This is a genomic window from Kitasatospora sp. NPDC048407 (assembly GCF_043200475.1).
GTDB lineage: Bacteria > Actinomycetota > Actinomycetes > Streptomycetales > Streptomycetaceae > Kitasatospora.
In genome coordinates this window covers 111,342-167,268 of sequence record NZ_JBICXW010000013.1, presented here as the reverse complement: position 1 = coordinate 167,268, position 55,927 = coordinate 111,342, and the positions used below count along the sequence as shown (strand labels likewise).

The window sequence follows — 55,927 nt, the reverse complement described above, 5'->3', positions numbered from 1 at the left end:
CCCTTGCCGAGGGCGGTCTTCAGCGCGGCGGCCTCGGCGGCGGTGATCGGCAGCACGGGGGCGTCCAGGCTGACGTCGTTCTTGCCGTACACGCCGGGGCTCTGGCGGTAGGTCAGGACGCCGACGGCGCCGGCGTTCTTGGCGTTGGTGGAGACGACGCGCTGCGAGGTGCCGTCGTCGGGGACGAGGACCAGCTTGCCCTTGACGCCGGCGGCGGCCAGGTCGGCCGCGGAGGCGCTGGCGGCGGTGGCCAGCAACGCGCTTCCGGTGCCGGGCAGTTGGGCCTCGGCGGCGAACTGGGCGTAGTGCGGTTCCAGGGTGAGGCCGGCGCCCTTGAGCACCACTTCGGGGGCGGCCATCCGCAGGTAGCTGCCGAACTCGAAGCCGCCGGTGCGGGCCTTGCCGGAGCCCCAGGCGGAGAGTTCGACGGGCAGCATGCCGGTGCGCACGCCGGTGGAGTCGACCCACTTGTCGCCCCACCAGCGGCCGAGTTCGAGTGAGGCGCCACGGACCCGGAGGTCGCGTTCGGCCTGCACCTCGATCCGGGTGGCCTGGCGGGCGTCGAGGGTGAGGACGGTGTCCTTGGTCAGCTGGATCTCGGGCATGGCGAGCGCGGTGACGGCCTTCGGGGCGGCCTCGCCGCTGCTGTCGCCGCGTTCGGGGGTGACCACGTAGCCGCTGAGCGAGTAGCTGCCGGGGCGCAGCCGGTAGACGATCTCGCCGTTGGCGTTCGGGGCCTGCCGGCTGCCGGTGGCCTGGCCGAGGTCGACCATGGTGATGCTGCTGCCGACCTCGGACGCTGCGGGCTTGCCGTCGCGGTCGATCAGCTTGACCCGGACGGCGAGGGTCTCGGGTTCGACGTAGGCGTTGAACGGGGTGGAGACGGTGCTCCCGTTGTCGGCGGTGGCCAGTACCCGGCCGGTGATGTCGCCGTACTGGCCGCCCGTCAGGTGTGACGTCGGGTCGAGGGTGAGCGGCACCTGCGCGGTGGCCCCGGCGGCGACGGTGATCCTGTCGGTGCCGAGCTTGACGACCTTCGAGGTGATCGCCGTCTCGTCGTCGCCGTCGGTGCGCTGCACGGTCAGTTTGAGCGTGACGGGCTTGTCGGAGGTGTTGGTGTACGGGAGTTGGACGGTGCGGGTGTCGGACTTCTGCTGCGGCCAGGCGAAGTCGCCGAAGCCGACGGCGGGTGCGCCGAGCACGCTCTGCGTGGTGGCGAGGTCGGCGCGCAGCCGGCCGCCGCCGGTCTGCTGGACGTCGCCGGGGACGGTGGCCAGCGCGGAGGACACCAGGGCGGCCTTGATCTGCGCGGCGTTCCACTCGGGGTGGCGCTGCTTGACGAGGGCGGCGCTGCCGGCCACCAGCGGGGTGGCCATCGAGGTGCCGGACATCGAGGTGTAGGCGTAGACGCCGCGTCCGCCGGTGGCGGCGCCCTTGACGTCGACGCCGGGTGCGGCGATCTCCGGCTTCAGGGTGTGGCTGCCGGTGACGGAGCCGTGCGAGGAGAAGGAGGCGGTGTTGTCCTTGCCGTCGACGGCGCCGACGGTGAGCACGGCGGGCGTGCAGCCGGGCGAGCTGACGGACTGGTACTGGCCGAGGTTGCCGGCGGCGACCACGAACAGCGCCTTGGACTGCTCGGCGATGTGCTGCGCGGCGACCGACATCGGGTCGGTGCAGTCGGTGGGTTCGGGGCTGCCCAGCGACATCGAGACGACGTCGGCGCCGGAGTCGGCGGCCCACTGCATGCCGGCGATGATCTGCGACTCGGTGCCGGACCCGCCGTCGTCGAGCACCTTGCCGACCAGCAGCCGGGCCTGGTCGGCGACGCCGCGCTCCTTGCCGCCGGACGCCTTGCCGGTGCCGGCGATCTCGGAGGCGACGAAGGTGCCGTGGCCGACGGCGTCGTGGACGTCCTCGTCGGGCGTGTCCGGGTTCGCGCCGGTGAAGTTGCGGCGGCCCTCTACCTGTCCGGCGAGGTCCGGGTGCTGGTCGTCGATGCCGGTGTCGAGGACGGCGACCTTGACGCCCTGTCCGCCGAGCCCGGCGGCCCACGCGGCGGGGGCGCCGATCTGCCTGGTCTCGGCGTCGTTGGTGGTGCGGACCTTGCGGTCCAGCCACAGCTTGGTCAGGCCGTCGCGGCCCTTGCCGTCCGGCCCGACCAGCTGGTTCCAGGTGCGGGCGGCGTCCTCCTTGGCCGGGGCGAACGCGACGCCGTCAACTGCCTTGAGCCGCTTGGTCCCCGAGGCTTTCGCGCGCGCCTGCGGGCTGGCGTCGGCGGCCTTCGCGTCCCGGTAGGTGGCGATCAGGGAGAACGTCTTGCCGTTCTGGTCGTCGTAGCCCTGGCGCAGCAGCGAGGTGACGTTGAACAGTTGCCGGTCGACGGTGCCGGCGGCGAGCGCGGCGGAGGCGTGCTGCGGGACGACGTACTGGTCGCCGTTCTCCTGCTGGGTGAACGTCAGCGGGACGTTGCCGTGCTCGTCGGGCAGCACGGTGACGACGGTGCGGCCGTCGGTGCCGGTGCCCAGCTGGACCCGGTCGCCCGTGATCAGGGTGACGGTGTGCGGGGCGGCGCTCTGGCGTCCCGTCAGGGTGGAGCCGGGGTTCTGGGGCTGGGCGGCCCATGCCTGGTCGATCGTGGTGAGCGTACCGGTGGCGAGGATGCCCGCCGCCACCAGTGCCATCGCGCCGCGTATGCGCGCCGGCCGTGTCATGAACGCCTCCAGGTGTCGGGTTATGGCCGGTGAGCCTGGCAGAAAACCGGGCTGACCGGTCATGATGTGGCCTGGCGGGTCACCGCCCGGCGGCAAACCGCCACCGCCTTCGCGAGCGGTGCGAGCGGCACGGGCGGCGGCCCTGAGTACGGCGAACGGAGCGCGGATGCTGTCGGCGATAGGTCTGGACGAGCACGCCGAGCGGGTCTACACCCACCTGGTGGCCCACGGTCCCGCGACCCGCGCCGAACTGGCCGCCCGCTGCGGCCCCGTACCGACCGGCTCGCTCGAACTGCTCCAGGCCTGCGGGCTGGTGGCCCCCGGCGCGGGCCGCCGCTACACCGCCGCTCCCCCGGCCGTCGCCCTCGAAGCCCTGCTCACCGGCCAGCGACACGCCCTGCGGGAGGCCGAGTTGACGGCCTCCACCCTCACCGAGGCCTACCGTTCGGCGACCGCCCGGGAGGGCCAGGCGCACCGCGACCTGATCGAGGTGGTGGCCGGGCGCGCCGCCATCAGCCATCGCGTCACGCAACTTCAGGCCGGCGCGGAGCACGAACTGCTCGCGCTGGTGACGGGCCGCCACCAGGTGGTCGCCGCCGACGAGACCGGCGCCGAGTCGGCGGCCGTCGAACGCGGCGTCGGCTACCGGGTGGTGCTGGAGCGCCGCGCCCTGGACGAACCGGGCGCCGCGCACCCGCTGTTCGAGGCGATGGACCGTCAGCAGCAGATCCGGGTCGTCGAGCAGGTCCCCACCAAGCTGATCATCGCGGACCGTTCACTCGCCCTCGTCCCGCTCACCGCCTCCGCCTCCGACCCCGTCGCCCTGGTGGTCCGCGCCCCCGCGCTGGTCACCGTCTTCACCGTCCTGTTCGAACAGACCTGGGAGTGGGCCCACCCCCTCGGCCGCACCCTCGTCGTCGGCCCCGCCCCCGCCGGCGACCCCGACGAGACCGACCGCCGCATCCTCGCCCTCCTCCTCTCCGGCGCCACCGACCCCGCCGTCGCCAAACAACTCAGCCTCGGCCTGCGCACCGTCCAGCGCCGCATCAGCCGCCTGATGTCCCTCGCCCGCGCCGACACCCGCATCCAACTCGGCTGGCAGGCCCACCGCCGGGGCTGGGTCGACTGAGGCCCCTGCCGCCGCCTCACAGTTCCTTGTAGGTGAACTCGCTCACCGGGCCGGTCGGGGACGAGTAGCCGTTCGACACGACGGTGACATCGATGGTGCGGGGCTTGCCGGCGCCGGTGGTCGGGTCGGGTGCGGTGGCGACGAGCTCGCTGGGCGCACCGGTGCGCTTGATCCGGACGGACGGGGAAGGGTTGTCGCCGAAGAAGACCTGGGCGTCGGAACAGAAGTTGACGCCGGTGATGGTGACGGAGTGGCCCTTCCGCCCGCTGTCCGGGTCGATGCCGGTGACCACCACCGGGGCGGGTCCGCCGTAGGCGAACTGGCCGAACGGAACGGCCGGCGAGGTGCCCAGGTTGGTGGTGACCCGGACGGCGACCACGCCCGCACCGGGCGGCGCGAGGACGCTGATCGCGGTGCCGTCGCCGCTGACGACCGGGTCCTGACAGGGGACGGTGCCGAAGTCGACCGCCGTGCCCGCGCCGAAACCGCTGCCGGCGATGACGACCGCACTGCCGGCCTTGCCGGCGTTGCTGCTGACGGCCCGCACCACCGGGCCGGACAGCACGTCGGGGGCGCCGAGCAGACCCAGGTAGGTGGGGTTCGCGTGCTGGAAGGCGACCTGGCCCATGAAGTCCTGGAGCGTCTTCTTGACCATGACGTGGTCGTAGTCGCTCTGGTAGTCCGGGTGCAACTGGTTCGGCGTGCCCGGCTGGGCGTAGCCGTGCGGCCCGGGCAGCGCGGCGATCGCCGTGATCACGGCCTTGACGTCCTCGTTCGCCTCCGGGCCGGGCGGATGGGGGTACCACTTCTTCGCGTCGTCGAGCGAGGTCCAGGCCTGCGGCACCAGGTCCCAGGCGTTGAAGTAGCGCTCGTTGGCGACCCAGCTCAGGGAGTTGACGTACTTCACGAAGTCCGGGCCGCCGGCGGTGGGGGCGGCGAAGGTGTACAGGGCGAACTTCGGGGTGACGCCCTGCCAGGTCTGTGCCTGGAGGTAGGGCGCGACCATGGTGGCGAGGCAGCCGCCCAGACTATGACCGATCACGTGGACGGTGGGGTTCGACGCGGCCCCCGCCAGGGCGTCGGCGAGTGCCTGCACCAGGGTGGTGCCCCCCGCCGTCATGGTGACGACCTGGGTGAACGCCTCCATCGCCCCCTTGGAGACGGACACCGGGGCCGGTGGCGAGCCGACGGCGGTGAACGGCACCACCGTGCCCACGCCGAGATCCTCCAGCAGGTCGGTGACATTGGCGACCGTGCCGCGCAGGACCACCGCGAACGCGTTGGAGGAGCGACTCGCGGCCAGGAACGCCATGTTCGCGTTGTCCGGGCTCAGCGCCAGCCACCTCAGGAACCAGTCGTTCCCGGTCGCGAGGGAGGGCGCAGCCAGCTGCTCACTGACGCCCAGGGAGATGCGTTCCTGCTGCTCCGCCACCGTCTCGCCCGAGGGACGCGGCGTGGCCCCGGTCGCGGCGATCGCCGCCAGTGTCATCGCCACCTGCGGCATGGTGGCTGTGCTCTGCTCCGTCGACATGTGTGCTCCGTGCTCCTGGGGAACGGATCCGCCTCACCGGACCGGGAGGTCGTGTCCCCTCTGCGTTCCGCCGGCGCCGTCCGACGATGTGTCCGGGCCCGGGACGTCATGCCATCGGCCGAACGCTCGCGGTCCGTCCGCTCCCGGCGGTGGTCTGACGCGGCGCCCCTGGTCCGTCCCCGCGCCGAAGAGTTCTCGTTCAGGGCTGAGAATCGGCACATTCCCGAACGGCCCGCTCGCGCTCCCGGATCCCCGTCACGCGTACCGCGTTGTCACCGCCACCGATGCCGGCAGCGGTCGGACGATGCGTCTGTCCATCGACACCGATACGGCGTCACCCACCGTCGAGGCCCCGTTCGTGTGGCACGCCCCCCGACGGCCGGCCCCCCTGACCGCGGTGATCGACGCTGCGCGGGCGCGGGCCATGAACGGCCCGGCGGGCCGGCGATGCCGCACGCAGATCAGAGGCCGTCAGGACGCGACCTCCGCCAGCAGGGCCGCCTGCGGGAAGCGCTCGCCCGGGCCGGGTTGGCGGACGCTGCGGGCGGTCTCGGTGAGGCCGGCCTCGGACAGCAGGGCGGCGAGGGTGTCGAGCGGCCAGCGGTGGGCGGTGGTGACCTTGTGGTCGAAGGGGACGGGGTGGTCGGTGTCGCCGAGGGTGGGGTCGGCAGCGAAGAGGCCGAGCAGCAGGCGGCCGCCCGGGGCCAGGACGCGGCGCAACTCGGCGAGGGCGTACGGGACTTCGGCGGGCGGGAGGTGGATCAGCGAGTAGCGGGCGAGCACCGCGCCGAGGCTCGCGTCGGCGAACGGGAGGGAGAGCAGCGAGCCGCGGACGAAACTCTCCCCGGGGTGGCGGCGCCGGGCCTGGGCCAGCATCCCGGCCGACAGGTCGAGCCCGACGGCGCGGATCCCGAGCCCGCCGAGCAGCGCCGTCGCCTCGCCCGGGCCGCAGCCGAGGTCTCCGACGGGCAGCCCGTCGGCTGCCACGGGCGGCGCCGCGACCAGCTCCCCCATCAACGCCAACTCATCGCTCCGGCTGGCGAGTTCACCCGTGAACATGGTCGCGTACAGCTCCGCGACCGCGTCGTACGCCTGCCCGACCCCGGCCTGCTTGTCCGTCATTCCCCGCGCCTCCCGCCGATCGAAGATGCCGAGCCTACGACCCACGGGCAGGCGCAGGAGCCTCGGGGGCCCGGAGCAGCAGCACCAGGCCCAGGCCCAGGTCGACGACCGCGGTCACCGCCTGAAGCCAGTCGGGTGTCTTCCCCGGCGAGTAGATCTCCAGGTAGTCGGACAGCGCGTGCACCAGCGCCAGCGGCCAGATGCTCCCGATGTACAGGCGCGCGCCGCACAGGCAGAAGCCGAACGCACCGGCCTCCAGCACCTGCCACAGCGTATTGCCCAGGGGCGAGCCGAAGAACAGCCAGTTGCCGAGGTGCCCGACCCCGAACAGCACCGCCGTCAGCACCACCGCGGGCACCCGACCCAGCGGCCGTGCGACCTCCAACACCAGTGCCCTGCTGCTCAGTTCCTCGCTGACCCCGACACTGAGCATCAGCACCACGCCGCCCACCAGGGTGGCTGTACTCCCCTCGATCCCGGGCAGCGCCGCCAGCCCCGCGAGCGCCACCAGTGGCAGCAGCACCACCCAACGCGTCGTCGCCCCAAGGCTCGTGACCCCGCCGGCCGCCAGCAGCCCCCAGGCCCGGAGCAGCACCAGCATCGCCGCCGCGCCCGCCAAGTTGGCGACGGTCGGCCCGAGTTGCGGGAACCACCCCGGATCCAGCGGCGGTAGCGCCTTCGCCACCACCACGATCGTCGCCTGCCAGACGGCCGCGCCCCCCACCGCCCCCAGCGCCGGATTCCGGCGCACCCAGCTCCCGCATCGCGTCAGCACCGCTCGACGGTAGGGGCGACCCCTTCAACTCGGCTTAAGCGCCGCCACATTGGGACCTTCGACGACTGTCAGCCGCACCGGCCGGCCGAGTGATGGACGTGCTCACGCCCCTCGCGATCCTCGAACTCGAGCCGGAAGGACAGCCCCGTCTCCCCCAGCGCCGCCAGCAGCTCGGCGACACGCTCCGGGTCGACGTACCCGCTGAACAGCACGGGCTCCCCCGGCGTCAGCTCAAGCTCCGCGAACTCGCGCTCGACCCCGAACTCGGTCCAGCCCGACCGGCGCACCCGCCAGCCGGCCCGGAAGAACAGCTCGGCCGCTCCCTGCGTGTCGGCCGCGCCCGGCAGGAATCCCCGGACGTTGTTGCCGAGATCGAGCTGCGCCATTGCGGCGTCGTCAAGGCGCTGGCCGCCCGTCCCACCGGAGGTGAAGTGCATGCCGAAGGGTACCGAACGGCCGGCCGGCCGACCCGTGCGGAAACCGGTTGCGGGCGGCCGGGCCGGGGTGTCCGAGCTCTGCGGGTGGCCGGCGTAGCGACCTCCCGCCGATTCAGTGGCCCACGGGCTCCGGGGAGTCCGGGTGGGCCACGCCGTCGGGGACGGGTTCGTCGGCACGGACAGCCTCGGCCAGGTCGGCCGCCGCTCCGCGTGTCGGCCCGTCGGTGGTCAGTGGCAGTTCGGGGCCTGCTGGTTGCAGATCCTGGCCGACGCCTGGCAGGTCCCCGGTTCAGGTTGACGGCGCCGTGGCCGAGTTCCGGGGCACTCGGGACGATGTGCCTCCCACCCAGGAGGGGGCCGCCCTCCTGGACGTTCGCGAAGAGAGTGTCCGGCTCGCGGAAGAGCAGGGCGGTTCAGCCCTGCCCGAACACCCAGCAGACGAACCCCAGGGTTGCGGCCGTGATCACGATGGCGACGTGCATCGGCAGTCGTGGGGCCTGGGGATCGGCCTGGGTTGCCGCGGCGAGAAGGACGATGCTCGCCGGCACCAGCAGGAACATCCCGAACATGCAGCCGAGAACGGAGACGGCGAACAGCACCCAACCGATGATCACGCAGCCGGTCCAGAAGTTGGCGGCCTCCCGGGCGAACAGCGGCACGGCGGTGGTCAGGGCGCCGAGCACCAGCGGGCCTTCTATGGCCCGCGCGTCGATGAGGACCACCCAGAGCACGACCGGTGCGGCACACAGCACCGCCAGCACCGCCGTGAACCGCGCCGCCCGCGGTACCGGATCCGGCCGCTCCGTGGTGTCTACGGCTTCCATGTTCCCCCCATTATTGAACGCGTTCAAATGCGACGGGGGAACCGTACCAGGCCCGTCCCGCCACCAACAGCTGCACCGAGCGCTGGGAACTGAGGAGGCGTCAGCCCGCATGTGCGGCGCCGACGCGCGAAGGCGCAAGGCGGTCGCCGGTGCCGCGTCGCCTCGGGGGCAGGGAGCAGAAAAACCGGTTGCGGGCGGCCGGGCCGGGGCATCTAAGCTCTGCCCGTGGCCGTCGTAGCGATCTCTCGCCGATTTAGTGGCCCCCCGGCTCCCGATGGGTGCCGCTGGGGTCGGTTTTCGCCGCGCCGGTGACGCAGTCCGGCTGAGCGGGTCGGTCCCGGGCGGCGGGTTGCGCCCAGGGGCCGGGGGGTGTGTGTTCCCCCTCGAATCCCCTGCTCAGGCCCGGAGGCCCGTCATGTCCGCTCTGCCCGCTTCCTCTCCCCGTCCGCTGTCCGCCGATCAGCTCGCCCGTGATCTGGCCGTCCGCGATCTGACCGATCCGGCCGCCGGGCCGCACGGCGTGCAGCTCCTGGTGGATCGGGCCGCCGACGCGCTGGCCCGGCACTGGTCCTGCCCGGTGCGGGTGCACCGCGGCGATCGGATCGTCACCGTCGCCGACAACTACGACCACCTCAACTACCGTGCCGACGACGTCACTCGGGACACCCGCTACACCCGCTACGTGGACGACCGCCGCATGCTGCGCAGCCACTCCAGCGCACTCGTCCCCGGCGCCCTGCGCGCCCTCGCGGCGGACCCGGCCGCCGAGTCCGTCCTGCTGGTCTGCCCGGGCCTGGTGCACCGCCGCGACAGCATCGACCGGCTGCACACCGGCACCCCGCACCAGCTCGACCTCTGGTACCTCACCCGCCGCCAACTGCCCACCACACCCGCCGACTTGACCGAAATGATCGCCGCCCTGGCCGACGCCCTGCTGCCCGGCGCGGAGTACCGCACCGAGGACCGCGTGCATCCGTACACGCTGGCGGGGCGGCAGTTGGACGTGAACCTCGGCGGCGAGTGGGTGGAGATCGCGGAGTGCGGGCTCGCCCACCCGGAGGTGCTGGCGGGCGCCGGGCTGGGGCCGGAGTGGAGCGGGCTGGCGCTCGGGATGGGGCTGGACCGGGTGCTGATGCTGGTCAAGGGGATCCCGGACATCCGGATCCTGCGCTCCACCGACCCGGCGGTGGCCGCCCAGTTGACCGATCTCGCCCCGTACCGTCCGGTCTCCGCGCTGCCGGCGATCCGCCGCGACCTGTCCATCGCGGTGGACCGCGTCGACCTGGCGGAGGACCTCGGCGACCGGGTCCGCGACGCGCTCGGCGCGGACGCGGACTGCGTGGAGGCCGTCGAGATCCTCTCCACCACCCCGTGCCACGCCCTTCCCCCGCAGGCCCTGACCCGCCTCGGGGCCCGTCCCGACCAGCACAACCTGCTGGTCAAGGTGGTCCTGCGCCACCTCCACCGCACCCTCACCGACAGCGACGCCAACACCCTGCGCGACCGCGTCTACGCCGCCCTCCACCAGGGCACCGCCCACCAGTGGGCAGCCAACTCCTAGCGGAATTACGGCCGCAGGGCCGCCGCGACCAGGCCCTCCAGCGCCTCGCGCCGGAGGGTCTCTCCGCGCACCAGCCCGTCCAGCACCAGCCCGTCGAAGCCGGCGAGCAGGGTGAGCGCGCGGTCCTCGACGTCGCGGACGCGGTGCGCGGCGAGGAAGTGGCGGACGAGCTCCCGGCCGGTGTTCTCGCGCGGGGTGAGGATCTCGCGCAGTTCCGGGTCGCGGACGCTCTCCAGCACGCAGGCGTACCGGGCGAGCGAGCGGCGGCGGCCGTCGCCGGTGAGCCGGTGGTGGGCGAGCAGCGCGAGGCCGTCGACGAGGTCGGCGGCGGTACGCGGCGCGGCGGCCTGTGCGGCGGCCTGTGCGGCGGTCAACTCCAGTTCGTGCTGGTCGAGTTCGACCAGCCGCCGGACCAGCGCGGTGAGCAGCGCGGCGCGGGTGCGGTAGTAGGCGGAGGTGGTGCCGTCGGGCAGGGCGGCCGCGCGGTCGACGGCGCGGTGGGTGAGGCCGCGGATGCCCTGGTCGGCGAGGACGCCGAGGGCGGCGTCGGCGAGCAGGGTGCGTCGGTCGGTGGCCATGCCCTCATCTAACACCCCGCCGTGGGCGGGCCCGTAAGCTCCGCTACCGTCCTTTCTACATCTGTAGAAGAACTGGGGGTTCGACGGTGCGCGGTACTGCGGTGGTGGTCGGTGGCGGGATCGGCGGCTTGGCGGCCGCGCTCGGACTGCGCCGGGTCGGCTGGGACGTGACGGTGCTGGAGCGTTCCGAGGTGCCGGACGACGCCGGGGCGGCGATCTCGCTGGCCGCGAACGGGCTGCGGGTGCTGGACGAGCTCGGCGCGGGCGAAGCGGTCCGGGCCGCCTCGCACGGTCAGTACCGGGGCGGCACCCGCAGGCCGGACGGGCGTTGGCTGGCCCGGATGGACGGGGCCGCGCTGGAGCGCGCGGTGGGCAGCCCGATCGTCGGCATCGCCCGCGCCGACCTGCACCGGCTGCTGCGGGCCGCGCTGCCCGCCGAGTCGCTGCTGATCGGCGTCCGCGCGCTGACGATCGACCAGGACGGGCCGGGGCAGGACGGGCCTGGGCAGAACGAACCAGCGCAGAACGGGCCTGGGCAGAACAGGCCTGGGCAGAACAGGCCTGGGCAGAACAGGCCTGGGCAGGTCCGGGTCGGCTGCTCGGACGGCACGCGGTACGCCGACCTGGTGGTCGCGGCGGACGGCGTCGGCAGTCGGCTGCGCGGCCTGCTGCTGCCGGAGCACCCCGGCGCGGTGGCCACCGGTGCGGCCGTGCTGCGCGCGATCACCGATCAACCGGTGGCGCTGGACGGCGAGTTCGAACTGACCTGGGGTCGCGGCGCGGAGTTCGGCCACATCGTGCTGCCGGACGGCCGGGCCGAGTGGCACGCCGTCCTTCCGCTGCCGCCCGGCACCCGGTTCGCCGATCCGCTGGCCGAGTTGCGCTCGCGCTTCGGCGACTGGCACGAGCCGATCCCGGAACTGCTCGCGGCCACCCCGCCGGACGCCGTACTCCACCACGACCTGCGCGAACTGCGCACCCCGCTACCGACGTTCACGGTCGGCCGGGTCGCGCTGCTCGGCGACGCGGCGCACGCGATGACCCCGCACCTGGGCCAGGGCGCCTGCCAGGCGCTGGAGGACGCGGTGACCCTGGCGGCCGCCGTCGCCGGCGCGCCCGACCTGCCGTCCGCACTCTCCCGGTACGACGCGGTGCGCCGCCCGCGCGCCCAGGCCGTCGCCCGGGCGGCCCGGCAGGCGGGACGGATGGGGCCGAGACTGTCGCACCCGCTCGCGGTGGCGGTCCGCAACACCGCGATGCCGCTGATGCCCCCGGGGCCGACGCTCCGGGCGATCCTGCGCCACCACGTCTGGGAGCCACCCACCCTCGACCGGACGCCGCCCCGCCCCGGCGAATCGGCCACCCAACTCGCATAGCAGGGACCGCAGTCGGGCAGTCAGCAGATGACCGTACCTTCACCGGCGGCCCCGCCCACCACCGCCGACCGCTCCGAGGAGAAACACCGTGGCCCCGCAGAAATCCCCGTCCGGCAAACCGACCGGCATGGGCGGCGCACCCCCACCGCCGCCCGGCCCGGCCAACCCGCCACCCCCACACACGAAGTATCAGGTGTAGCGGGCAACACGTTCCCGGAGGGCGGCCATGCGCATCCTCCGCAAGGCCGAGCCCCTTCCTCCCGCCGTCGAGGAGACCACTCCGTACCACCTGCCCGACATGGCGCGGCCGACCGAGGCGCCCGCGTCCGGCACCCTCGCCGCAATCGTCGACCATCTGACAGAACTTCGGGTCCAGGCCGTTGCCGCCGCGTTGAGCGTCCACTCCGAGCGATCGCGGTGACCGCGACGGCGGGCCCGCCCCTCGTTCTGGGCGGGCCCGCCGGGTCTTGAACGGTCAGGCGTCCTGGGTGAGTTGGGCGAGGACCTCGAGGAGGGCGGCCTCGGCGGCGGTCTTGTCGAGGCCGAGGTCGGTGAGGATGCCGGCGCCGGCCTCGTGTTCGAGGAGGGCGAGCAGGAGGTGTTCGGTGCCGACGTAGTTGTGGCCGAGGCGGAGGGCCTCGCGCATGGAGAGTTCGAGGACCTTCTTGGCGCCCGCGTCGTAGGGGATGAGGGCGGGGACGTCCTCGGCGGCGGGCGGGAGGGCGGCGAGGGCGGCCTCGCGGACGGCGTCCAGGGTGATGCCCCGGCCGACGATGTAGGCGGTGCCGAGGCCCTCGGGTTCGGCGAGCATGCCGAGCACCAGGTGCTCGGGGCGGATCTCGGGGCTGCCGGTGTCCTTGGCGGCCTGGTGGGAGACGACCACCACGTTGCGGGCGCGGGGGGTGAAGCGGTTGAAGCCCTGCGCGGTGTCGATCTCGCGGACCTCGCCGGGGTCCTTGGGGACGAAGCGCTTCTGGGCGGCCTGACGGGTGACGCCCATGCTGCGGCCGATGTCCGTCCAGGACGCGCCGGAGCGGCGGGCCTGGTCGACGAAGTGGCCGATCAGGTGGTCGGCGATGTCGCCGAGGTGGTCGGCGACCAGGACGGCGTTGGACAGCTGGTCGAGCGCTTCGGGGTACGACTTCTTGATGCCCTCGATCAGGTCGTCGAGCCGGATGGAGGTCTTCACTCCAGAGGTGTCAGCCATGAGGCAACCTTAGGTTGACAGTTGGGGGGTGTCAACCGATGGTTGACACCTGTCGCAGCGGCCGTTTTCTACCCGTCGGTAGGGGGTGTTTCGGTCGAGTTCACCCACCCGCCGCCCGGTGTCTTGTCCGCGTCACGAAGGCCCGAGTTGACTGCACAACATCGATCGCCCCACACCCCCGGAGCCTCCATGCCCGCCACCCGCACCACCCGCCTCGCCGCTGTACTCGCCGCCGCCGCAGCCCTGTTGACGGTTCCTCAGGCCGCCGCGCACGCCGAGAGCGCGCCGCTCACCGTCGCCCCGCTGAACGTGCTCACCTACAACACCTTCCTGATGAGCACCAACCTTTACCCCAACTGGGGCCAGGCCTACCGGGCGCAGGCCATCGCGGGCGCGGACTTCTTCCAGGGCCACGACGTGGTGGTGCTGCAGGAGGCCTTCGACAACGCCACCTCCGACGCCCTGGTGTCGAAGGCCTCGGCCGCGTACCCGTACCACACGCCGGTGGTCGGCCGCTCCACCAGCGGGTGGGACGCCACCTCCGGCAGCTACAGCAGCACCACGCCGGAGGACGGCGGGGTGGCGCTGCTCAGCAAGTGGCCGATCCTGCGCAAGGAGCAGTACGTGTTCAAGGACGCGTGCGGCTCGGACTGGTGGTCCAACAAGGGGTTCGTCTACGCGCAGATCAACGTGAACGGGCAGCGCACCCACGTGGTCGGCACCCACCTGCAGTCCACCGACTCGGGCTGCTCCAGCGGCCAGGCCGCCGACATCCGGGGCAAGCAGCTGCGCGCGATGAAGGCGTTCCTGGACGCCAAGCAGATCCCGGCGAGCGAGCCGATCGTGGTGGCCGGCGACCTGAACATCGACTCGCACGGCAGCGAGTACCCGGCGCTGCTCTCCAACGGCGGCCTGGCCCCGGCGAGCACCCGGGACGGCTGGGCGAACTCCTTCGACACGGTCGACAACTCGATCGCCGCCTACCGCTACCCCGGCGAGCCGAAGGAGGACCTCGACTACGTCCTCTACCGCGCCGACCACGCCCGCCCGGCGCAGTACACCAACACCGTGCACCGCTTCCACAGCGCGCCGTGGACGGTCAGCAGCTGGGGCACCTCGTACACCTACACCGACCTGTCCGACCACTACCCGCTGATCGCGGGCTGACCGGTTCCGTCAGCACGCGGATGGCTGCCGCCAGGGCCTCTCCCCGGCGGCAACCATCCCCAGAAGGGTCAGCGGCGCGGCTGGGCGAAGCGAACCATGTTGCCCGCCGGGTCGCGGAACGCGCAGTCGCGCACCCCATACGGCTGGTCCATCGGTTCCTGGAGCACGTCCGCACCGGTGGCCCGGATCTTCTCGAACGTCGCATCGCAGTCGGCGGTACGGAAGTTGACGGCGCGCAGCAGGCCCTTGGCGAGCAGTTCGGCGGCGGCCTGCCGGTCGGCGTCGGTGGCGCCCGGGTCGGCGACGGGGGGTTCCAGCACGACCTCCACGTCGGGCTGGGAGGCCGAGCCGAGGGTCACCCAGCGCATCCCCTCGAAGCCGACGTCGTTGCGCACCTCCAGCCCGAGCGCGTCCCGGTAGAAGCCGAGCGCGGCGTCGTGGTCGTCGACGGCGATGAAGCACTGCGAAAGCTTGATGTCCATGACCCCGACGCTACTGACCGGCGCCCGCTTCCGCTTCTCCGTTCCTGATCGGCTTCGCCGCGTCGGCGCCGGTACGACTGGCGACCGCGCTGCCCGGCCGGCCGGTGTCGGTGCCGCGGATCGGGCGGGTCAGGTACATCGCGACGCACGCGGTGATGTGCTCGGCGGCGCTGTGGTCGCGGGCCCGGTAGGCGCTGGGGCTCTCGCCGACCAGTTCGGTGAAGCGGGTGCTGAAGGACCCGAGCGAGGTACAGCCGACGGCCATGCAGACCTCGGTGACGGACAGGTCGCCGCGCCGCAGCAGTGTCTTCGCCCGCTCGATCCGCCGGGTCATCAGGTAGCTGTACGGCGTCTCGCCGTACGCGGCGCGGAAGCTGCGCTGGAAGTGGCCGACCGACATCAGCGCGACCTTGGCCAGCGCCGCGACGTCGAGCGGTTCGGCGTAGTCGCGGTCCATGGTGTCGCGGGCCTTGCGGAGCCGCTTCAGGTCGTCGATCTGCACGCCGCCCAGGGTAATCGCCCGGCGTGAGGCGGCCACCCCACCGTCGATCAAAAGGTGATCACACCGGCCCGACCCGGAAGCGCCTCAACAGGCGGACGATTTCGGCGAATTGCCCGACACGCCGGTGCGTCGCGCCGCAGTTCAGCGGCATCTCCCGCTAGTTTTTGAGTCACGCGAGGGAGCCCGGTGGAGTGGCCGAGCGGCGAGGCAGCGGCTTGCAGGGCCGCTTACATAGGTTCGATTCCTGTCTCCACCTCCTCGCTCCCTTCGAGGTCCGCCCCCGCCCGGAAGAGGCCGGGCGGCATCGAAGGAGGAGTGGTTTTCCGATGCCCATCGCCACCGTCAATCCGGCCGACGGCCGTACCGTCGAGGTCTTCGATCCGCTGGACGAAGCAGGCGTGGAAGCCCGGTTGGCACGCGCCCAGTCCGCGTTCGAGTCCTGGCGGCTGAGCGCGTTCCCGCAGCGCACCGAACTGATGCACCGGGCAGCCGAGTTGCTGGAGAAGAGCAACGAGGAGATCGCCCGCACCATGACACTGGAGATGGGCAAGCCACTGGCCCAGGCCCGCGCCGAGGCCGCCAAGTGCGCGAAGTCGATGCACTGGTACGCGGACCACGCGCAGGCGCTGCTCGCCGACGAGCATCCGGCGGCGGCCGACATCTCGGACTCCGGTGGCGCGTCGGCGTTCGTCCGCTACCGGCCGCTCGGCCCGGTGCTGGCGGTGATGCCGTGGAACTTCCCGTTCTGGCAGGTGATCCGGTTCGCCGCACCCGCGCTGATGGCCGGCAACGTCGGGCTGCTGAAGCACGCGTCGAACGTGCCGCGCACGGCGCTCGCGCTGGAGGAGCTGTTCGCCCGCGCCGGGTTCCCGCAGGGGTGCTTCCAGACGCTGCTGATCCCGTCCCGCGCGGTGGAGGCGGTGATCCGGGACGAGCGGGTGACGGCGGTGACGCTGACCGGCAGCGAGGGTGCGGGCCGTGCGGTGGCACGGGTGGCCGGCGACGAGGTGAAGAAGACCGTCCTCGAACTGGGCGGCAGCGACCCGTTCCTGGTGCTGCCGTCGGCGGACGTGCGGGCCGCGGTCGCGAAGGCGGTGACGGCCCGGGTGCAGAACAACGGCCAGTCCTGCATCGCGGCGAAGCGTTTCATCGTGCACACCGACGTCTACGACCAGTTCCTGGCCGGTTTCACCGCCCGGATGCGGGACCTCGTGGTCGGCGACCCGATGGCGGACGCCACCGAGGTCGGCCCGATCGCCACCGAGCAGGGCCGCACCGACCTGGAGGAGCTGGTCTCCGACGCCGTCCGGCACGGCGCGAGCGTCACCTGCGGCGGCGAGCGGCCGGACGACCCGGCGCTGACGGACGGCTGGTACTACCTGCCGACGGTGCTGACCGGCATCACGCCGCGGATGAAGATCCACCACGACGAGGCGTTCGGCCCCGTCGCCACCGTGTACCGGGCCGCCGACCTGGACGAGGCGGTGGCGATCGCCAACGACTCACCGTTCGGCCTGAGTTCCAACGTCTGGACACGCGACGAGACCGACCGGGAGCGCTGCGTGCGCGACCTGCGCGCGGGCGGCGTGTTCTTCAACGGGATGACGGCCTCCCACCCGGCGTTCCCGTTCGGCGGGATCAAGCGCTCCGGCTACGGGCGGGAGTTGTCCGGTCACGGCATCCGCGAGTTCTGCAACATCACCACGGTGTGGTCCGGCAGCTGAGAACGCGCTGCGTGGTCCGGCGGCGCCGGACCTGCACCCATCGGTGATCACGCCGCGTGGCGGGCCTGATGGTGCGGGTGGGCGTGTTCGTGGCGGCCCCAGAACTGCGAGACGAAGGCCACGATGGTCGCGCCCCACACCACCGAGAACACGATCAGCAACCAGAGTTCGGTCACCTGCGGGGCGACCAGGGCCAGGCCCAGCGAGAGGGCCAGCAGGAAAACCAGCGAAGAGTTGTGCTTTTCGGTCAGCCAGGCGTACGTCCCCCGCACCGGACGAGGTCCCGAGGCTCCGGCAGCAGTCGCGGGCATGGCTCTCACCTCCGCAGAGTTCAGCATTTGTTCGAGTATGGCGCCGGTCAGCGCACCCGGCAGCCCGGGTAGCATCACCGCGAGCACCGACGAGGGAGTCGCGAGTGTCGATACGCGGGGGGCTGCGCAGCCTGGAACGACAGGCGTCCGCGCTGCCGGACGGCGCCGAGCTGTTCCGGCTGCGCCCGGACGGGCGGGTGCTGCGGGCCGACCGGGCGGGGGTGCGGGAACTCGGGCCGCAGGACCCGGACAGCGGGCTGTTGCGTTTCATCGACGACCAGCAGTACGCGCACTACTTCATCGGCGACGCGGCGACCTCGCCGGAACGCCCGTCGAACGCCACCTACAAGCTGGGCCTGGTCGCGCCGCACACCGCGTTCACCCCGCACGCGCACGGCGGTGAGCACCTGGTGCTGGCGCTCGGCCCGGCGTCCTGCGGGCTGTACGACGCGCGCCGCCGCCGGGTGGTGGCCGTCGACCTGGCGCCGGGCACGCTGATCCGGATCCCCGAGCTGATGCCGCACTCGTTCGGCAACCGCAGCGACGACCGGCTCGCGATCCTCGCCGCGAACACCGGCTACGGCATCGACCACGAGGACTACGCGATCACCGCCGAGGTCGCCGAGCAGCGCGGCGAGCGCGAACTCGCCGCTGCGCTACGGGAGGTGACGTCCCGTCAGCGGATGGGTACGGTGACCGTGCGGGAGCGACTGGCGCACCGGCTGCACCGGATCGCGGCGGCCCTCGAGGACTCCCGGTGACGTCGGCGCCGTCGGCGCCGTCGAAGACGCCGACCACGCCCACCACTTCGGCCATCTCGCCCGCTTCGCCCACCACTTCGACCGCCTTGCCGGCTTCGCCCACCACTTCGACCGCCTTGCCGGCTTCGCCCACCACTTCGACCGCCTCGCCGACCAACTCTCCGATCGAGCACGCCCCGACCCGGGAGAACGCCCGATGATCTGTCCGAACTGCCGGACCGACCGACGCCAGCGCGAGCGCACCGGACACACCTGCTCGCACTGCAAGAGCAAGTTCGCGCTGGACCCGAAGGTGGAGCCGGGCCGGCTGCACGACCTCAAGTTCCGCGAGCTGGTGGCCAAGGGGACCACCGGCGACCTACGGATCACCGTGGAACAGCTGTACTGGCTCAACGAGCGCCGCCTGCACCGCTTTCCGGGCGGCGAGGAGCGCGCCGGGAGCGTCGTGGGCGGCGCCGTGCTGGTGGTGATCGCGGTGATCACCGGCTCGCTGACCATCGGGATCGGCAGTTTCGCCTGGTTCCTGCTGGGCCCGGTCACGCTGGTCGCCGCGAGCCTGGCAGTGCAGCAGTTCCGGGGCGCGGGGCGGCTCCGGTCCGATGCCCCGTTGCGGCCGCAGGTGTCCTTGACCGATTTCGAGCGCCGGGTGATCGGCCGGTGGCGCGAGGTCTACCGCGAGCTGCCGGCCGGGCTGGTGGAGCACCCGCCGATCGGTGCGAAGCCGACGACGGTCAAGGCGCAGGCCGTGGTGCTGTGCGAACTCCCGTCGGTGGCGGCCTTCCTGCGCACCAACAACTTCGCGGAGCGCCACCGGGTGCTGCTGGTCGACGAGTTGGCGAACGTCCCGGCCGCTCTGCCGGTCGTGGTGCTGCGTGATCTGTCGCTGAGGGCGCTGGCCCGCACGGTGGCGGTCCGGGAAGCGCTTCCCGGGCGGCGGGTGGTGGACTGCGGGCTGCTGCCGCGCACGGTGCTCGCACCGGCCAAGGCGGTCCGGCTGCGCGACAACGCGGGGCCGCGCCGGGCGCCGTCGGCCCTGGGCGCCTCGCCGGGCTGGCGGCGGCTGGCCGACCGGGAGCGCAACTGGCTGGCGAACGGCTGGCACTCGCCGCTGATCACCCTGCCGCCACCGAAGCTGCTCGCCCTGGTCGAGAAGGCCGTCGAACGGGCCGTCGCCGTACCTGCCCCTGCCGCGGAGACTCCGGCCGAGACCCGGCGGCGCGCCGAACGGATCGGCTTCCTCACCTGGCCGCCGGGCGGTGCGCGGTGATCTGTCCGCACTGCCGGGAGAGCGTGGGCCGGCGCGAACGGCACGGGCACCGCTGCTCGCGCTGCCGCCGGACGTTCGCGCTGGACCCGAAGTCGGAGCCCGGGCGGCTGCACGACCTCAAGTTCCGGGAGCTGGTGGCCAAGGGCACCGGCGGCGGCCTGCGGATCACCGTGGAGCAGCTGTACTGGCTCAACGAGCGTCGTCTGTACGGGTTTCCGGGCCCGAAGGAGCACCGCAAGCACCTCGTGATCGGCACCGTCGCCGCGGTGTGCGCGGTGGCGGCCGGTTCGGTGGCGGCGGGCATCGACAACGAGTCCTGGTTCCTCTTCCTGGGCTTCTGCGCGGCGGCCGCGGCCACGCGTGCGATGCGCGATTTCCACCGGGCGTGGCGCACGCGGGCCGGGGCTCCGCTGCATCCGCGGCTGACGCCGACCTGGTTCCAGTACCAAATCATCGACCGCTGGCGGGAGGTCTACCTCCGGCTGCCGGACGGGCTGTTGCAGCACCCGCCGGCCGACCCGAAACCCGGCACCGTCGAGGCCCGGGCCGTACTGCTGTGCGAACTCCCGTCCGTGGCGGGCTTCCTGCGCGCCAACGAGTTCGCCGAACGCCACCAGGTGCTGCTGGTGGACGAGTTGGCGAACGTCCCGGCCGCGCTGCCGGTCGCGGTGCTGCGCGACCTGTCGCTGTCGGCGCTGGCCCGGACGGTGGCGGTCCGGGCCGCGCTGCCCGGGCGCCGGGTGGTGGACTGCGGACTGCTACCGCGCGCGGTGTTCGAACCCGCGAAGGCGGTGCGGCTGCGCGACTGGACGGGATCGCCGGCTCCGGCGGCGCTGGCGGCCTCCCCGGGCTGGCAGCGGCTGACCGGCCGGGAACGCGACTGGCTGACGGTCGGCTGGCACTCGCCGCTGATCGCCATGCCGCCACCGAAGCTGTTCGCCCTGGCCGAGAAGGCCGTCCAACGGGCCCTCGCCGACCCCGCAACGGCGGCCGAGACCCGGCGCCGCGCCCAGCGGATCGGCTTCCTCACCTGGCCGCAGGCCCTGCCCGCGCCGCCCCCGGCCGCCGACGCCCCGTCGGCCCTGCCCGCGCCGCCCCCGGCCGCCGACGCCCCGTCGGCCCTGCCCGCGGACGGTGCCCGATGACGGAGGGACGCGGGTTGATCCCGATACCCGACCGGCTGCTCGACCTGGCCGTCCGGCGGGCCGCCGAACGCTGCGCGCATCCGGGCCATCTCGCCTTCACCGCACGGCAGTTGTACTACGAGACGGACCGCACGCTGCTGCCGCTGCACCGCGGCCCGCACCGCCTGCGCTACACCACCCGGCCGCTGCTGTCGGCGGAGCGCTTCGCGGCCTCGCTCGCCCGGCAGCCCCAACTACCGGTACTGCCCGACCTGGTGGCGCCCCGCCCGCACCGGCCGGGACCGGAGGGCGACCTGTACGACTACGCGTTCCCCCGGCTGCTGGTCTGCCAGGATCCGGCGATCGCCGCGATGCTGCTCGCCAACCGCCTGCACCTGGAAGGCGCTTGCCCGATCCTCACTCCGGAACGGCTGCCGCTGGACGCCCGGCTGCTGGCCGCGCTGGAACGGGCGGAGGGCGCGGTGGTGCACGTGCTGCACGACGCCTCGCCCGCCGGGCTGGAGCTGTTCCGCCGGGGACGGGAACACGCCGGCCCCCGGCTGCGGGTGCGCACCATGGGCCTGCTGCCCCGCCACGCCGCCGCCCTGCACCTGGCCGCGCTCGCCGGTCAACCACCGTGCGACGCCGACGACTTGCCGCCCGAGCTCCCGGCCGCGGAGCGCAACTGGCTGGCCCGGGGGCGGGTCGCGGAGCTCGCGGCCGTCCGCCCGGCCCGACTGCTGCGGACCGTGCTGCGCACCGTCCGCGGCGGCGGCTTCGCCCCGCCCGCCCGTCCGGCCGCGCCCACCCGGGCCCGCGACACCGGCTTCCTGACCTGGCCGACGCCCTGACCCCCGAGGACTCCGGACAATGACCCAGCCACCCGAAATCACCTACAGCGACGAGCTGTTGGCCGACGGCACGGTGCACCGCCGGTACTCCGACGGCCGCAACGAATGGCGCACCCGCCACCCCGACGGCCGGATCCACTGGCGCGACGACCGGGGCGACTCCGGCACCGACGAGCGGCTCGGCCGCGACCTGGTCAAGCGCTCGCACACCGACGGCCGGAAGAGCTACGGGCGCGACATCGGCTACGGCCGCACCGTGTGGGGCCAGGGCCGCTACGTGCTGGTCAACCGCAGCTCGTTCCCCGGCCGCCTCGGCGTGGTGCTGGGCGCACTCGGCCTGGGCGCCGGCATCGCGGCCGCGCACTACGCGCCGGAACTGCTGTCGATGGACGAGGAGGAGGAGTTGCGCCGCCAGGCCGAACGCGCCCGCTCCTCGGGCGGTGACGGCGGCGGTGGTGACGGCGCCGGTGGTGAAGGCGGCGATGACGGCGGCGGGTTCGACGACGGGTTCGACGACCACGGCGGCTTCGGCACCGCCGGGGACGGCGACGACGGCAGCGACCCGGCGGACGGCGGCGCCTGGGACGCTGATGACTTTGGCTGAGTCGCACCGCCTGGCCACGCCCGCACCCGCCGGGCCGCGGGCCCCGCACCGCCCGGCCCGCTACTCCGTGCTGTCCCTGCCCGCCAGCGGCCCCCGGCGCCCCGAACCCGGCCTGGTGGCAGGCCCGTTCGAGACCCAGGGCCGCTGCGTCTCCGCCGCCCTGCTGACCGGAATGCCCGGCTTCGCGGAAGGCCCGTTCACCGTGGACGGCCGCACCGCCGTCGGCGAAGTCACCCTGCACAACCGGGACGAGCTGCACGCCACGCTGGCCGCCGCCGGGCACCCCGCCGAACCGGCCTGCCCGGACGGTGAGTTGCTGCTGCGCTGCTGGCTGGCACTCGGCCCGGACGGGCTGCGGCCGGCGGACGGCCTGTTCACCCTCGCGGTGCTGGACGGCCCCGATCTGGTACTGATCCGCGACCAGATGGGCGCCCGCACAGCATTCCACTGCCGCACCCGGGACGGCGGCTGGGCGGTCTCCAGCTCGCTCCTCCACCTGCGCCAACGCCCGGACGTGGACACCGGGTTGGACCTCGCCGCCGTCCGCTCCTTCCTCACCTTCGCCTACCTGCCCGGCACCGAGACGCTGCTGCGCGGGGTGTCCGAACTGCTGCCCGGCAAGGTGACCCGCCTGGGCGCGGACGGCGAGGTGCGGGTCGAGGAGTACTGGGAGCCGCAGGCCGGTTCACCCGATGTTGATCTGACGATCAGTCACCACGGCTCGGTTCTCCGGGAGTTGCTGGAGCGGGCGGTGGCCCGACGGCTGCCGGACGGGGAGGACGTGGCCGTCCTGCTGTCCGGCGGGGTGGACAGTTCGCTGGTGACGGCACTGGCCGCCCGGCTGCACGACCGGCCGGTGCACACCTACTCGATCAGCTTCGGCAACGAACTGCCCAACGAGCTCGGCTACTCGGGCCTGGTCGCTACGCACTGCGGCACCCGCCACCGCGTCCTGACCGTGCCCGGAGAGCAGGTCGCGGCCCGCCTCGCCGACACCGTCGCGCTGCTGGACAGCCCCGTCGGCGACCCGCTCACCGTGCCCAACCTGATGCTCGCCGAGGCCGTCGCCGGCGACGGGCTGAGCGTGTCGCTGAACGGCGAGGGCGGCGACCCGGTGTTCGGCGGGCCGAAGAACCTGCCGATGCTGGTGTTCGAGCTGCTCCGCGACGACCCGTCCGAACGAGCCCGCGCCGACGCCTACTTGCACACCTACCGCAAGTGCTGGGAGGACCTGCCGGTCCTGCTCACTGGCGAGGCCCTGGCCGAACTCGACGCGCTCGGCCCCGCCGCACACCCGCGCCGGCACGTCGCGCCGTACCTCACGGACCGCCGAATGCCGTCCCTGCTCGACCAGTTGCTGCACTGCAACCTGCGCACCAAGGGCGCCCACCACATCCTCACCAAGGTGGAACGGCTCACCTCCTCGCAGGGCATCCAGGGCCGCTCGCCGCTGTTCGACCGGCAGGTGGTGGAGCACGCGTTCGCCACCCCTCCGACGCTCAAACTCCGGGCCACCGAGGAGAAGTGGATCCTCAAGGAGGCCGTCCGCGACCTGCTGCCCGACACCGTCACCTACCGCCCCAAGAGCGGCATGCGGGTGCCCGTACAGCAGTGGCTGCGCGGCCCGCTCGCCGAACACACCGCCGACCTGCTGCTCGGCCCCACCGCCCGAGCCCGCGGCCTGTTCCGAGCCGACACCGTGCAGACCTGGATGCGCGGCGGCGGCCTGCTGCTGCCCCGCCAGGGCGGCAAGCTGTGGCTACTGCTCACCCTCGAACTCTGGCTGCGCGCCTACGACTTGTGACCACTGACGCACCGCCGCCCACCCTCGAACCCTGGCTGCGCGCCCACAACTTATGACCACTGACGCACCGCCGCCCACCCTCGAACCCTGGCTGCGCGCCCACAACTTGCGCCCCCTGATGGAGACCGCCCGATGAAGCTGACCGACCCCCGCACCGGCGCCCACCGCCGCACCCTCGAGGCCTCCCGCGAGCCCGAGGTGGCCGCCGCCGTCGCCACCGCCAGGGCCGCCCGGCCCGCCTGGTCCGCGCTCACCCCGCGCGAGCGGCACCGCCGGCTCACCGCCCTCGCCGACCTGATCGAGCAGCACGCGGACGACTACCTGGCCGCCGAGTGCGCAGGCACCGGCAAGCCCGTCACCGAGGCGGCAAATGAGATCGCCGAGGTCGCCGACCTGTTCCGGTTCTACGGCGGCGCCGTCCGGGCCGGCACCTCCCCCGCCGCCGGCGACTACCTGGCCGGGCACCAGAGTTGGGTCCGCTGGGAGCCGGTCGGCGTGGTCGCGGCCATCGTGCCGTGGAACTACCCGCTGCTGATGGCCGGTTGGCGCTGCGCCCCCGCCCTGGCCGCCGGCAACACGGTGGTCCTCAAGCCCGCCGAGACCACCCCCGACAGTGCGCTGCTGCTCGCCGAGCACGCCGAACAGGCCCTCGGGACAGGCGTGTTGACCGCCCTGCCGGGCGACCGGGAGACCGGCCGGCTGCTGGTCCCGGCCGGCTGCGACCTGATCGCGTTCACCGGCAGCCCCACCGCGGGCGCCGACATCACCGCCCACGCCGGCCTCACCCCCGTCAGCCTCGAACTCGGCGGCAACAGCCCGGTGTTGGTGCTGCCCGATGCCCCCGCCGACACCTGGCAGCAGCTCGCCGCCGCCAGCACCTACAACGCCGGTCAGAGCTGCGCAGCGCCCGCCCGGGTCATCGTCCTCGACGAGACGTACGAGCACGCCGTCACCGCGCTCGCCGCCGCCATGGCCGAACGCCACGCCGGACGCGACTTCGGTCCGCTCAACAACCCCGACCAGGCGGCCCGTTACGACCGGATCGTGGCCAAATCGGCCGCCCGGACCGCCCACACCGCGCCCGGCCGCACCGACGGCCTGTGGCGTCCCGCGACCGTCCTCGCCGAGCTGCCCGCCGACGACCCCGCCGTGGTCGAGGAGGTCTTCGGCCCCCTCCTCACCGTCCAGCGCGCCGCCGGCCTCGACGAGGCCGTCGCCCTCGCCGAATCCGTCCCGCAGGCCCTCGCCGCCTCCGTCTGGACCACCGACCTCACCACCGGCCTCGCCCTCACCGACCGCCTCTCCGCCGGCGAAGTCTGGCTCAACTGCCACCTCGCCCAGTCCGCCGAACTCCCCCACAGCGGCCGCCGCGGCTCCGGCGCAGGCACCGACCTCTCCACCCTCGCCCTGCGCGAATACCAACGACCCAAGACCGTCACGGCCCGCCTGGTCTGACCCACCTGCGTGCCACACTGCCGACAACCCACGCCCCGCCCCGCCAGGGCGGGCTCCAGGACCCTATCCGCAGGGACGGATCGCCCTGCGCGGGAGGCATCGTGAAACTGCTCCTCACCTCCGCCGGAGTGAAGAACCCGAGCATCCGGCAGGCCCTCGTCGAACTCCTGGGCAAGCCCGTCGAGGAGTCCGACGCCCTGTGCATCCCCACCGCCGGCTACGGACACCCCATGGGGAGCCCGGCCGGAGCGTGGCGCTTCATCACCGGGCGGTCCACCACCCCGATGTGCGAACTCGGCTGGAAATCCATGGGCGTCCTGGAACTCACCGCCCTGCCCAGCATCGGCGCCGAGCGCTGGCTGCCCTGGGTCCAGCAGGCCGACGTCCTGCTCGCCAACGGCGGTGACGCGCTGTACCTGTGCCACTGGATGCGCCAGTCCGGCCTGGCGGAGCTGCTCCCCTCCCTGCACGAGAAGGTCTGGGTCGGGCTGAGCGCCGGCAGCATGGTGATGACGCCCCGCATCGGGGCGGAGTTCGTCGAGTGGACGTCGCCCACGGGCACCGACGAGACCCTGGGCCTCGTCGACTTCTCCCTCTTCCCGCACCTGGACCACCCGGCCCTGCCGGAGAACACCATGGCCGACGCCGAACGCTGGGCGGCCGCCCTGCCGAACCCGGCCTACGCCATCGACGACGAGACCGCCGTCAAGGTCGCCGACGGAGTCGTCGAGATCGTCTCCGAGGGCCACTGGCGACTCTTCTGAACGCTCGGACCGCCCTCTTCCCCGGGCCCGGTGGGACGATCAACGAATGGATGAGCAGCAGTTGACGGGCGGGCTGGCCAACGCCGGCGCGGTGGTACGACGCGGAGCGGTGGTGGACCGCCCGGCCGGGCCCAACGCGCCTGCCCTGCACGGGTTTCTGCGGGCACTGCGAGCGGGCGGGTTCATGGACGCGCCACTGCCGGCGGGTGAACCGGCAGGCGGGCGCGAACAGTTGGAGTTCCTGCCGGGCGACGTCGCGGTGCCGCCGTACCCGGCATGGGCGCTGAGCGAGGACGCGCTGACGTCGGTGGCCCGCCTGCTGCGGCGCTGGCACGACGCCTCCGCCCGCACGCCGTTCGACCCGGTGGCGGCCTGGCCCGGCGAGTTCGCCGATCCGGAGGGCGGCCCGCTCCTGTGCCACAACGACGTGTGCGTGGAGAACGTGGTGTTCCGCACCGGCAGGGCGGCCGCACTGATCGACTTCGACTTCGCCGCCCCCGGCCGCCCGATCTGGGACGTGGCGATGACGGCCCGCTACTGGGTACCGGTACTCGACCCGACCACGGCTACCGAGACCGCCCGAGCCCACCTCCAAGTCCCGCACCGCCTGCGCCTGTTCGCCGACGCATACGGCCTCTCCCCGGCCGACCGCCTGGCACTGCCGTCCGTCCTTGAACAGACCACCGCCGTCTGCCGAACCTTCGTCACCCACCGGGTCACCGCCGGGGACGCCGCGTTCACCGCCTACTTCGACGCCCACGGCGGCTGGGCCCGCTGGGACCGGCTGCAATTCTGGCTCGCCGATCAACGGCCGCTCCTGGAACGAACGTTGAAGGCTTGACGCACGAACGGCGGGCGCACGGTCCGATGGAGCGGTCCATGCGTCACCGGCGCGCCAAGGCGGCGGCAATCAGGTCGGCCCGATCGGGGACCGGCGCGGGCGGAACATCGATCAGGTGGAAGCCGAAGTGCCGGTAGCTCTCGCGGTGGACGCGCTCGAAGTCCAGTGAGGCGCGGTAGTCGATCCGGCGGGCGGCGGTGCGGGTGACGAATCCGATCGGGCGGATCAGGAACACCTCGCGCCGATAGGTCCGGGTGTCGACGATCCGTTCCAGCTCGGCGGCGAGCGCGGGCGGGACGGGCCGGCCGAGGTAGACGGCCAAGGCGTGGGTGCACACCGGTGAGCGGTCGAACAGCCGGTGGCGGCCGGGCGGCGGGGCCGGGTCCTGCCGGGCCTGTTGCAGGGCGAGCACCAGGGAGACGAAGCCGTCCGCGGTCCACGGTTCCGGGTCGCCCGCGGCCTGTTCCCGGGTGATGACGTCGGTCGCGGCCTCGGGCACCACGTCGTGGCCGCGGGCGGCGAGTTCGCGCAGCACGGTGGTCTTTCCGGCGCCGGGCGCGCCGGTGAGGATCCAGCGGGGCATGACGGGCGGCCACTCCTTCGGTCCCGGTCGGGGCGTCAGCGTAGCGCGCGCGGGGCGGGCCGCCGGGCGGGTGAGGGCCGGTTCGCGGGGCGTGGGTGGCGGGAACGGCTGGCGGGGTGAGCGGTGGTGGCGGAGTGATGCTGGCGGTGTCGAGCACCCGGCGGGTGTTCGACGAGGGGTGGCTGCTGGAACGGAAGTGGGACGGGATCCGGGCGCTGGCGGTGCGGGACGGCGCGCGGGTGTCCCTGCGGTCGCGGACCGGACAGCAGCTGGAAAGCGCTTACCCGGAGCTGGTGGCGGCGCTCGCCGCGCAGCCGGTGCCGAGGTTCGCGGTGGACGGCGAGATCGTCGCCTTCGAGGGCGGGCGGACCAGTTTCGCCCGGCTCCAGCAGCGGATGGGGCTGCACGATCCCGTACGCGCGCTGGCCAGCGGCGTCGCGGTCGAGTACGTGCTGTTCGACCTGCTGGCCCTGCAGGGGCACGACACCACGGGGCTGCCGCTGCTGGACCGCAAGCAACTCCTCACCGAGGCGGTCGAGTTCAGGAAGCCGCTGCGACTGTCCGAGTACACCGCCGCCGAACCGGGCGTCCCCGTCCCGCTCGCCGAGGCGTGCGCGCACGGCTGGGAGGGCCTGATCGCCAAGCGCGCGGCGGGGCGGTACCTGGCCGCCCGGTCCGGCGACTGGCTGAAGCTCAAGTGCGAGCGCGGGCAGGAGTTCGTGGTCGGCGGCTGGACCGAACCGGCAGGCAGCCGCGAGGCGTTCGGCGCACTGCTGCTCGGCTACCACGAACCCGGCCACCAGCCCGGCCTGCTGCGCTACGCGGGCAAGGTCGGCACCGGATTCGACACCCGCACGCTCCGCGCCCTGCACCGCGTCCTACGCCAACTCGCCGCCCCCGTCAGCCCGTTCGACCCGGCCGAGGACGTACCGCTGCGCACCTCGCACTGGGTGCGGCCCGAACTGGTGGTGCAGGTCGGCTTCACCGAGTGGACCCGCGACGGCCGGCTCCGCGCGCCCCGTTACCAGGGCGTACGCACCGACCGCCCGGCCGCCGAAGTGGTCCGCGAACCCCCGGCCTGACGCAAGAGCCCGGCCCGCACACCGCTGCACCGGATGGCCGACCCGGCGCGCGACGCTCCCGGGCAGTCCGTACGGTGCCGTTGCAGGGGGTTGACCGGGGGGCTACCCGAGCGAGAGGTAATCACTGGCATGGCTGGGAAGTTCGAACTGTACGTAGACGATCAGGGCCTCCACCGCTTCCGCCTGAAGGCGAGCAACGGATCGATCGTGGTGACCGGAGAACCGGAGGAGTCCCGCGAACAGTGCCTGAAGAGCATCGAGTCGATCCGGAAGCTCGCACCGTACGCGCAACTTCAGGAGACCGGCGCGAACGCGTGACCCGGGCAGTGTGAGCGCGGAGCACCAGCGGCGTGAGCACCGGGCACGAACGGCGCGCGCCGGCACGTGCGGCGTGAGCGCCGAAAAGCACACCGCCGAGCACACCGCCGAGCACACTGGGCCCGCACCTTCGGCCCCTGTGGCGAGCCTGTGACCGACCCGGCGGGTTGTCACGGGCTCGTCGCCATCACGGTTCGCCGGCCCGCACTGCGGCATGCTGAAGGCAGCGAATGCGGACCGGGCGAGGGGGTTGGCGATGGCGGGACGTGAACTGCTGGCGGCGGCGGGGGTGCTGTTCCCGGACGAGCAGGGCCGGGTGATGGTGGCCCGGGTGTCGTACCGGGCGAAGCACCCGATCGAAGTGCCGGGCGGCGGCTGGGACGCGTCCGACCCGTCGCCCCGGCACACCGCCGTCCGGGAGATCCAGGAGGAGTTGGGCATCACCCCGGTGCTGCGCGAACTCGCCTGCCTGGACTGGTCGCGGGACCACCACCGGCCGCCCATCGCGGCGTTCCTGTACTGGGCGGACCCGCTCACCGAGGCCCAGCTGGCCCGAATCCGGCTGGAGGCCGAGGAGTTGGACGCGCTGGTGTACCTGACGCCGGAGCAGTTGATGTCGGCGCTGCCGCCGCTGCTGTCCCGGCGGGTCGGGTCCTGCGCGCTGGCGCCGCGTTCGGCGGCGCCGCTGGAGCTCGCGGACGGCCGGCCGGTCGGCCACACCGCCCTGCACCTGCGCCCGTGGCCCGCCCCGGCGTACACCGGCCCGGCCGGGATCGCGGCGCTGCTGCCGCCCGGCAGCGACCGGCCCGCGCCGCCGCCACCGATGGACCGGGACACGTACATCGCGAGCCGTCCCCGGATCCGGGCGAAGGCGCGGACGCTGTTCACGGACGAGCAGGGCCGGGTGCTGCTGGTGCGGTTGGTCCCGTGGAACGGCCAGACGGCGTGGGTGCTGCCCGGCGGCTCGATCGAGGCGGACCGCGAACTGCCCCGCGACGCCGCCCGGCGGGAAACCCTGGAGGAACTCGGCTGGCAGCACGAACCGGGCCGGCTGCTGGCGATCGACTGGGTGCCCTCGGTCGGCGACGAACTCCCGCGCACCGTCCTGGTGTTCGACGGCGGGACGGTGACGGCCGAGCAACTGTCGACGATCCGCCTCCAGGAGGAGGAGATCGCCGAATGGGGCCTGTTCACCCCCGAGGAGGCGCAACGCCTGCTGATCCCGCCCATCGCGCACCGGCTGGCCGCGTGCCTGGCCGTCCGCGCCCTCCCGGCCGGCGCGGGCCCGGCCGAACTGCTGAACGGCGTACCGCACTCGGGGTCGCCGGCGGTCGCCGCCGAACCGGACGGGTCGCACGGGTAGCGGGACCGGTCGCACGGGTAGCCGGGCCCGCGCGGCGGGAAGGTACGAGCAAGGAGGTGGCGACGATGGAACGGTCGGCGGAGCAGGTGCTGGGCCTGGACGGTTGCGTGGTGCGGTCGTTGGGCGGCGGCGACCGGTTGGTCTTCCACCTCGACGGCGGGCTGCGGCTGACGGTGCGCAACGACTTCCGGCTGCTGCGCGGCGCGAAGGTCGACCACTTCTACCCCACGCTCGGCGTCATCCCGTCCGGCGCCCTCGGCCCGCTGGCGCACGCCACGGTCACCCGCGCCACCGTCACCCCCGCCGGGGGCCTGCACCTCGCCTTCGACACCGGCCACCTCCTGGCCGTCGCCCCCGACCCGACCCCCGGCGGCCCCGTCCACCCGTGGCAGCTCGCCTCCCCCACCGGCCCCCTGTTCACCGGCGGGCCGGACGGCGGGCCAGGCAGTGAACCGGACGGCGGGCCACCTGTTTGAGCGGGGGTGAGCTCGGCCGGAGGTAGGAGGCTCGTTAGGCTCCGACCATGATCATCCCTCCCGCCCGCACCACGGTCTTCGACATCGACGGCACGCTCTGCTTCGACGGGAGGACGATCGACGCCCGGATCCTCTCCGCCCTCGACGCCTGCGAGCGGGCCGGCCACGAGCTGGTGTTCGCCTCCGCCCGGCCGATCCGTGATCTGCTGCCCGTCCTGGAGGGCGCGTTCCCCTGCTCGACGCTGATCGGCGGCAACGGCAGCCTGGTGTCGGTCGGCGGGCGGGTCCGGATGCGCGCCGCGTTCTCGGCCGCGAAGCTCGCCACCCTGCTGGCCGAGGCCGAGCGGTTCAAGGCCGGCTATCTGGCCGACGGCCCGTGGGACTACGCCTACACCGGCCCGGCCGATCACCCCATCCTCGAGCGCGTCGACCAGAACCGGGTGGCCCGCCGCGTCGAACTCGCCGAACTCCCGGCCGTGGTGAAGCTTCTGGTGGTCTCCGCGACCGACCTGCCCGCCCTCGCCGCGTCCTGCCGCGCGCTCGGATTCTCCGTCAACCACCACTTCGACGAGGGGATCATCGACTTCGCGCCCGGCACCACCGACAAGCGGGAGGCCCTGGTCTCGCTGGGCATCGACCACTACAACGCCTTCGGCAACGACATCAACGACTTCTCCCTGCTCCGCGACGCCCACCACGCCGTCCGCGTCGGCACCCACCCCGCCCTCGACGGCGTCGCCGCGGTGACGGTCGCCCCGCACCCGGAGGCCGTCGCGGCGGAGATCCTGCGCCTGGCGGCCACAGCCTGACGCCGTAGCAGCCCGGAGCGCCCCGGAACCTTCCAAGGTGAGGCAGCGTCACTAGGATGGCGGCTGGTCAGGGCAGGTTGGGCAAGGTAACGGGGGCGGGGAATTGTTCGGAATCATCAGACCGTGTCGGCACCGCTTGTCGGAGCGGCTGCACGCGTCCTGGATGGCACACCTGTGCGGGTTGTGTCTGGCTCTGCGGGACGATCACGGGCAGTTGGCGCGGACGGCGACCAACTACGACGGCCTGGTGATCTCCGTGCTGGTGGAGGCGCAGTCGCCGCGCGCCGCCGATCGCCGGACGGCGGGGCCGTGCCCGTTGCGCGGGATGCGGACGGCGCCGGTGGCGCGCGGCGAGGGGGCGCGGCTGGCGGCGGCGGTCTCGTTGGCGCTGGCGTCGGTGAAGGTCCGGGACCATGTGCTGGACGGCGACGGGGTGTTCGCGCGCCGGCCGGTCGCGGCGGGGGCGCGCCGAATAACCCGGCGCTGGGAGCGGCAGAGCACGGGCAGTGCGGCGGCGGTCGGCTTCGACACGGGGGTGCTGCTGGCTGCGGCGGGCCGGCAGGAGGAGGCGGAGCGGCTGGTGACGGCGGGCGGTCCGCTGCTGCTGGCGACGGCGCCGACCGAGGAGGCGACGGCGGCGGCGTTCGCGCACACGGCGGTGCTGGCGGGCCGTCCGGGCAACGCGGCGGCGCTCGCCGAGGCGGGCCGGCTGTTCGGGCGGCTGGCGCACCTGCTGGACGCGGCCGAGGACCGGCAGCAGGACGAGGCGCAGGGGCTGTGGAATCCGCTGGCCGTGTCGGGCACCTCGCAGGAGGAGGCACGACGCCTGTGCCGGGACGCCGTGCACGGCATCAAACTCGCCCTGGCCGAGGTGGAGTTCACCGATCGGGCGCTGGTGCACCGGCTGCTGGCGCACGAGACCGGCGAGGCGGTGGACCGGGTGTTCGGCCGCGCCGGGCATGTCTGCGCGAGCACCGCGCCGCCGGGCACGGACCCCGACGCGCCCGCCGGTCCCCACCAGCCGCCGGGCCCGCCGAAGCCGCGCCGGGACACCATCGTGGGGTGCGCGGTCTGGCTGACGATGGCCTGCACGTGCCAGTTGCTGTGCTGCGAGCACGACAACCCGTTCTCCCGGGAGCGCCAGAAGGGCTTCTGCCAGCGCAACTGCGACTCCGCCTGCGACTGTTGTGACTGCTGCAGCGGGTGCGACGGGAGCTGCTGCCAGTGCTGCGGCGACGACGGCTGTTGCAGTGCGTGCGACGGCTGCGGGTGCGACGGCTGCGGCGGATGCGACTGTTCGTAGTCCCGAGAACCGGAACGAGTGGAGCAAGTCATGGGTGACACACCGGAGTTCACGGCAGCGGCCGAGCTCGCCGACTGGGGCTGGCCGGAGGTGCTGGCACTGGGCGGCGGCGCGGCCGACCCGTTCGAGACCAGCTCGTACGACGTGACGTGGCGGCCCAAGGACCGGCACTTCGGCGTGTGGCACGAGGGCCGGGTGGTCGCGCACGCCGGGCTGGCGGTGGGGACGGTGGAGGTCGGCGGGCAGCGCTTCGACGTCGCGGGCGTCGGCGGCGTCATCGTCGAAAGCAGCCTGCGCGGCCACGGCCTGGCCCGCCTCGCCGTCACCGGCGTGCTGGACGCCGCCCGCGCCGACGGCCTGGACCGGGCGCTGCTGTTCTGCCTCCCGAGCCGCGCCCCGCTCTACACCCGCCTCGGCTTTCTCCCCCTGCCCGAGCCGGTGACGGCCGACCAGCCCGCCGGCCCGGCGCCCGTCCCGCTCGGCGCGATGTGGAAGCCGCTGACGCCCGGGGCCGATTGGCCCGCCGGCCCGGTCCGGCTGCACTCGCTGCCGATGTGAGCCGTCGGTGATTCGCCGACCGGGCCCGGAAGTTGACCACTGGACTACGGTGTCGGGCATGAACGCGGACAGCTGGCTGACGGACACCCGGGACTCCTACGACACCGTCGCGGTCAGCTACGCCGACTGGATCCGCGAGGCACTGGCCGGGGCGCCGTACCTCCGCGCCGCCCTGGCCGTGTTCGCCGACCTGGTGCGCACCTCCGGCGGCGGGCCGGTGGCGGACGTGGGCTGCGGCCCCGGGCATGTCACCGCCCACCTGCACGAGTTGGGCCTCGACGCGTTCGGCATCGACCTGTCGCCGGGGATGATCGAGGTGGCCCGGCGCGATCACCCGGGCCTGCGATTCGAGGTGGGCACCATGACGGACCTCGAGCTCGCCGACGGGTCGGTCGCCGGGACTGCTCGCCTTCTGGTCGCTGATCCACGTCCCCGACGAGGTGGTCCCGGCGGTCCTCGACCAGTTCCGGCGGGTGCTGCGTCCCGGCGGGCCGCTGCTGATCGGCTTTCACGTCGGCACCGGGTCGCGGCTGAAGACGGAGGGCTACGGCGGCCACCCGATGCGGGTCCACGTCCACCGCCGCTCGCCCGACCGGGTCGCGGCGTGGCTGCGCGAAGCCGGGTTCACGGTCGAGGCCCAGCTGCTGACCGACCCGGACGCCGAGGTGCCGGGGGCCATCCTGTTCGCCCGCCGCCCGCACCGCAGCGATCAGGCGTGAACTGACAACCGTTGCAAGGCTGTTGCCCGGACCGTGACGGGCGTCACGGACCGGCCCGCCCGCGACGTGATCAACTCGTCGAATGTCTGCCACCGCCACGCGACCCGCCGCCGCCCTCGTCCTCACCGCCGCCGCGCTGCTCGTCGGGTGCGGGTCGGTGACGGCCACCGGCGGCGGGTCGGCCGCGCCGTCGACGAGTGCGGGCCCGTGCGGGGTGCCGTTGGAGCGGCCATTGGACGGGTGGTCCCGGGACGGGGTGCGGATTCTCGCGGTGAACGACGCCTGCGCGGAGTTCGAGGTGACCAACGCGGGCAGCGAGGCCGCGGACTTCTCGGTGCTGTTCGGGTGGACGGGCGTCGGCCAACGCCTGGACACCAGCCCGACCGGCACGGCAACGGCGGTCCCGCCGGGCGCGAGCGTCCGAGGCCGGGTCGAGGTCGGCACCCCGAACCCGGCGCGCACCACCGCGTCCCTGCCGCCGATCGTCCCGAACGTGAAGATCACCCTGGTGCGCAGCGTCCCGACGGCCGAGGCGCCGTCGAAGGGCGGCCCGTGCCCGGCGTCGGGGGTGCGGCTGTACGCGGACCAGGGCGATGCGGCGATGGGGCTGCGGGTGGTGGGCCTGCACCTGGTGAACTGCGGGACGTCACCGGTGACGGTGGACGGCTACCCGCAGGTGCAGGCACTGGACGAGCAGCACCGGCCGGTGGACGCCTTGCAGGTGCTGAAGGGCGGTGCGGCGATCGCGGCCGGCACCGGCGCGGACAACCCGCCGCAGCGGATCACGCTCGGGCCGGGCGAGGGCGCGCGGTCCACGGTGGTGTGGCGCAACACCAACAACGACACCGCGGTGGACCCGGTGAACGCCCCGTACCTGCGGGTCCGGGCGACGCCCGACGCGGCGCCGGTGATGGTGACCCCGGAGCTGGACCTCGGCACCACCGGCCGGCTCGGCGTCGGCGCGTGGGCCCGGGAGAACTCCCCGTCCTGAGCCGCTGACCGACCGGTCCCGGAAAACGCTTTCCACCACTCCGAACCGGTCCCGGAAAGCGCTATCCGAAGCCGCTGACCGACCGGTCCCGGAAAACGCTTTCCACCTCTCCGAACCGGTCCTGGAAAGCGCTATCCGACGTGCACCCGCGGCCGCCGGCTGCGATCGGGCTCGGCCTCGCGCAGCACCTCGCGGGTGACGGGCGCGACCTCGCCTTGGCCGAACAGGAAGAACCGCAGGAACTGGGCGAACGGGCTGCCCTCGGTCCACTCGAAGTAGATGTGCGGCAGCTGGCCGGTGGTGTCGCGGACGTGCAGCAGTATCGCGGCGAGCGCGTTCGGCACGCTGGAGTGCTCGAGGGTCAGCACCCGGTAGCGGTCGTGCAGCACCTCGCCGCGGACCTTCAACTCGGCCTCGAAGTCGGACGGGTCGAGCACCGTGACCTCGACGAACACCAGGTCGTCCTCGACCGGGATGTCGTTGTCGGCGCGGATCTGGTGCACCTTGTCGCGGTACTCGGCGAGGTCGCGGGTGGCCGGCTTGGTGGCGATGAATCGGATCGTCCGGTGCGCGGTGTCCCGCACGAAGCGTTCCGCGACGGCGTCCAACTGGACGTCGGTGACCCGTAGTTCGAAGGACCGGGCGAGCCGGGAGGCGAGCGAGACCAGCACGATGGCCGCGATGAAGCAGGCGCCGATCTTCACGCCGTCGGGGCGTTCGGCGATGTTGATGACGGTGGTGTAGACGAACACCGCGGCGATGATCGCGAAGCCGATCGTCCACCGGTGCTGCCGGGCGGCCCGCGCGGCGATGGTGACGGCGATCGCGGCCGAGGTGATCAGCACCAGCACGCCCGTGGCGTACGCGCCGCCCTGCTTGTCGACGTTGGCGTCGAACAGCCAGGTGATCACGAAGGCGATGCCGGTGAGCACCAGCACCATCGGCCGCACGGCCCGGGCCCAGTGCGGGGCCATGCCGTAACGCGGCAGGTAGCGCGGCATCAGGTTGAGCAGTCCGGCCATTGCGGACGCACCGGCGAACCACAGGATGGCGATGGTCGACAGGTCGTAGACCGAACCGAACGCGTTGCCCAGGTAGTGGTGGGCCAGGTACGCGAGGGCGCGGCCGTTGGCGGGGCCGCCGGTCTTGAAATCGTCGGCGGGGATCAGCAGCGTGGTGATGAAGCTGGTGGTGATCAGGAAGCAACTCATGATCACGGCGGCGGTGGTGAGCAGCTTGCGGGCGCCGCGGATGCGCCCGGTGGGCCGGTCCTCGGTGTCCTCGGGGTCGCCCTCGATGTGCGGCATCACGGCGACGCCGGTCTCGAAGCCGGACAGACCGAGCGCGAGCTTGGGGAAGACCACCAGCGCGACGCCGATCATCACCAGCGGATTGCCGTGCTCCACGCTGAGCGCGTGCGTCCAGTCGGTGATCACCGACGGCGCGGTGATCACGTGCCACAGGCCGACGGCGACCACCACCACGTTCAGTGCCAGGTAGACCGCGACCAGGACGACCGCCACACCGATCGCCTCGCTGAAGCCCTTCAGGAAGACGCCGCCGAGCAGCGCGATCAGCAGCAGGGTGATCACTACCTGGTGGCCGCTGAGCACGCTGTTCAGGTGCGGGTTCTCCACCAGGTGCGCGGTGGCGTCGGCGGCGGACAGCGTGATGGTGATCACGAAGTCGGTGGCGGCGAAGCCGAGCAGCGCCAGGACGAACAGCTTGCCCTTCCAGAACGACAGCAGCCGCTCCAGCATCGCGATCGAGCCTTCGCCGTGCGGGCTCTCCTGGGCGACCCGGCGGTAGACGGGCAGCGCGCCGAGCAGCGTGACGGCGACCAGCACGATGGTGGCGATCGGGGAGAGCAGGCCGGCGGCGAGGGCGGCGATGCCGGGCTGGTAGCCGAGGGTGGAGAAGTAGTCCAGGCCGGTCAGGCACATCACCCGCCACCAGCGCTGCCCGTGCTGCTGGTCGGTGGCCTGGGCGTGCGGGCCGGGGTGCTGCTTGGCCATGTCCGACAGGCCTTCCAGCAGCCAGGCCCGAAGGCGCTCGCGCGCCGAGCCGGCGTCCGCGGGGGCGGAATCGACCACTGTGCTGCTCCTGTCGCGAGGTCGGTAGCCCCGGGCCGCCGGACGATCCGGCCCACCGGGCGGACTCCCACGTCAATGTAGGTCACCTCCGCCACCGTCCAGGGCAGGCTGGAGCGTAACGTCCCCCATCTGCCCAGGTCGGGACCGGTCCCTGGTGCTTGACGTCCCGTTGGGGTGGCCTTGGCCCACTGTTTGCCCGCCCGGTCGGGCACGAACCGGGGCGACGGACGGACGACCGACGGACGACCGGCGGACGACCGGCGGACGCCCGACGGACGACCGAGGGACGACACCCCAACGGTTCAGGCACGTCCGAGCATCGCTGTCAAGGGCCGACCGGCCCTGCTTCGGGGCCGGTCGGAGGCGGGTACCCCTCCCGGCCCCCGGGTACGGTTTGGCAGACTGCAGGGTGTCTGCGTCCGGGCTCCGGCCCTGACGTCCGCGAATTGCGCGAGGAGAGTTGCTGCCATGTCCGAGGGATCGGCGCCGATCAGGGTGTTCCTGCTGGACGACCACGAGGTGGTCCGCCGCGGGGTGCACGACCTGCTGGACTCCGAGCCCGACCTGGAGGTGGTCGGCGAGGCCGGCACGGTCGAACAGGCCCTCGCCCGGGTGCCCGCGCTGCGCCCGGACGTCGCGGTGCTCGACATGCGGCTGCCCGACGGCGACGGGGTCTCCGTGTGCCGGGAGTTGCGTTCACGGATGCCGCAACTCGCCTGCCTGATGCTCACCTCGTTCGACGACGAGGAGGCGCTGCTCGACTCGATCATGGCGGGCGCGGCCGGCTACGTGCTCAAGCAGATCAGCGGCACCGACCTGGTCACCGCGATCCGTACCGTCGCCTCCGGCCAGTCCATGCTCGACCCGGGCGCGGCTACCCGTCTGATGGCCCGCCTGCGCGGCGAGGCCCCGGCGCCCGCCCCCGACTTCCCCAACCTGACCGAGCGGGAGCGCGAGATCCTGGCGCTGATCGGCGAGGGCCTCACCAACCGGCAGATCGGCGAGCGGGTGTTCCTCGCCGAGAAGACCGTCAAGAACCACATCTCCCGCCTGCTCGCCAAGCTCGGCGTCGAGCGCCGGGTGCAGGCCGCGGTCATCGCCACCCAGACGCTGTCCGCGCCCTCCTCGGAGCGCGGCGCCTGATTCCCCTGCGGTTCCGCGCCACCAGGGGTGGTGTCGGAACCGCTCGCTAGGGTTCCCACCGGGCGGCCGGACGATCACGGCGGCCGCCCGGAGCCATCGGCATGTCTGGAGGGGCAGTGCGGCGCTGGGAGTTGGTCGGGGACGGTTCGTCGAAGTTCTGGGAGGCGGCGACCGACGGCGCGTCCGTGCAGGTCCGCTACGGCCGGATCGGCACCGAGGGACGCCTCCAGGTCAAGGAACTCGCGGACCCGGCCGCCGCCGAGGCGCACCTCGCGAAGCAGGTCGCCGAGAAGGAGCGCAAGGGGTACCGGGAGACGGGGGGCGCTCAGGCTCCGACCACTCCGACCGCCCCGACCGACCCGGCCTCCTCGCCGAATCCGTCCGCCGACGCTGCGCAGACCGCCAAGAGCCTGGCGGCCGTCGAGCAGGACGTCGAGCAGGACGTCGAGACCGTCGAACAGGGCGCCGGGGACGCCGAGTTCGCCGAACTGCCGGACGAGGACGCTTTCGTGCTGCCGGAGTCCTGGTACCCGCTGGTGGTGCCGCGCCGTGGCGGCGGGGTGCCGGCCGGGCCGGCCCGGCCGGTGGTGGATGCGGCGGCGGCCGAGGAGCTGGAGCTGCTGCGGATCGCCAAGAACGAGACCTGGATCGAGCGGGTGCTCGACGACGCCAACTCCGAGCAGTACCTGGTGCGGGCCGCCCGCGCGCACCTGCGCGGGATGCCGGACGCGATCGGCGCCGCGGCGGTCGCGGCGATGCTGCGCGAGACCTGGCAGAAAGGCGGAATCCAGGAGGTCCTGGACTCCTGGATCGCCCGGTTCGGGCTGGGTTTCGCGGCCCGCGCCACGGTGGCGTCCTTCGAGTTCGACTCGAGTTGCGCCCGGCCCAACCACCACCGGACCGGGCTGATCTCGGAGGGGTCGGGCCGCCGGGAGCTGCGTGGGGCGGAGTTCGCGTTCACGCTGGCGCAGGGGGTGCGGCGGGCGCTGGCGCTCGCCGACGAGCCGGAATACCGTTCCGTGCTGGCCGAGTTGGCGGCGATCCGGACCCGGCGGGACCGCCGGGCGGCGACCGCGTTCCTCGCCCCGGAGGTACCGGGCTGGGTGGACGAATGCCTGGCCGAACTGCCGGCGTTCGGGAAGATCAGCGAGGTTTCGGTCGCCCAGTTGCTGCACTCGGTCGGCACGGCGGAGCAGGTCACGCGGATCGCCCAGCAGCCGCCGCTCCGCCCCTGGATGAACTGGCCGCCGAGCCAACTGCCCACCTTGGCCGACGCGGTGGGCCCCGCATGCGTGCCGCTGTTCGGGCGCGCCCTGGACACCCAGTACGACCTCGACAAGATCCGTCAACTCGCCCTCCAGATAGCCGAGTTCCCCGGCGACCGGGCGTTCCGGCTGCTGCTCGACCGGATCGAGGTCCGCCACGTCCGCCCCGGCCTGCTGCACGCGATGCGCCGCTTCCCGGTGCGCGCGGTGCGGCTGTTGGCGGAGTTCGCGCGGCAGCGGGTCGGCGCGGAGGCCGCGATCGCACGGCAGTTGCTGGTCAGTCACCTCGGCTCGCTCCGTTCGCAGTTGCCCGAGGTGCTGGCGCGACTCGACGCCGACACCGCCGAGTTCGTCGCCTCGCTGAGCAGAACGCAGCAGCAGTTGCCGGAGGCGGAGGCCGCCGCACTGCCCGAGCTGCTGACCTCGCCGCCGTGGCTGCGCCCGCGTCCCGCCCGGAAGCCGAAGGTGCTGACCGGGGTCACCGCCGACGGCACCGCCCAACTCCTGTGGACGGAAGGCGAGTCGGAGCAGTGGCGGGAGGACACGCAGTCCCCGTGGACCTTCGGTCCGGGCTTCGACTGGGCCGCCGAGGCGGAGATCCGGCTGAGGGAGGCCGGCGGCCTCTGGTACGGTGCGGAACTGCTGGCGCACGGCCCCGAGGAGATCGTGGGCCAGTACCTGGAGGGCTGGCGGCCCGGCGAGTACTGGAACGCGGCGGAGTCGCTGCGCCCGGTGGTCGCCAGGTTCGGCCTGGCCGCGCTGCCGTTGCTGCGCGACGGTGCGGCGGCCCAGCCCGGGCACGTGGTGCCGCTGCTGCTGCCGTTCCGCGACGTCACCGTCGCCGGGGTGATGGCGGACGCCCTGGTGCGCCTCAAGTCGCAGCGGGCGACGGCTCGTTCGTGGTTCGTCCGGCACGGCGTCGAGGGTGCGCTGCTGCTGGTGCCGAACGCGGTCGGCAAGGCCGGCCGGGCCCGGTTGGCCGCCGAGAGCGCGCTTCGGCTGGTCGCGGCGCAGCAGGGCGTGGACGTCCTGCTGGCGGCGGTGCAGGAACGTTACGGCGATGCGCCGGCGGCCGTGGTGGCGGCGGCGCTGAGCGCGGACCCGCTGGTCAACGCGCTGCCGGCGAAGATGCCGGAGTTCCCGGACTGGCTGCTGCTCGGTGCGCTGCCGCAGTTGGTGCTGCGTTCCGGTGCGGCGCTGCCGCGGTCGGCGGTGCGGCACGTGGTCACCATGATGTCGCTGTCGAAGCTGCGCGACCCGTATCCGGGTCTGCCGCTGGTGGCTGAGCTGCTGCGGCCGGAGTCGGCGGCGGAGTTCGGCTGGGCACTGTTCGAGGAATGGCGGCAGGCGGGGATGCCCGCGGCGGACAGCTGGGCGCTGTTCGTGCTGGGCGAGTGGGGCGACGACGACACCGCGCGCCGGCTGGCCCCGGTGCTGCGCGAGTGGCCGGGTGCGGGTGCGCACCACCGCGCGGTGGAGGGCCTGGACGTGCTGGCGGGGATCGGCAGCGACGTCGCGCTGATGCAGTTGCACGGCATCGGGCAGCGGGTGAAGTTCAAGGCGCTGAAGTCGCGGGCGCAGGAGAAGGTCGCCGAGATCGCGGAGGCGCTGGGCCTGACGGGCGAGCAGCTCGGCGACCGGCTGGTGCCCGATCTGGGGCTGGACGCGGACGGCACGACGGTCGTCGACTACGGTGCGCGGACGTTCACGGTCGGGTTCGACGAGCAGCTGCGTCCGTTCGTGCTGGACGCGGACGGCAAGCGCCGCAAGGATCTGCCCGCGCCCGGTGCCCAGGACGACCCGGAGCTGGCGCCGGCCGGACGCAAGCGCTTCGCCGCGCTGAAGAAGGACGTCCGGGCGCTGGCGAGCGTGCAGATCCAGCGCCTGGAAGCCGCGATGGTCGCCGGACGGACCTGGTCGGCGGCCGAGTTCCGTACCCTGCTGGTCGATCACCCGCTGCTCCGGCACCTGGTCCGCCGGCTCGTCTGGAGCACGGCGGACACCGCGTTCCGGGTCGCCGAGGACGGCGCCTTCGCCGATGTCCGCGACGAGGCGTTCACGCTCCCCGAGGACGCCGTCGTCCGCCTCGCCCACCCCCTGCACCTCGACGTTCCCGCCTGGTCCGCGCTCTTCGCCGGCCACGGGCTGCTCCAGCCGTTCCCCCAACTCGCCCGTCCGACCGCCGCGTTGACGGCGGAGGAGGCCGCCGGGCACCGGCTGCACCGCTTCGAGGGAGCGAAGATACCGGTGGGCCGTCTGCTGGGCATGACCAAGCGCGGCTGGCAGCGCGGCACCCCTGAGGACGCGGGGGTCGAGCGCTGGTTCCACAAGCCGCTGCCGAACGGCCGGCACCTGGTGATCGCGCTCGAACCGGGCATCTACGTCAGCGTGGTGACGGAGTTCCCCGAGCAGACCTTCAGCACGGTGTGGCTGGACACCCGGGCCCGCGACTACTACCGGTCCCGCCGCGAGTACGGTGAGCGCTTCGCCGACCTGGACGCCGTCACCGCCTCCGAACTCCTCGCCGACCTCGAGGAGTTGACCGCCGACTGAGCACCCCTCCGGCGGCGGGGGCCTTGCCGGGGGGTCAGCTCATGCCGACCAGCATGTAGAACATGCCGATGGCCATCACCGTGCGACGCGCCGAAACCAGGCGGAGCAGGGCGGGCGGCCCGGGTGCCCGTGACCGCGCACCCGGGCCACCACCCGGCCCGGGTGCGTGGTCACGGGCCGGGTGGCGGCCCGTGGCCGGGCGGGGCAGCAGGAGGGCGGCGACTCCTACGGCGGCGTACCCGAGGAAGTACGTCGCCAGGAGGAGCAGCGTCCAGGCCGGCACCGCGGCATGAGCGGCCTGGACACCGGTGCCGCCGGCGTGGTGGTGCTTCGGAGCCACTGCGAGGGCGACCATCGCGGACGCGCCGACGACGTGGTGGGCGTGGTGCGCCCGGGCACCGGGCGGCACCGCGTGGCGCTCCTGGTGCCGCCCGGCGGGTGCCGGGCTTCGGCGTACCGGCCAGGCCGCGGACGCGGCGAGCAGGGCCGCCCACAGGCCCTGCGGCAGTGGGTCGAACGCCGGTGCCGTCATCGCGGCCACCGCGAGCGCCATCACGATCTCGGCCGCCTCCAGCCGGCGGTCCGCGCATCGGCCGGCCGCGATGCCGGACACGCCGTGCACCACGCACCAGCCGGTCAGGGCGATCAGCAGGGCGGTGGCGATCACGGGTTCCCGCACCGGAACCTCCCGTCCGCCGCCCGCGCCGCCACCGGCTACGCGTCCTGCACCAGCAGCCGCGCGTTGACGGTCGGGTTGCCGGCCTGCGCGAGCGGGAACGCGGTGCCGACCTCCTCGGAGTGCCCGGGCACGTCGATGCGGACGGACAGCGTCCGGTCCTGGATCTGTTCCTGCGGCATTCGGAAGTCGAGGTTGATGATGCCGTGCTTCACGCAGGTCGGGCACTTCCGCGGCATCTTCGGCTGGAAGAAGTAGCGCTTCGCGACCGGCGCGCCGTCGGCGAGCAGCGTCACGAAGAACGACCCGGGGATGTTCAGCCGGTCGATGCCCTTCACCCGCACCGACACCGGGTCGGTGCTGCGGAACGCGAAGGGGCTGGCGGCGTCGGTGCTCCCGGACAGGTTCTCCATGACGCGCTCCGCGGGGCCGGGGACGTCCAGCCGGTCGTACGAGACGGTCGTCTCGATCGTCTGGTCGGCGGTCGTGGTGAACGGTGGCAGTGCGTTGAACGGCGCGGTGAGCCAGCCGGTGTCGGTACCCAGAGTGGATCGGAAGCCGGTCAGTGTGGTCGCCTGGGCGCGGGTCTGCCAGCTCAGCCAGAGGCGGTCGATGTTGCAGTGGAAGAACCAGAACACCGGGTCGAACGATGAGACGTTCTGGTCGGCCATCGTCGGCCCGATCGATCCGTGGCCGCCGTCGTGGGCCTGGATCGAGAAGTCCTGGTACCCGTTGACGTTGTACGCGCCCCACAGCGACTGGGTCAGCGAGGTGGTGATGTCGTCCAGCACCCCGAAGTCCTGCATGTTCTGGGTGATGGTCGCGACGGGGAACCGCTGGGTGGTGTACGGGAAGTACCCGGTGACGGGCTGCGGCGTCGCGTTGGCGCCGGGATCGGCCGGCAGGACGTACTGGTCGAGCGGCGGGTGCTGGAGCCGGTCCGGCAGGGCGGTCGTGATGTCCCAGTAGGGGAGCGTCACCGTCTCGCAGCCCGGGACGGAACGCAGCGCGTCCTCGAAGTTGATCAGGTACTGACGGTGCCAGGGATTGAACCGGTCTTCGTGGTGCAGGCACCAGCTCTGCGGGAGACCGTGCTGCCCGGCCAGCACGAAGTAGCTGTCCGCCGCGGCCGGGTCGCGGGCCATCAGGCCGCTGAACGCGGTCTTCAGCAGCGTGAACTCGGCGTCGGTCAGTGTGGTGACATCCTTTCGCAGCCTGGTCGGGGCCGGGCCGCCCGCCGGGGGCCCGCCGCCCGTCGCCGTACCGAGGGGGTAGCCGTTGACGATCCAGTTCTTGAACGTCTGGACGCGATCGGCGCTCCACTTCCCGGCCTGGTCCGGGGGCATCTGCGCGTTCGGCGGAGAGGTCTGCGCGAGGATGGCGAGCCCGTTCTTCCTCACCCCGTCGTAGGTTCCGAGCTCGATCCCCTTGGCGGCCATGTGGTCGACGTCCTCGGGCCGGAAGAAGAACCGGATGTCCGCCAGATAGGTGGGCGCCGCGACGACTTGATCGGCGGTCGGGTTTCCGGGGGTCGTGGTCATGCTTCCTCCGCTGGGCTCCGGACGGGAGTGACGATGCCGGCTGCGCGGTGCAGCGACGCACAGGGTCCATGGTCGGAGGGTCTGCGGCCGCCTGCCAGGCGGGCTGGTCCGCACAGGGCGCGGCCGCACGGAGGACGCCTGGATCCCCGTCCGACCGTCGTACCCGGTTCCGGGCCCTGGTGGTCGACGGCGGGGGGAGCCGAGGGCGGGCGCGGGCCGGAAACGGGAGCGGCATACGCTGATCCGGTTTCGCGCGTCTCGCGCGTTCCGCATGTTCACGAGAGGGGCAGTTCAGGTGAGTTCACTCCACGAGCCGCACAGTGTCGAGCCGTTGGGCGAGGAGTTCCGCGCGGAGGCGGACGAGGTGCGCCGGTTCTGGGGCGGGCTCGGCCTGCCCGGGCTGATCGACGTCCACACCCACTTCATGCCCGAACGGGTGCTGCGCAAGGTGTGGGAGTACTTCGACGCCAACGGGCCACTGGTCGGCGGCCTGGCCTGGCCGATCACCTACCGCACCGAGGAAGCCGAACGCACGGCCGTGCTGCGGGAGTTCGGTGTCCGGGCGTTCACCTCGATGCTCTACCCGCACAAGCCGGGCATGGCCCGCTGGCTGAACGACTGGGCCGTCGGCTTCGCCCGCCGCACCCCGGACTGCCTGCACACCGCCACGCTGTACCCCGAGCCGGACACCGGGGAGTACGTCCGCGAGGCCCTCGACGCGGGGGCCCGGGTGTTCAAGGCGCATGTGCAGGTCGGCGACTACGATCCGGCGGACGAGCAACTCCGGTCGGCGTGGGGGATGTTGGCGGAGGCGGGCGTCCCGGTGGTGATGCACTGCGGCTCCGGGCCCGCGCCCGGCCGGTTCACCGGCCCCGAGTCGGCCGCCCGGGTACTCGCCCAGCACCCCCGACTGCGGCTGATCGTCGCCCACTTGGGCATGCCCGAGTACCAGGAGTTCCTGGACCTCGCCGAGCGCTACCCGCACGTACACCTCGACACCACCATGGCGTTCACGGACTTCACCGAGAGCTTCATGCCCTTCCCCCGGCCCGCCCTGACCCGGCTCGCCGACCTCGGCGACCGCGTCCTGCTCGGCACCGACTTCCCGAACATCCCCTACCCCTATCTGCATCAACTCCGCGCCCTGGAACGGCTGGACCTCGGATCCGACTGGCTGCGGGCGGTCTGCCACCACAACGCCGCGAAGCTGTTCGGCCTCTGACCGCCCTACCACTGTCCACCTGTGGATGTATGCCCGAGGGCGGACGCCGGCGGCGGCGCCGCTGGCTACCATCACCCGCATGAATCGGGATGTGCCGCGCGCGCCGTGGCTGAGGCGACTGCCGTCGGGGGTCTGGACTGCGCTGAGCTGGTGCGCAGCCGGGCAGTTGGCGCTGCTGCTGTTCATGTCGACGACGTTCGAGATGGCCCCGCCGTTCGGACTCCGGCACCCGGGCTTCCTGGTGGACCTCGTCCCACGGACGGCACTCGCGGCGGCGCTGGCGCTGCCGGTCTGCTGGGCCCGGCGCCGGCCGGCCCAGGTGTTCGGGGTGCTGCTGGCCGAATCGGTGGTCGTGCTGGCGCTCGGCGAGCGGACGTGGCCGCTGTTCATGGCGCTGAACGTCCTGCTCGGCTACCTCGCGGCGGTCCGCCCGGGCCGGGTCTCCGTACTCGCCGGGGCGACCGAATTCGCCGTCTGGTTCGGCGAGTTGCTGGTGGTCCGGCACGACGCGCCGGAACTCAGCGACCTGGCGAGCACCGCCACGGCGTTCGCGGCCGGCATCGCGATCCCGTGGGCGATCGGCAACTCGGTACGCCAGCACCGCCGTTACAGCGCGGACCTGCGCACGTACGCCGCCCACCAGGCAATCACCGTCGAACGGCTGCGGATCGCCCGGGAGTTGCACGACGTGGTGGCGCACAGCATCGGCGTCATCGCGATCCAGGCCGGTGCGGCAAGCCTGGTACTGGACGTGGAGCCGGCCGGCGCGCGCCGGGCCCTGGACGCCATCGAGGCCACCAGCCGCGAGACACTGTCCGGCCTGCGGCGGATGCTGGTCTCGCTGCGGCACGCCGAGACCGGCGGCGAGGACCCCTCGATCGCCCCACCGCTCGCGGGACTTGAGGCCATCGACCGGTTGACGGAGACGATGGCGCAGGCCGGCGTCGAGGTGGACGTGCGCCGGCAGGGACGGCCGCGCCCGCTGCCGCCCGAGATCGACCTGGCCGCCTTCCGGATCGTCCAGGAGTCGGTCACCAACGTCCTGCGGCACGCGGGCGCCGACCGCTGCGAGGTCCACATCGCCTATGAGGAGCGGGAGTTGACCATCGAAGTGCTCGACGACGGCCAGCGCGGCACACCCGGCCGACGCGCCGGCAGCACCGCCGGCACCGGCTACGGGATCCCCGGAATGCGCGAGCGGGTCGCCCTGCTGAACGGCCGGTTCAGCGCCAACTCCCGCCCCGAGGGCGGCTTCCGGGTCGCCGCTAGGCTGCCCGTATGATCGCCCCCGACACAGACTCCGCACCCGCCGTCCGGGTACTGCTCGCCGACGACCAGGAACTGGTGCGCGCCGGGCTGGGCATGGCCATCACCCACTCCCCCGGCCTGGAACTCGCGGGCGAGGCGGCCACCGGCGCCGAGGCCGTCCAACGGGCACGCGAGGTCCGCCCCGACGTCGTGGTGATGGACATCCGGATGCCCGGCATGAACGGCATCGAGGCCACCCGGCTGCTCACCGCGGGCGCCGGCGCGGCCGACCCGCCGGTGCGGGTGCTGATGCTGACCACCTTCGACGACGACGAGAACGTCTACGGCGCCCTGCGGGCCGGGGCGAGCGGCTTCCTGGTCAAGGACATGCCGCTGACGGACATCCTCGCGGCGATCCGCGTGGTCGCCGCCGGCGACGCGCTGATCGCGCCGAGCGTCACCCGCCGCCTGATCGCCGACCTCACCGGCCTCACCGACCGGCTCACCCCGGCCCCGCCGAAGCGCAGCCTGCCGGGGATCACCGAACGCGAACACGAGGTGCTGACCCTGGTCGGCCGCGGCCTGTCCAACACCGAGATCGCCGAGCAGCTGTTCATCGCCCCCGCCACCGCCAAGACCCATGTCGCCCGCCTGCTGACCAAGTTGGACGCCCGCGACCGCATCCACCTGGTCATCGCCGCCTACGACGCGGGCCTGGTGTCCCCGTCCGGCTGAGAGCGGGCCTGGTGTCCCCGTCCGGCTGAGAGCGCCGAACGGGGACACCGACCGCCTGCGCTACGGGAGTTGGACGGACACCTCCGGCTGGTCCGGGGACGGCCCGTCCAGCAGCGGCTGCGGCTTGCCCTTCAGCTGGAGGTCGAAGAAGGCGGCGAGGTACGTCCGGGTGACCGCCAGCCCGCGCACCGGGTCGATCGCCCCGGGCTTGCCGGGCATGCCCGCGGCCTTGGCGAGCAGCTCCAGGTCGCTGAAGGTGCCGTGGTCGGCTCCGGCGACGGTGAGCCAGCGCTTCCAGCCGTCCAGCCGGGACCAGGCCTCGTCCCAGCTGGGGTCCGTGCCCGGGGCGTCGTGCACCCCGGCGGCGAACAGCAGGAACGGCCGTCCGTCGAGGCCGCCGGCCGGGACGGGCGCGAAGAACGTGCCGTCCATGTTCACGCCCGCCCGCACCCGGCGGTCGTTGGCCATGGTCACGGCGGCGGCGTCACCGCCGATGGAGTGCCCGGCCATGCCGATCCGCCGGTGGTCGATCAGGTGGGCCCGCTCCCACGGCGAACTGTCCGACGTCAGCCGGTCGATGACGAACGAGGCGTCCTTCGCCCGGCTCTCGGCGATGGCCGGCAGCCCGCCCTCCGGCGGCTGGTCGCAGATCGCGCAGGGGAGCGTCCGGCCGTCCGGGAAGGTGACGCCCGTGGACTCGTAGGTGTGGTCGATCAGCGCCACCACGTAGCCGCGGCTGGCCAGGTCCTCGGCGACGCTGCTGAACAGGGCCCGGGGGAAGGTGAATCCGGGCGAGAGCAGCACCAGCGGGAAACGGCCCCCCACCGGGCGCGCGTCCACCCGCGCCCAGGTCCCGACGCCGGCCACCGCCTCGGGCGGAATGGGGGCGGTCGGCGTCTTCCTCTCCAGCAGCAGCCGGGCCTCCTCGGTGGTCATGTAGGGCGCGGGCGTCCCGCTCCCGGCCCGGGCCGGGTAGTACATCGACACCATCAGCTGCCGCGGCCCCGCCGACGGCACCCACGGGTCCTGGCGGTTCCGGTCGACGAGGTGCAACAGGTCCCGCCCGACCGCGTACGGTCCGGTCGGGCGCGGCAGCGAGGCCGAGAACCCGGCCGCCACGGGGGCGGCGGCGGACACCGGCGGGGCAGCGGCGAAGGCGGGAGCCGCGGCGACGACCGGCAGCGGCAGGACGAGGGCAAGCACGGCGGTCACGGCCGCACGGCGGAAACTGTTCATGTCCCCGAACTTAGGCTTCAGGCACGGTGGTTGACGTCCGCCCGGGAGCGGATCACCACGTCCGCTCCCGGGCGGATCCGTCCTCCTCCCCCAGGCGGACCACGCCCGGGCGCCGGCGGCGCTGGCCAGGGTCTCCGACAACAGGTCCCCGATCCGCCGGCGGGCAGACCGGTTCACGTCGCGGCCGCCCCGTGCCGTCGCTGGCCGTCCGGCCGAGCGCCGAGGCCGTCGCCGCCGAGGACGCCCTGCTCGCGGAACACCGCACGGCGATCGAGCGGGCACTCGCCACCACGGGCAACGATCCGTCGCTGTGGCCGCCGCCCGGGCCCATCTCGGCGGCGCGGCTGACCCGTTGGGAGCGGCCGTGCTGCCACAGCTACTACCGCCGGGCGAGTGGTGGGGCGACGAACGCCGGCCCGACCTGGTCGACGCGTGGACGGCCCGGCACGGGCTGGCGTGCGCGGTGCACGCGGCCGTCCTGGTCCTCGACGTCACCCGCGAGTCCGGGCGGCTCGTCCAGCAGGACGTGCCGAGCCCCCGGGGGATCTTTCCCGGGGGCGGGCTTCCGTCCGGCTCTCAGGCGAAGACCGTGTCCTGGATCGTCGCCAGGCGTGCCCGGTCGGTGTGGGCGTTGACCCAGTCGGTGATGTTCTTCACGGCCTGGTCGGTGTCGCCGGAGCGCTGGTAGTCGTTGAGCTTGTAGCCGGCGATCAGGCCGTCCACGCCCGCCTCGCCGAGCAGTCGGGCGGCGCATGCGGCGGCGCCGGAGGAGGAGCCGATGGTCCAGGAGAAGACGCCCGTCAGGTAGCCGGAGTCACGGATCGCGGTGCTCTGCTTCAGGCCGGCGACCTTGTCGCTGCCGTCGTTGCCGCAGGTTCCGACGGCGGTGGCGAAGATCGCGGAGCCGTCGTCGACCAGCCGGTGCTGGAAGTTGACGCCGCCGCCGTTGTAGGAGAAGGCGATGCTGGCGTCCTGGTACGTCCCGGTGACCATCACGCCCTCGGACGGCGTGAGGTCCCGCTTGAGGTCGTCCCAGAGGGTGCGCTTGTCGTTGCCCCAGGTCACCTCGTAGATCACCTGGATGCCGTTCGCCACCAGCTTGTCCCGGGCCAGCGCCTTCAGCGTGCCGAGGTCCCGGTTCTCGGGGTTCTTGATGTCGACCCAGACCAGCGTGAGGTTGCGTCCGGCGCGGCGCTGGGCGGCCATCTCGTCGAAGATCGCCGACACCCGCTTGCGGTCCACGTTGCCGCTGTCGACGTTCTCGGACGCCGGGTTGCCGACGTCGCACGCCACCCATTCCCAGTTGTCGACGAAGCAGCCCCCGTACGCGTGGTTGGCGGCGTCGACCTCGATGGCGTTGTATCCGGCGTCGAGCGCCGAACCGACCCGGTCCGCGGAGTTGAGGTTGTGCGCGATCGCGTAGATCGGCCGCAGCCGCGAGCCCGGCCACGGCTGAACCGCCTGGCGGCCGAGCCGCTGGGCCGGACTGTCGTGGCAGTCCCAGATCTGCAGCGGGTTGCCGAAACGGAAGTCCGCGTTCGGGACGTCCAGACACTTCCCGCTGCCCGCGTTGACCAGTTGCCGGCCACCGAAGGGCGACGGCTCGTCACGCCACACCTGCGCGGGCGTCCCGTTGCAGTCCCACTGCCAGACGGAGGTGCCGTCGGCCGAGGCGCCCCACTTGACGTCCAGGCACTTCCCCGAGCCGGCGTTCACCCACGACACCCCGTTCCCCACCGGCCGCGAAATCCACCGCTGCGGACCGGAGTTGTTGCACCCCCAGATCTGGATCACGTTCCCGGTGACCGGAGACCCATTGGGCACATCCACGCACCAGCCACTGAGCGTCAACGACTCCGGATAGCTGTACGGCACCTGTCTCGGCGTCGGCGGCGTCCCCGACCCGCCGCCCGGCGGGGGCGTGTTGCAGGACGGCGGCGGCTCGGGCGCATCACACGGACTGGCCGCATGCACGGCGGGCGCGGTGACCAGGAACGACGCCACCAACGTCAGTAGTGACACGACCACCATCGGAAGTTTGCGTAGCATCAGGCCTCTCTCCACGGCCGGCGGGACCGCCCGGTGGCGATGTCCCGGTATGAGCACCGACCGTACGTTCGCCCGATTGCCACCCACTTGCCACCCACTCAACGGCCACCGCAGCCCCGCGCCCGCTTGGGTCCGGTCAGCGTGCCAGCAGGTCGATCACGCCCGTGAGGTCCTCCTCCCCGCTGGCCTCGGCCAGCCGGCGGCGCATCAACTCGAAGTAAGGGGTAAGGAGTTCGGGGCTGACGCCCTGCTCCTCGGCGGTGCGCAGGAAGGTGGGGGTGCCGGCGACCTGCATGGCGAGGTTGGAGACGACGCCGGTGGTGTAGTCGCCGGTGCGGAGGTGGTCGGCGGTCTGGTGGACGGACGGGGCCATCGCGGTGAGCCAGTCGGCGAGGAGGGGGGCGAGGGTGGTGGGGTCGATGTTCTCCTTGCGGATCAGGGCGAAGGCGTGGGCGGCGCCGGCCAGCATTCCGTACATGGCACTGAGCAGGGCGACGTCGTGCAGGGCGGCGAAGCCCGGGTCCTCGCCGACGTAGGTGGTGGCGAGCGGGACGGCAAGGGTCGGCCGGTGGCGGTCGAACAGGTCGTGCGAGCCGCTGTAGAAGACGTAGCCGCCGGCCTGCGGGATGCCGACCATCGGCGGGACGGCCATGATGCCGCCGTCCAGGTAGCGCGCGCCGCGCTCGCGGGCCCACTCGGCGCGGGCGCGGGCCTGGGCGGGGGTGCTGGTGGTGAGGTTGACCAGGTCCCGGCCGGTCAGGTCGGTCCCGGCCAGGACGTCGCCGACCGAGGTGTCGTCCAGCAGGCAGACGACGATCAGGCTGTTCGCGGCGACCGCCTCGGCGGCGTCGTCGGCGACCTTCGCGCCCTCGGCGGCGAGGGCCTCGGCGCGGGCGGGGGTGCGGTTCCAGACGGTGAGCGGGTGGCCGGCGGCAAGCCAGGTGCGGGCCAGTGCGGTGCCCATGGTCCCGAGGCCGAGCAGCGTCACCGGGGTGCGGTCAGCGGTGGTGGTGGTGGTGTTCTCAACAGTGTTCTGTGCCATGCCGATTAGGCTGGTCCAGGACCCGGAAGTGATCAAGTACGCACTTGGCAGTGGGTGGTTACCCCGGGGTGAGTGAGCAGGTCAGGAGGGTGGGGCATGACGACGCTGAACCGACCGGGTACGCCGGAGGGACACGTCTGCGGGATCGACGCCGCGATGGAGGTGATCGGCGGCAAGTGGAAGGTGCTGATCCTGTGGGCGCTCCACGAGCAACCGTGCTGCCGTTTCGGCGAGTTGCGCCGGCTGCTGCCGGGCATCACCGAGAAGGTCCTGGCCTCCCACCTGCGCGAGCTGGAGGCCGACGGTGTGGTGCGCCGGGTCTCCTACGACGAGGTGCCGCCCCGCGTCGAGTACTCGCTGACGGAGGACGGCGCGCGCCTCAACGACGCGCTCCAGCCGCTGGCGGCGTGGGCTCGCGAGCGGCAGACAGCGCGGGCGGCGGCGGAACGGGCGGCGACGGAACCGGCGGCGGCGGAACCGGACGAACAGGCGCTGCTTTGAGCCTCAGAACCGAAGGCTCTCCCGCCGGTACGGCCCGTCGATCATCGCCCGCCAGTGCTCGGGCCACATAAGGGGGTCCTCGTGCAGGACGAGGTCCTCCCCGCGCCGCAGCAGCCAGACGATCTCGTAGTTGTAGGTGAGGACCGCATCCACCGGGAGCTCCGCCAGCAGGCCCAGAACCAGCGCGATGATGTCCTCGTCCTGCGGGCCGGGCGGCTCGTACCGGGCCGGCTCGATCCACAGCTCGATCTTCGAGGGCACCCCGAACTCGCGGTCGACGGTGTCGACCGGATACCCCGACGGAGCCGAAACGTGGATCCTCGTCCCGCGCGCGGTCGCGGCCCCGGAGACCTCGAGCAGTTCCCCGAGAGCGGGGGGCTCTTCACTGAGGCCCTTCTCCCGGTACAGCCGGCTGACCCTGGCGGCGATCTGCTCCGCCGGTTCCTCGGTCGCCAGATACAGCTGGTGCGCGATCGTCACAGCCACGCTCCCCTTCGGTCGAACGTCAACGCCACTTGGCGGAGATCACTCTGATGGGACCGCACAAGCGCCGACAACCGAATTCCGGAAACGCAGAGCGCTCAATGCCTCAGTGGGGCCGACCAGTTGAGGGTGGTCCCGCCGTTGGGCGGGGCGGTGACGGTGAGGGTGCCGCCGAGGGAGTGGGCGCGTTCCTCGAGGTTGCGCAGGCCGCTGCGGCGGCCCTGGGCGGGGATGCCGACGCCGTCGTCCTGAACGGTGAGGACGACCTGGCTGCCGGTGGCCTGGAGGGCGACCTCGACGCGGCCGGCCTTGGCGTGCCGGGCGGCGTTGCTGAGCGCTTCGCCGAGGACGGCCACCAGGTGGTCGGCGACGGCGGGCGGGACGTCGGTGTCGAGCAGGCCCTCCATGCTGAGGCGGGGGGCGAAGCCGAGCGCGGAGTGGGCTTCTTCGACCACGTGGACGGCGCGGGCGCGCAGGCCCTGTCCGGCGCCGGCCTCGCGGACCCGCAGTCCGAAGATCGTCGACCGGATGATCTTGATGGTTTCGTCCAGGTCGCCGACCGCCCGCAGCACGCGGTCGGAGGCCCCGGGGTGGTCGATGAAGCGGGACGCGCTCTGCAGCGTCATGCCGGTGGCGAACAGGCGCTGGATGGCCAGGTCGTGCAGGTCGCGGGCGATCCGGTCGCGGTCCTCCAGGACGGCCAACTGTTCGGCGTCGCGCCGTCGTTCGGCGAGCTCCAGGGCCAGCGCGGCCTGGTCGGCGAAGGCCAGCAGCGGTTCGATCTCACGCTCGGTGAACTCCGGTTCACCGCTCGCCCGGACCAGCAGCAGCACGCCCTCGGTGTGGCCCTCGGCCCGGCCCAGCGGCACCGCGACGGCGGGGCCGAGGCCCGCGTAGCGGTCGGCGCGGGCGGGGAAGCGCGGGTCCTCGGCGAGGACGTGCGAGGTCACGGGCGCGCCCTGGGCGCAGGCCGCGCCGGAAATGGTGCCCTCCAGCGGGACGTCCGCGCCGGCCCGGCCGGTCAGGTCGCCGCCGAGGGAGAGCTCCATGTGCAGGCCGTTGCCGTCGGGCAGCACGGTGAGCACGTCGGCCTGCCGGGCGCCGCTGATGTCGCACGCCCGCTGCGCTATCAGCTCGACCACCTGGGTGCGGGAGCTGCCGGACAGCAGGCGGCGGTTGATCTCGGCGGTGGCGGTCAGCCAGCGCTGGCGGCGCTGCGCCTCCTCGTACAGGCGGGCGTTGTCGATCGCGACGCCCGCCGCGACGGCAAGGGTGGCGATGACCGATTCGTCGTCGTCGTCGAATCCGGCGGCGCCGCGCTTGTCGGTCAGGTAGATGTTGCCGAACACCTCGTCGCGGACCCGGACCGGCAGGCCCAGGAAGGTGCGCATCTCGGGGTGGTGGGCGGGACAGCCGGTGGACGCCGGGTGTTCGCGGAGGTCGTCCAGGCGCAGCGGTTCGGGGTGGCGGATGAGTTCGCCGAGCAGGCCCTTGCCGGTGGGGTAGGGGCCGATCTTGGCGATTTCCGCTTCGTTGAGGCCGACGGTGAGGAACTGGGAGAGGGTGTCGCCGTCGGCGCCGATCACGCCGAGTGCCGCGTATTTGGCGTCGGCGAGGACTGCTGCCGCCTCGACGATCCGGCGCAGCACCTGGGTGAGTTCCAGTTCCCGGCCGACGGAGAGTACGGCTTCCAGCAGGCTGTGCACCCGGTCCCGGGTGCCGCGGGCCACGTCGATCCGGGCCTGCAGTTCGGCCAGCAGTTCGTCCAGCCGGAGCTGGGGAAGCCGCGACCGCGGTTCCTCCTCGCGCACTGCGTTCCTCCTCGTCCGTTGGCCCCGTTCGACGCCCGATTCTCGCAGATTGGACCGTGGGGGTGGACCGACGGGTCGCCCGGGGCGTCGCGATCGGGCGGGGCGCGGGTGGAACCGGGCCTCCGGCGGGCGGCGTTCGCAGGTCAGCCGCGTGCGGGCGGCCCGAGCCGCGGCGGGCCCACGTCCGCGGCTCGACCGTCTGCGGCGGCCGTGGCAACGCGGACGGCGAGTGCGGCCAGTGCCTCGGGCGCGCCGGGCTGGTGGCGGATGCCGGGGAAGGCGTTGACGTCGACGGCGATCGGGCCGTCGGGTCCGGGCAGCAGGTCGATGCCGTACACGTCGAGGCCGAAGGCGGCGCCGGCGGCGAGTGCGAGGGCGCGTTCTTCGGGGCCGGGTGTCCAGGGGCGGCGGGCGGGGCCGCCGGGGTGGAGTTCGGAGCGGCGCTGTTCGGCGAACACCTGCCCGTCGACCACCCAGAGTTTGCGGTCCCAGCCGTCGCCGGCGATCGGCCGCTGGGTGATGACCGGTTCGGGCGCCCAGCGATCGATCAATGCCCGCCACTGTTCAGGAGTGTCGGCCCTGGCCACCAGGTCTTCGCGCCGGCTGTGCCGGCTCTTCACCACCACGGGGCCGGTCCAGCCGAGTTCGCCGAGCGGGCCGTCGGCGACGGTGGGCGCGAACGGCAGGCCGGCGCGGCGGGCGCGCTGTTCCATCGCCGTGCGGTCCTGGCAGAACGCGGTGGCGGCGACGGAGTTGAGCACGGCGGTACCGGCCTGTTCGTAGCGGCGGGCGAGTCGGAGCGCGGCGGCGCTGCGTGCCTTGAGCAGCAGCAGGTCCGCGTCCTGGCCGGCCGGTACTGTCGAATGGCCGTCAGCGGACAGGAGTTCGCGGGTGGCGGCGAGCAGCGGGTGGTCGAGGTCGCGGGCCAGGACCGCGATGCGCAGCGCCCTCACCGGGCGGCCGAGGCCGAGGCGGGCGCAGGGGCGGGCGCGGGGGCAGGCGTGAGCAGCGCACCGGCGTCGGGGGTCGGCCAGGAGGAGCCGGTGCGGGCCAGGCGGACCACGGCGTCGGCGACCCGTTCGACGGCGTGCGGTACTTGCCGGAAGCTCGGGAAGTCGTTGATGTCGACGACGGTCGGTCCGTCGGGTCCGATCAGTACGTCGAGGCCGTACAGGTCGAGGCCGAACACCTCGCCGACCTGCGCGGCGAGTGCGGCGAC

General features: G+C 73.0%; 51 protein-coding genes, 1 tRNA gene and 1 pseudogene (2 of these 53 only partly in view). 31 read left to right on the top strand and 22 right to left on the bottom strand.

Translation table 11 applies throughout. The annotated features are described in order from the left end of the window. On the bottom strand, positions 1-2,711 hold the 5' portion of the coding sequence (locus ACGFWJ_RS23700; RefSeq protein WP_392952838.1) for a S8 family serine peptidase. 1,066 nt of this gene lie to the left of the window's left edge; only the first 2,711 of its 3,777 coding nucleotides appear in the window; the start codon lies at positions 2,709-2,711; its stop codon lies beyond the left edge, outside the window. Between the two features lie 166 nt (positions 2,712-2,877). On the opposite strand from ACGFWJ_RS23700, the gene ACGFWJ_RS23695 reads away from it, so the two are divergent. Beyond that, positions 2,878-3,840 carry a helix-turn-helix transcriptional regulator gene (locus ACGFWJ_RS23695; protein ID WP_387642295.1) on the top strand — a complete coding sequence of 321 codons (963 nt, stop codon included), beginning with the start codon at positions 2,878-2,880 and terminating at the stop codon, positions 3,838-3,840. A 16-nt stretch (positions 3,841-3,856) separates the two neighbouring features. Here ACGFWJ_RS23695 and ACGFWJ_RS23690 read toward each other — a convergent pair whose 3' ends face one another. The 5 genes from ACGFWJ_RS23690 to ACGFWJ_RS23670 form a co-directional block, all read right to left on the bottom strand. Then, a complete protein-coding gene (locus tag ACGFWJ_RS23690) occupies positions 3,857-5,371 on the bottom strand; it encodes an IPT/TIG domain-containing protein (protein ID WP_392952835.1) in 1,515 nt (504 codons plus the stop codon). A gap of 471 nt (positions 5,372-5,842) precedes the next feature. After that, complete coding sequence (locus tag ACGFWJ_RS23685) at positions 5,843-6,493, bottom strand: class I SAM-dependent methyltransferase (RefSeq protein ID WP_392952832.1); 651 nt, start codon at positions 6,491-6,493, stop codon at positions 5,843-5,845. A gap of 34 nt (positions 6,494-6,527) precedes the next feature. Further along, entirely contained in the window at positions 6,528-7,268 is a 741-nt protein-coding gene (locus ACGFWJ_RS23680) for a CPBP family intramembrane glutamic endopeptidase (RefSeq protein ID WP_392952829.1), read from the bottom strand. A gap of 68 nt (positions 7,269-7,336) precedes the next feature. Continuing rightward, the gene (locus ACGFWJ_RS23675) at positions 7,337-7,705 is read right to left on the bottom strand and encodes a hypothetical protein (RefSeq protein ID WP_392952826.1); all 369 of its coding nucleotides are present in this window, start codon (positions 7,703-7,705) and stop codon (positions 7,337-7,339) included. A gap of 413 nt (positions 7,706-8,118) precedes the next feature. After that, positions 8,119-8,529 carry a hypothetical protein gene (locus ACGFWJ_RS23670; RefSeq protein WP_392952823.1) on the bottom strand — a complete coding sequence of 137 codons (411 nt, stop codon included), beginning with the start codon at positions 8,527-8,529 and terminating at the stop codon, positions 8,119-8,121. Between the two features lie 415 nt (positions 8,530-8,944). On the opposite strand from ACGFWJ_RS23670, the gene ACGFWJ_RS23665 reads away from it, so the two are divergent. Further along, a complete protein-coding gene (locus ACGFWJ_RS23665) occupies positions 8,945-10,090 on the top strand; it encodes a hypothetical protein (RefSeq protein ID WP_392952821.1) in 1,146 nt (381 codons plus the stop codon). A 5-nt stretch (positions 10,091-10,095) separates the two neighbouring features. Here the strand turns inward: ACGFWJ_RS23665 and ACGFWJ_RS23660 are convergent, their stop codons facing one another. Beyond that, positions 10,096-10,668, bottom strand: coding sequence for a TetR/AcrR family transcriptional regulator (locus tag ACGFWJ_RS23660; RefSeq protein ID WP_392952818.1), 573 nt, complete (start codon positions 10,666-10,668; stop codon positions 10,096-10,098). Between the two features lie 86 nt (positions 10,669-10,754). Here ACGFWJ_RS23660 and ACGFWJ_RS23655 point away from each other — a divergent pair, with 86 nt between their 5' ends. Continuing rightward, on the top strand, positions 10,755-12,044 hold the full coding sequence (locus tag ACGFWJ_RS23655) for an FAD-dependent monooxygenase (RefSeq protein WP_392952815.1): 1,290 nt from the start codon (positions 10,755-10,757) through the stop codon (positions 12,042-12,044). A gap of 226 nt (positions 12,045-12,270) precedes the next feature. Beyond that, the gene (locus ACGFWJ_RS23650) at positions 12,271-12,465 is read left to right on the top strand and encodes a hypothetical protein (RefSeq protein ID WP_392952813.1); all 195 of its coding nucleotides are present in this window, start codon (positions 12,271-12,273) and stop codon (positions 12,463-12,465) included. A gap of 54 nt (positions 12,466-12,519) precedes the next feature. Here the strand turns inward: ACGFWJ_RS23650 and ACGFWJ_RS23645 are convergent, their stop codons facing one another. Then, positions 12,520-13,251 carry a Clp protease N-terminal domain-containing protein gene (locus tag ACGFWJ_RS23645; protein WP_392952810.1) on the bottom strand — a complete coding sequence of 244 codons (732 nt, stop codon included), beginning with the start codon at positions 13,249-13,251 and terminating at the stop codon, positions 12,520-12,522. Positions 13,252-13,440: 189 nt separating this feature from the next. Here ACGFWJ_RS23645 and sph point away from each other — a divergent pair, with 189 nt between their 5' ends. Next, positions 13,441-14,418, top strand: coding sequence for a sphingomyelin phosphodiesterase (sph, locus tag ACGFWJ_RS23640; RefSeq protein ID WP_392952807.1), 978 nt, complete (start codon positions 13,441-13,443; stop codon positions 14,416-14,418). Positions 14,419-14,486: 68 nt separating this feature from the next. Here sph and ACGFWJ_RS23635 read toward each other — a convergent pair whose 3' ends face one another. Both ACGFWJ_RS23635 and ACGFWJ_RS23630 read right to left on the bottom strand, forming a co-directional pair. Then, on the bottom strand, positions 14,487-14,900 hold the full coding sequence (locus ACGFWJ_RS23635) for a VOC family protein (RefSeq protein WP_387642332.1): 414 nt from the start codon (positions 14,898-14,900) through the stop codon (positions 14,487-14,489). A gap of 10 nt (positions 14,901-14,910) precedes the next feature. Beyond that, on the bottom strand, positions 14,911-15,357 hold the full coding sequence (locus ACGFWJ_RS23630) for a helix-turn-helix transcriptional regulator (protein WP_387643028.1): 447 nt from the start codon (positions 15,355-15,357) through the stop codon (positions 14,911-14,913). A 230-nt stretch (positions 15,358-15,587) separates the two neighbouring features. Between ACGFWJ_RS23630 and ACGFWJ_RS23625 the strand changes: the two genes are divergently transcribed. Both ACGFWJ_RS23625 and ACGFWJ_RS23620 read left to right on the top strand, forming a co-directional pair. Beyond that, a tRNA-Cys gene (locus ACGFWJ_RS23625) sits at positions 15,588-15,658 on the top strand. 70 nt (positions 15,659-15,728) lie between these two features. After that, positions 15,729-17,126 (top strand): NADP-dependent succinic semialdehyde dehydrogenase, encoded by a 1,398-nt coding sequence (locus ACGFWJ_RS23620; protein WP_392952804.1) that lies wholly within the window; start codon positions 15,729-15,731, stop codon positions 17,124-17,126. A 47-nt stretch (positions 17,127-17,173) separates the two neighbouring features. Here the strand turns inward: ACGFWJ_RS23620 and ACGFWJ_RS23615 are convergent, their stop codons facing one another. Further along, entirely contained in the window at positions 17,174-17,437 is a 264-nt protein-coding gene (locus tag ACGFWJ_RS23615) for a hypothetical protein (RefSeq protein ID WP_392952801.1), read from the bottom strand. Between the two features lie 104 nt (positions 17,438-17,541). Between ACGFWJ_RS23615 and ACGFWJ_RS23610 the strand changes: the two genes are divergently transcribed. From ACGFWJ_RS23610 to ACGFWJ_RS23570, 9 genes are all read left to right on the top strand, one after another. Beyond that, positions 17,542-18,198 (top strand): cupin domain-containing protein, encoded by a 657-nt coding sequence (locus ACGFWJ_RS23610; protein WP_392952798.1) that lies wholly within the window; start codon positions 17,542-17,544, stop codon positions 18,196-18,198. A 196-nt stretch (positions 18,199-18,394) separates the two neighbouring features. Then, positions 18,395-19,465, top strand: a complete 1,071-nt coding sequence (locus ACGFWJ_RS23605) for a hypothetical protein (RefSeq protein ID WP_392952796.1) — start codon at positions 18,395-18,397, stop codon at positions 19,463-19,465. Next, the gene (locus tag ACGFWJ_RS23600; RefSeq protein ID WP_392952794.1) at positions 19,462-20,610 is read left to right on the top strand and encodes a hypothetical protein; all 1,149 of its coding nucleotides are present in this window, start codon (positions 19,462-19,464) and stop codon (positions 20,608-20,610) included. Before ACGFWJ_RS23605 ends, ACGFWJ_RS23600 begins: the two co-directional genes overlap by 4 nt. Beyond that, positions 20,607-21,440 (top strand): hypothetical protein, encoded by an 834-nt coding sequence (locus ACGFWJ_RS23595; protein WP_392952792.1) that lies wholly within the window; start codon positions 20,607-20,609, stop codon positions 21,438-21,440. The genes ACGFWJ_RS23600 and ACGFWJ_RS23595 overlap by 4 nt, the downstream gene beginning before the upstream one ends. A 19-nt stretch (positions 21,441-21,459) precedes the next feature. Continuing rightward, positions 21,460-22,044 (top strand): hypothetical protein, encoded by a 585-nt coding sequence (locus ACGFWJ_RS23590; protein ID WP_392952790.1) that lies wholly within the window; start codon positions 21,460-21,462, stop codon positions 22,042-22,044. Continuing rightward, positions 22,037-23,848, top strand: a complete 1,812-nt coding sequence (locus ACGFWJ_RS23585; protein WP_392952787.1) for an asparagine synthetase B family protein — start codon at positions 22,037-22,039, stop codon at positions 23,846-23,848. Before ACGFWJ_RS23590 ends, ACGFWJ_RS23585 begins: the two co-directional genes overlap by 8 nt. Before the next feature lie 132 nt (positions 23,849-23,980). After that, complete coding sequence (locus tag ACGFWJ_RS23580; RefSeq protein ID WP_392952785.1) at positions 23,981-25,303, top strand: aldehyde dehydrogenase family protein; 1,323 nt, start codon at positions 23,981-23,983, stop codon at positions 25,301-25,303. Between the two features lie 101 nt (positions 25,304-25,404). Beyond that, positions 25,405-26,067 (top strand): Type 1 glutamine amidotransferase-like domain-containing protein, encoded by a 663-nt coding sequence (locus ACGFWJ_RS23575; protein WP_392952782.1) that lies wholly within the window; start codon positions 25,405-25,407, stop codon positions 26,065-26,067. 46 nt (positions 26,068-26,113) lie between these two features. Next, positions 26,114-26,908, top strand: coding sequence for a phosphotransferase (locus ACGFWJ_RS23570; protein WP_392952780.1), 795 nt, complete (start codon positions 26,114-26,116; stop codon positions 26,906-26,908). Positions 26,909-26,951: 43 nt separating this feature from the next. On the opposite strand, the gene ACGFWJ_RS23565 is transcribed toward ACGFWJ_RS23570, so the two are convergent. Continuing rightward, positions 26,952-27,491: an AAA family ATPase gene (locus ACGFWJ_RS23565; RefSeq protein ID WP_387642363.1), complete on the bottom strand. Its 540-nt coding sequence runs from the start codon at positions 27,489-27,491 to the stop codon at positions 26,952-26,954. A 137-nt stretch (positions 27,492-27,628) separates the two neighbouring features. On the opposite strand from ACGFWJ_RS23565, the gene ligD reads away from it, so the two are divergent. The 9 genes and pseudogenes from ligD to ACGFWJ_RS23520 all read left to right on the top strand — a co-directional run bounded on the left by ligD (position 27,629) and on the right by ACGFWJ_RS23520 (position 35,110). Continuing rightward, the gene (gene ligD / locus ACGFWJ_RS23560) at positions 27,629-28,573 is read left to right on the top strand and encodes a non-homologous end-joining DNA ligase (RefSeq protein ID WP_392952947.1); all 945 of its coding nucleotides are present in this window, start codon (positions 27,629-27,631) and stop codon (positions 28,571-28,573) included. A 129-nt stretch (positions 28,574-28,702) separates the two neighbouring features. After that, positions 28,703-28,891, top strand: a complete 189-nt coding sequence (locus ACGFWJ_RS23555; RefSeq protein WP_387642368.1) for a YegP family protein — start codon at positions 28,703-28,705, stop codon at positions 28,889-28,891. 256 nt (positions 28,892-29,147) lie between these two features. Beyond that, positions 29,148-30,254 (top strand): NUDIX domain-containing protein, encoded by a 1,107-nt coding sequence (locus ACGFWJ_RS23550; RefSeq protein ID WP_392952777.1) that lies wholly within the window; start codon positions 29,148-29,150, stop codon positions 30,252-30,254. A 65-nt stretch (positions 30,255-30,319) separates the two neighbouring features. Then, positions 30,320-30,730 (top strand): DUF6188 family protein, encoded by a 411-nt coding sequence (locus tag ACGFWJ_RS23545; RefSeq protein WP_392952775.1) that lies wholly within the window; start codon positions 30,320-30,322, stop codon positions 30,728-30,730. Between the two features lie 47 nt (positions 30,731-30,777). Beyond that, positions 30,778-31,539 (top strand): HAD hydrolase family protein, encoded by a 762-nt coding sequence (locus tag ACGFWJ_RS23540; protein ID WP_392952772.1) that lies wholly within the window; start codon positions 30,778-30,780, stop codon positions 31,537-31,539. 103 nt (positions 31,540-31,642) lie between these two features. Then, entirely contained in the window at positions 31,643-32,842 is a 1,200-nt protein-coding gene (locus ACGFWJ_RS23535) for a DUF5685 family protein (protein ID WP_392952769.1), read from the top strand. A 30-nt stretch (positions 32,843-32,872) separates the two neighbouring features. Next, a complete protein-coding gene (locus tag ACGFWJ_RS23530) occupies positions 32,873-33,400 on the top strand; it encodes a GNAT family N-acetyltransferase (protein ID WP_392952766.1) in 528 nt (175 codons plus the stop codon). Positions 33,401-33,458: 58 nt separating this feature from the next. Next, a pseudogene (locus tag ACGFWJ_RS23525) lies at positions 33,459-34,119 on the top strand (class I SAM-dependent DNA methyltransferase). Between the two features lie 82 nt (positions 34,120-34,201). Next, positions 34,202-35,110 (top strand): DUF4232 domain-containing protein, encoded by a 909-nt coding sequence (locus ACGFWJ_RS23520; protein ID WP_392952763.1) that lies wholly within the window; start codon positions 34,202-34,204, stop codon positions 35,108-35,110. 131 nt (positions 35,111-35,241) lie between these two features. On the opposite strand, the gene ACGFWJ_RS23515 is transcribed toward ACGFWJ_RS23520, so the two are convergent. After that, positions 35,242-37,203, bottom strand: a complete 1,962-nt coding sequence (locus ACGFWJ_RS23515; RefSeq protein ID WP_392952760.1) for an amino acid transporter — start codon at positions 37,201-37,203, stop codon at positions 35,242-35,244. A gap of 468 nt (positions 37,204-37,671) precedes the next feature. Between ACGFWJ_RS23515 and ACGFWJ_RS23510 the strand changes: the two genes are divergently transcribed. Beyond that, complete coding sequence (locus ACGFWJ_RS23510; protein WP_387642391.1) at positions 37,672-38,346, top strand: response regulator; 675 nt, start codon at positions 37,672-37,674, stop codon at positions 38,344-38,346. A gap of 101 nt (positions 38,347-38,447) precedes the next feature. Then, positions 38,448-42,164 (top strand): WGR and DUF4132 domain-containing protein, encoded by a 3,717-nt coding sequence (locus ACGFWJ_RS23505; protein ID WP_392952758.1) that lies wholly within the window; start codon positions 38,448-38,450, stop codon positions 42,162-42,164. A 34-nt stretch (positions 42,165-42,198) separates the two neighbouring features. On the opposite strand, the gene ACGFWJ_RS23500 is transcribed toward ACGFWJ_RS23505, so the two are convergent. Together ACGFWJ_RS23500 and ACGFWJ_RS23495 are read right to left on the bottom strand one after the other, a co-directional pair. After that, positions 42,199-42,843 (bottom strand): DUF5134 domain-containing protein, encoded by a 645-nt coding sequence (locus tag ACGFWJ_RS23500; RefSeq protein ID WP_392952755.1) that lies wholly within the window; start codon positions 42,841-42,843, stop codon positions 42,199-42,201. A gap of 35 nt (positions 42,844-42,878) precedes the next feature. After that, positions 42,879-44,381, bottom strand: a complete 1,503-nt coding sequence (locus tag ACGFWJ_RS23495; RefSeq protein ID WP_392952752.1) for a tyrosinase family protein — start codon at positions 44,379-44,381, stop codon at positions 42,879-42,881. Positions 44,382-44,676: 295 nt separating this feature from the next. Here ACGFWJ_RS23495 and ACGFWJ_RS23490 point away from each other — a divergent pair, with 295 nt between their 5' ends. The 3 genes from ACGFWJ_RS23490 to ACGFWJ_RS23480 all read left to right on the top strand — a co-directional run bounded on the left by ACGFWJ_RS23490 (position 44,677) and on the right by ACGFWJ_RS23480 (position 47,586). After that, positions 44,677-45,603 (top strand): amidohydrolase family protein, encoded by a 927-nt coding sequence (locus tag ACGFWJ_RS23490; RefSeq protein WP_392952749.1) that lies wholly within the window; start codon positions 44,677-44,679, stop codon positions 45,601-45,603. Positions 45,604-45,682: 79 nt separating this feature from the next. Further along, positions 45,683-46,885, top strand: a complete 1,203-nt coding sequence (locus ACGFWJ_RS23485) for a sensor histidine kinase (protein WP_392952746.1) — start codon at positions 45,683-45,685, stop codon at positions 46,883-46,885. After that, positions 46,882-47,586, top strand: coding sequence for a response regulator (locus ACGFWJ_RS23480; RefSeq protein WP_392952744.1), 705 nt, complete (start codon positions 46,882-46,884; stop codon positions 47,584-47,586). Before ACGFWJ_RS23485 ends, ACGFWJ_RS23480 begins: the two co-directional genes overlap by 4 nt. Before the next feature lie 60 nt (positions 47,587-47,646). Here ACGFWJ_RS23480 and ACGFWJ_RS23475 read toward each other — a convergent pair whose 3' ends face one another. The 3 genes from ACGFWJ_RS23475 to ACGFWJ_RS23465 form a co-directional block, all read right to left on the bottom strand. Beyond that, positions 47,647-48,822 carry an alpha/beta hydrolase family protein gene (locus ACGFWJ_RS23475; RefSeq protein WP_392952741.1) on the bottom strand — a complete coding sequence of 392 codons (1,176 nt, stop codon included), beginning with the start codon at positions 48,820-48,822 and terminating at the stop codon, positions 47,647-47,649. A 576-nt stretch (positions 48,823-49,398) separates the two neighbouring features. Beyond that, positions 49,399-50,853 carry an RICIN domain-containing protein gene (locus ACGFWJ_RS23470; RefSeq protein WP_392952739.1) on the bottom strand — a complete coding sequence of 485 codons (1,455 nt, stop codon included), beginning with the start codon at positions 50,851-50,853 and terminating at the stop codon, positions 49,399-49,401. A 154-nt stretch (positions 50,854-51,007) separates the two neighbouring features. Beyond that, a complete protein-coding gene (locus ACGFWJ_RS23465) occupies positions 51,008-51,913 on the bottom strand; it encodes an NAD(P)-dependent oxidoreductase (RefSeq protein ID WP_392952736.1) in 906 nt (301 codons plus the stop codon). Positions 51,914-52,009: 96 nt separating this feature from the next. Between ACGFWJ_RS23465 and ACGFWJ_RS23460 the strand changes: the two genes are divergently transcribed. After that, entirely contained in the window at positions 52,010-52,414 is a 405-nt protein-coding gene (locus tag ACGFWJ_RS23460; RefSeq protein ID WP_392952734.1) for a winged helix-turn-helix transcriptional regulator, read from the top strand. 3 nt (positions 52,415-52,417) lie between these two features. Here ACGFWJ_RS23460 and ACGFWJ_RS23455 read toward each other — a convergent pair whose 3' ends face one another. The 4 genes from ACGFWJ_RS23455 to ACGFWJ_RS23440 form a co-directional block, all read right to left on the bottom strand. Continuing rightward, positions 52,418-52,894, bottom strand: a complete 477-nt coding sequence (locus ACGFWJ_RS23455; RefSeq protein WP_392952731.1) for a SitI3 family protein — start codon at positions 52,892-52,894, stop codon at positions 52,418-52,420. A 101-nt stretch (positions 52,895-52,995) separates the two neighbouring features. After that, positions 52,996-54,708, bottom strand: a complete 1,713-nt coding sequence (locus ACGFWJ_RS23450; protein ID WP_392952729.1) for a GAF domain-containing protein — start codon at positions 54,706-54,708, stop codon at positions 52,996-52,998. Positions 54,709-54,851: 143 nt separating this feature from the next. After that, the gene (locus ACGFWJ_RS23445) at positions 54,852-55,661 is read right to left on the bottom strand and encodes a RimK family alpha-L-glutamate ligase (RefSeq protein WP_392952726.1); all 810 of its coding nucleotides are present in this window, start codon (positions 55,659-55,661) and stop codon (positions 54,852-54,854) included. After that, positions 55,658-55,927 carry the final stretch of a RimK family alpha-L-glutamate ligase gene (locus ACGFWJ_RS23440; protein ID WP_392952723.1) on the bottom strand. 642 nt of this gene lie beyond the right edge of the window, so only the last 270 of its 912 coding nucleotides appear in the window; the start codon falls outside the window, past its right edge; it ends in the stop codon at positions 55,658-55,660. The genes ACGFWJ_RS23445 and ACGFWJ_RS23440 overlap by 4 nt, the downstream gene beginning before the upstream one ends.

What these genes read in the sequence shown, in the direction of transcription:
- ACGFWJ_RS23695 (WP_387642295.1), top strand. Translation starts at nt 2,878, where the DNA reads ATGCTGTCGGCGATAGGTCTGGACGAGCACGCCGAGCGGGTCTACACC.
- ACGFWJ_RS23530 (WP_392952766.1), top strand. Translation starts at nt 32,873, where the DNA reads ATGGGTGACACACCGGAGTTCACGGCAGCGGCCGAGCTCGCCGACTGG.
- ACGFWJ_RS23615 (WP_392952801.1), bottom strand. Translation starts at nt 17,437, where the DNA reads ATGCCCGCGACTGCTGCCGGAGCCTCGGGACCTCGTCCGGTGCGGGGG.
- ACGFWJ_RS23660 (WP_392952818.1), bottom strand. Translation starts at nt 10,668, where the DNA reads ATGGCCACCGACCGACGCACCCTGCTCGCCGACGCCGCCCTCGGCGTC.
- ACGFWJ_RS23665 (WP_392952821.1), top strand. Translation starts at nt 8,945, where the DNA reads ATGTCCGCTCTGCCCGCTTCCTCTCCCCGTCCGCTGTCCGCCGATCAG.
- ACGFWJ_RS23460 (WP_392952734.1), top strand. Translation starts at nt 52,010, where the DNA reads ATGACGACGCTGAACCGACCGGGTACGCCGGAGGGACACGTCTGCGGG.
- ACGFWJ_RS23570 (WP_392952780.1), top strand. Translation starts at nt 26,114, where the DNA reads ATGGATGAGCAGCAGTTGACGGGCGGGCTGGCCAACGCCGGCGCGGTG.
- ACGFWJ_RS23540 (WP_392952772.1), top strand. Translation starts at nt 30,778, where the DNA reads ATGATCATCCCTCCCGCCCGCACCACGGTCTTCGACATCGACGGCACG.
- ACGFWJ_RS23630 (WP_387643028.1), bottom strand. Translation starts at nt 15,357, where the DNA reads ATGGACCGCGACTACGCCGAACCGCTCGACGTCGCGGCGCTGGCCAAG.
- ACGFWJ_RS23590 (WP_392952790.1), top strand. Translation starts at nt 21,460, where the DNA reads ATGACCCAGCCACCCGAAATCACCTACAGCGACGAGCTGTTGGCCGAC.
- ACGFWJ_RS23510 (WP_387642391.1), top strand. Translation starts at nt 37,672, where the DNA reads ATGTCCGAGGGATCGGCGCCGATCAGGGTGTTCCTGCTGGACGACCAC.
- ACGFWJ_RS23475 (WP_392952741.1), bottom strand. Translation starts at nt 48,822, where the DNA reads ATGAACAGTTTCCGCCGTGCGGCCGTGACCGCCGTGCTTGCCCTCGTC.
- ACGFWJ_RS23635 (WP_387642332.1), bottom strand. Translation starts at nt 14,900, where the DNA reads ATGGACATCAAGCTTTCGCAGTGCTTCATCGCCGTCGACGACCACGAC.
- ACGFWJ_RS23485 (WP_392952746.1), top strand. Translation starts at nt 45,683, where the DNA reads ATGAATCGGGATGTGCCGCGCGCGCCGTGGCTGAGGCGACTGCCGTCG.
- ACGFWJ_RS23690 (WP_392952835.1), bottom strand. Translation starts at nt 5,371, where the DNA reads ATGTCGACGGAGCAGAGCACAGCCACCATGCCGCAGGTGGCGATGACA.
- ACGFWJ_RS23595 (WP_392952792.1), top strand. Translation starts at nt 20,607, where the DNA reads ATGACGGAGGGACGCGGGTTGATCCCGATACCCGACCGGCTGCTCGAC.
- ACGFWJ_RS23470 (WP_392952739.1), bottom strand. Translation starts at nt 50,853, where the DNA reads ATGGTGGTCGTGTCACTACTGACGTTGGTGGCGTCGTTCCTGGTCACC.
- ACGFWJ_RS23520 (WP_392952763.1), top strand. Translation starts at nt 34,202, where the DNA reads ATGTCTGCCACCGCCACGCGACCCGCCGCCGCCCTCGTCCTCACCGCC.
- ACGFWJ_RS23505 (WP_392952758.1), top strand. Translation starts at nt 38,448, where the DNA reads ATGTCTGGAGGGGCAGTGCGGCGCTGGGAGTTGGTCGGGGACGGTTCG.
- ACGFWJ_RS23620 (WP_392952804.1), top strand. Translation starts at nt 15,729, where the DNA reads ATGCCCATCGCCACCGTCAATCCGGCCGACGGCCGTACCGTCGAGGTC.
- ligD (WP_392952947.1), top strand. Translation starts at nt 27,629, where the DNA reads ATGCTGGCGGTGTCGAGCACCCGGCGGGTGTTCGACGAGGGGTGGCTG.
- ACGFWJ_RS23650 (WP_392952813.1), top strand. Translation starts at nt 12,271, where the DNA reads ATGCGCATCCTCCGCAAGGCCGAGCCCCTTCCTCCCGCCGTCGAGGAG.
- ACGFWJ_RS23645 (WP_392952810.1), bottom strand. Translation starts at nt 13,251, where the DNA reads ATGGCTGACACCTCTGGAGTGAAGACCTCCATCCGGCTCGACGACCTG.
- ACGFWJ_RS23480 (WP_392952744.1), top strand. Translation starts at nt 46,882, where the DNA reads ATGATCGCCCCCGACACAGACTCCGCACCCGCCGTCCGGGTACTGCTC.
- ACGFWJ_RS23565 (WP_387642363.1), bottom strand. Translation starts at nt 27,491, where the DNA reads ATGCCCCGCTGGATCCTCACCGGCGCGCCCGGCGCCGGAAAGACCACC.
- ACGFWJ_RS23555 (WP_387642368.1), top strand. Translation starts at nt 28,703, where the DNA reads ATGGCTGGGAAGTTCGAACTGTACGTAGACGATCAGGGCCTCCACCGC.
- ACGFWJ_RS23495 (WP_392952752.1), bottom strand. Translation starts at nt 44,381, where the DNA reads ATGACCACGACCCCCGGAAACCCGACCGCCGATCAAGTCGTCGCGGCG.
- ACGFWJ_RS23550 (WP_392952777.1), top strand. Translation starts at nt 29,148, where the DNA reads ATGGCGGGACGTGAACTGCTGGCGGCGGCGGGGGTGCTGTTCCCGGAC.
- ACGFWJ_RS23545 (WP_392952775.1), top strand. Translation starts at nt 30,320, where the DNA reads ATGGAACGGTCGGCGGAGCAGGTGCTGGGCCTGGACGGTTGCGTGGTG.
- ACGFWJ_RS23580 (WP_392952785.1), top strand. Translation starts at nt 23,981, where the DNA reads ATGAAGCTGACCGACCCCCGCACCGGCGCCCACCGCCGCACCCTCGAG.
- ACGFWJ_RS23670 (WP_392952823.1), bottom strand. Translation starts at nt 8,529, where the DNA reads ATGGAAGCCGTAGACACCACGGAGCGGCCGGATCCGGTACCGCGGGCG.
- ACGFWJ_RS23465 (WP_392952736.1), bottom strand. Translation starts at nt 51,913, where the DNA reads ATGGCACAGAACACTGTTGAGAACACCACCACCACCACCGCTGACCGC.
- ACGFWJ_RS23685 (WP_392952832.1), bottom strand. Translation starts at nt 6,493, where the DNA reads ATGACGGACAAGCAGGCCGGGGTCGGGCAGGCGTACGACGCGGTCGCG.
- ACGFWJ_RS23675 (WP_392952826.1), bottom strand. Translation starts at nt 7,705, where the DNA reads ATGCACTTCACCTCCGGTGGGACGGGCGGCCAGCGCCTTGACGACGCC.
- ACGFWJ_RS23605 (WP_392952796.1), top strand. Translation starts at nt 18,395, where the DNA reads ATGATCTGTCCGAACTGCCGGACCGACCGACGCCAGCGCGAGCGCACC.
- sph (WP_392952807.1), top strand. Translation starts at nt 13,441, where the DNA reads ATGCCCGCCACCCGCACCACCCGCCTCGCCGCTGTACTCGCCGCCGCC.